Origin of the sequence: Wohlfahrtiimonas chitiniclastica, from assembly GCF_002252325.1 — a bacterium.
Lineage (GTDB): Bacteria > Pseudomonadota > Gammaproteobacteria > Cardiobacteriales > Wohlfahrtiimonadaceae > Wohlfahrtiimonas > Wohlfahrtiimonas chitiniclastica.
This window is the reverse complement of record NZ_NEFL01000002.1, coordinates 1-57,671: the sequence shown is the minus strand read 5'-3', so window position 1 is coordinate 57,671 and position 57,671 is coordinate 1. Positions and strand designations below refer to the sequence as shown.

Sequence of the window (57,671 nt, the reverse complement as noted above, 5' to 3'; positions counted from 1 at the left end):
TGTTCGAGCTGATCTAACTGATCCTTCACCGCTTGATTGATTTTAGGATTCGCATGGCCAAACACATTGACCCACCATGAGCTGATGCCATCTAAATATTTGTTGTCATCAAAGTCATACAGCCAAACCCCTTCCCCACGTTTAATCGGCACTAAAGGATAGGTTTCATGATCTTTCATTTGCGTACACGGATGCCACACCACGGATAAATCGCGTTGCATCCATTTTTGATTTTCTGTCATTGTTTATGCGTCCAAAGGAAGGGATAAATAATCGGCGGCGCTTTCATCTGATTGTAAAAATGGCACCACACCTAAGCAAGGCGCCGGCATGTGCGCCATGAGGTAATCTAAATTTTCTTGTTGATAAGGCATGTCAGCATCCACGCAATTTGCCACCCAACCTGCCACCGTTAAACCTGCACGCTCAATCGATTCCACTGTCAATAATGCATGGTTAATGGCACCTAATTTAACACCCACCACCACAATGACGGGCAAACCGGCTGCTTTGACCCAATCTGAATAACACTCCGTTTGATTTAATGGCGTGTGCCAACCGCCTGCGCCTTCCACTAAGACAAAGTCCGCCGGCTCTGATAATGCAGGCTTTAAAGCTTCTGTAATGGTGGCAACAGTGAGTATGACTTTCTCTTGCTCTGCCACAATGTGGGGCGCAATGGCAGGGGCAAAGCAAAAAGGATTGATGATGTCATACGGGCAAGGATAGGAAGAGGCGGCTTGATGCGCTAACGCATCTTCATTGCGAAGGCCATCGATCGTCATGTCACTGCCACTTGCCACAGGCTTAATGCCCAAAGATTGCAAGCCTACGCGGGCAGCTTTTTCCAATAATCCTGCGGTGATGCGTGTTTTACCAATTTCTGTGTCCGTTCCGGTCACAAAAAAGCGTTGTGCTGTTCTCATATTCACTCTGTTTTGGTTAATCAAACAGGTAAAATTGTAACCCCACAACGCTTTATGTCAAACAATTAAAATAATTTATGGTTTACATAATTACTTAACCAATTGTATTATTTAACTTATTATCATTCAGATTGATGCACCAAGCTCATAGCAACTGACCCAAAATCGCTGATCCCAAAGGCAACCTTCGCGGTAACTCGCCATCATTGCTTGCTGTAACTCCGTCGATGCATGTGCGCCATAATCATCACACACTTCACGCAATTGACGCACAGATTCAGCGTGCTCAATGCCTGCATACATGTCAATCCATGCGGTGTACGGATTATTTTCCCGCGCATGATTCGCATAAATGTATTGCCCAAGGCGCTGATACACAATGAAACAAGGTAAAATTCCTGCCAATGCAATCTCGATGGGCGCGTTGCACAATTGATCATAAAAGTTGAGAAAACCTATAAGCGTTTCACTCGCGGCAATGCTAGATAAATCCCGCGTGAGATATTGATCATGCAGCGCTTTTTCACCGGCCATATTTTCCGCCACAAAGCCTTCAAAATAGCGTTGATAACGCCGCTGATCCATGCGCTGTGCAAAGTGCAACAGCACAGCAGAAAAGCCCCGTAAATACAAAGCATCTTGCTCAATGTAAAAGGCAAAGCGCTCTTTTGCCAATGTGCCTTTCATCAATTGCTGAATAAAAGGCAACTGCTTTGTGGTTTCATACACAGGCAGTTGCGCTTGCCATGCGGCTTCACTCCAACCCATTATTTCGGTTTATACGCACAAATTGCCACGTAATCGCCTTTATCAAAGCCGCTGACGGGTTCTTCAATCTGTAAATCTGAATACACAGGATGCGTGGTTAAGGTTTGATAAAATTCAAAATCCACAAAGCCCACTTTTTCCATGAGGTCGATTTTCTCGCCCGTGGTGCGCCAATTTGCTTGATCCACCAATTCAATGGGATAAGGATTGCGTGGATACACGCCCGTCAATAAGGGATGATCCCAAGATTTCACCGCTTTTGCCAAGTTATACAATAAGCCATAACCGCTCTCTTTTGGGATGTCGATCACGATCACTTTGCCGCCGGGATTCAGGGCATTGAAACTATTGGTCAACGCTTTGCCTAAATCGGTGATGTAACCTGGGCAACCATTGTACAAAATGGTGTCATAGGTGCGGCCAAGATAATCATAATTTTCTGCCGTTTCAATCATCACCTCTAAGCCACGTTTTGCCGCAATCGCCGCCATGTCTTTTGAAGGCTCAACGCCATCTGTGATGTGAATGCCAAACTCTTGGCGCAAAATGGATTCAAATAAACCGCTGCCACAGCCGACAGATACAATGTTCTCACAGCCTTCTAAGGTTTTGGCCACCAATTTAACTTCAGACATCAACACATTGCTGTTGTCTAAAAACCAACTGTCATATTTTTGTGCGTATTGATCAAAACTTTTTTTCATGATTATCGTCTCTTAATGGGATTCTGATGGGGCGATTGTAGCATGCACAAAACTGATGCGGGCGCTGTTTTTAATGCGTGCATCGCCGAAAAATTCGCCTTCTGTGGCAAGAATCTGATGATCCGCTAAATCCTGCACAATCGGTTTTTCATACGCTTTATGGTGATCAAGGCGCGTTAAATAGAGATGAAAGCCGCCTTGGGGCACATCAAACCGATAATGCTTAGGCAAAATGCTGCGTAAATGTGCCACACAATGCTGCATGCGCGTTGCTAACGTGGTTCGAAGCAATTGCTCATGTTGATCGGCATAATGGTTGAGATAATTTTCCGCCATCACTTGCGGCAAGGCACTCAAACCTGAATCGAGCTGATGACGAATGTTCGCTAAATTATTGACAACCGCCGCCGGCGCAATCATCCACCCAATGCGAATGGAGCGCCCTAAATATTTGGACAATGAGCCAATATAAATCGTATTGCCATGCTGATCATGCTGGGCAATGGGCGAGACATCAAGCGTTGAATGGAGTTTCAATTGGCTATAGGCATCATCTTCCACGATCGCCAATTTTTTACGATGACAAAAATCCACCAACTGCTTTTTGCGCTGGCCACTCATCACGTAACCTGTGGGATTTTGAAAATTCGGATTCACAAACAGCATTTTCAGAGAATGTTTATGCACCAATTCATCTAGCTTATCTATGCAAATGCCTTGCTGATCCACCGGAATCCCATAAATTCGTAACCCAACTGATTGAAAAATCGGCAGCGCATAAAAATAAGAGGGTTGCTCAATCCCAATGGCATCACCCGGTTCTAATAATCCCAATGCAATCAATGATATGGCCTGCTGCGCACCTGATGTAATCAGAATCTGCTCAATGGGTACTTTGTACCGAAAGCGATCATACAAATAACGCTGCACTGCTTCACGAAGAGATGCAATGCCAAGGCGCGCACTGTCATCTTGCAATTCTGCATGGATTAAGGTTTGCCAATCGGTTTCTGGGAGCTGTAACGGCGGATAGAGCTCAATGGGTAAATCGCCGCTTCGTAGATCATAACTATGTTGCTGCGGGCGCACAGAAGATGGGCGCGGCTGAAACAATTGATCCAAACTATTGTGCCGCCAATTGAGGGAGGGATGGGTCAATAAGCCCCATTTTTGATCATTCACAAAGGTACCAGAACCCGCACGCTTAATGATGATATTGCGCGCAGCCAATTCATCAAAAGCGCGAATGACGGTGGAACGATTGACCCTTAATCGCTCGCTCAACTCACGTTCTGAAGGCAATTTCGCCCCGGCTGGCAACTGGCCATTGATGATGGCCTCTTCAATCATTTCAATGATTTGCTGATAAAAAGGTTTACGATGGTCTCGGTCAATCACAAACATGTTGCATCCTTTAAAAAGTGGATGGTATAAAAAGCAACCAACTGGTTCTATGATGACGGTTTTTCCCTTGGTAGGCTAGTGTTACTTTTAAACAAAACCAATCAAAGGGGAAAATAATGAGTCAAGAAGTTGTGATGCCACCACGCGGCGTAATCATGGATGTTGTGAGTGTTGAAGAAGCTAAAATCGCTGAAGCTGCAGGCGCTGTGGCAGTGATGGCTTTAGAACGCGTACCGTCAGACATTCGTAAAGAAGGCGGCGTTGCTCGCATGACAGATCCTGAATTGATCCATGCCATTAAAGCCTCTGTGTCCATTCCTGTGATGGCAAAAGTGCGCATTGGCCACATTGCAGAAGCTCGCATCTTAGAAGCCATCGGCATTGATTACATCGATGAAAGTGAAGTATTGACGCCTGCAGATGATGTGTATCACTTACTTAAAAGCGATTACAAAGTGCCATTCGTATGTGGTTGCCGCAACTTAGGTGAAGCACTTCGTCGCATTGGTGAAGGCTCTAAAATGCTTCGCACAAAAGGTGAACCAGGCACAGGCAACATCGTAGAAGCGGTGCGCCACATGCGTCAAGTGAATGAAGAAATTCGCTTATTGACCACAAAATCTGACGATGAATTGATGGTGTATGCGCGTGACATCGGCGCGCCTTACGAACTCATCAAAGAGATCAAGAAAAATGGTCGCTTACCTGTGGTGAACTATGCTGCAGGCGGCGTTGCAACCCCAGCGGATGCGGTATTGATGATGTTATTAGGCGCAGATGGCGTATTTGTGGGCTCAGGCATTTTCAAATCTGAAAACCCAGAAGCTTTTGCCCGTGCAATCGTACAAGCTACGGCAAATTATGAAGATTTCGAATTGTTGGCAAAATTGTCTAGAAACTTAGGCGCGCCAATGAAAGGCATCGAAATTGCCACATTAGATGAAACGCAAATCATGGCGGGTCGTTAATTTAACAAATCAATCAAACACACTTCACACTCGTGGTAGATTAATGATCGTAATCAACCACATAAAGAGGGTGAAGTGTGAATTTATCCATTCTTTATACGCGTGCACAAAAGGCGCTCACATCTGAGATTGTTCGCGTTGAAACTCATATCAGCAATGGTTTACCTGCATTTCATATCGTCGGGATGCCAGAAACCGCCGTCAAAGAGAGCAAAGACCGCGTTCGTGCAGCCATCATCAACTCAGGCTTTGAGTTCCCTGCGCGTAAAATCACCGTCAATCTCTCCCCAGCCGATATGCCTAAAGAAGGCGGACGCTATGATCTTTCGATTGCCCTTGGCGTATTGATCGCCTCAGGACAATTGCAATCGCCCTTAATCGACACACATGAATTCATTGGTGAACTGGCCTTAACCGGTGACTTACGTGCCATTCGTGGTTTATTGCCTACGGTGATTGCGGCTGTTTCCCACCATAAAAACATCATCATCCCAAAAGATCGCAGCAATGAAGTGGGCTTTTTAGACAGCCCGCACATCTTAGTGGCGAGCTCCTTAAAAGAAGTGGTGACATTTTTAGAGCAAAAAGCCACGCTGTCCCCACCTGATCAAGCGGACATTCATCACATGCATTCGCACCTTGATATGCTCGACATTAAGGGACAAGTCTTTGCAAAACGTGCGCTGAAAATTGCCGCAAGTGGCGGGCACAATATTTTACTGATTGGTCCACCGGGCACGGGTAAAACTATGTTGGCTTCGCGTTTTATGACGATTTTGCCAGACATGACACAAACCGAAGCCATTGAAGCCGCCGCCATTGCCTCCGTCAGCCATCAAGGGTTTGACATCGAACAATTTGGCGTGCGCCCATTTCGGGCGCCGCATCATACAGCCTCCTCTGTTTCTCTTGTGGGCGGTGGATCAAATCCGCGGCCGGGTGAAATTTCCCTTGCCCATCATGGTGTGCTCTTTTTAGATGAGTTACCCGAGTTTGATCGCAAAGTTTTAGAAACCCTGCGTGAACCCTTAGAATCTGGGGAAATTCACATTTCACGTGCCACAAGCCAAGCAAAATTCCCCGCACAATTTCAATTGATTGCAGCCATGAATCCCTGTGCTTGTGGATTTTATGGGGACAAAGAAAAAGCATGCCAATGCAACAGTGATGCCGTTGCCCGTTATCGCAATAAAATTTCAGGGCCATTTTTAGATCGCATTGATCTACATGTGGAAGTGCCGCGTTTGATGACATCTGAGCTGCAATCCACGCAACTTGGCGAATCCTCAAGCGAAATGCGAGACAGCGTGCTCAAAGCCCGTGCCCGTCAATTGGCAAGGCGCGGTAAGCACAATGCCCTACTCTCTGTGCGGGAGATTGATGAGGATTGTCATTTAGGCATCAAAGAGCTTGAATTGATGGATAAAGCACAAAAAAGATTAAATTTATCGCCTCGAAGTTTTCATAGAATTTTGCGCGTTGCCCGCACCATTGCTGACTTAGAGGGATCAGAGGACATTAAAGCCACACATTTAACTGAAGCTTTAGCCTTCCGTGCCATGAATTTTTAAGGTATATATATTACATAACCAACCAAACATATAGGAGAAGATAAAAATGGCAGAAGTTGAAAGTTTTACCCTTGATCATGACAAAGTGATTGCCCCATACGTGCGCTTAATCGCCAAAGAAAATGGCCCTAAAGGCGATGTGATCACCAATTTTGATGTGCGTTTGACTCAGCCGAATGAAGTGGCGATCGAAACTTGTGGACTACACACGATGGAGCACATTTTTGCTGATTTAATGCGCAATCATTTAGCCGGCATCATTGACATCTCGCCCTTTGGCTGCCGCACAGGTTTTCATTTGATTGCGTGGGGTGAACCGAGCGCAACTGATGTTGCCAAAGCCCTGAAAGCAACGCTTAAAACCATTGTCAAAGATGATTACACCATTGATCAGGTGCAAGGCATTGCGCGTGTTGCCTGTGGTAACTATAAGGATCATTCGCTACATTCTGCAAAAGAATGGGCAAAAATCATCTTAAAACAAGGCATCAGTGAGGATGCATTTGTACGCAAAGTAATCTAAACACTACATAAAAAAAGCGCCTAATTTTAGGCGCTTGCTCAATTATTGTTATGTAACCTTGTTATTTCTCAAACTTGTGCAGTGTCATTCAGTCTGTAGTTGCTTGGTAGGTGATACAATACGCGAAATGATCAGAAAGCTCAAACAAAAATTTACACTTGAATAATTTACATACAAAACTTTACTTTTTGATCTAGATCAATGTATTTACGAGACATTTTTGAATTGCTTCACAGAAAATCCAAGCACATGTAACGTTGCAAAGTAACCCACCAGTGCCACCATCATAACCACTACAAGCGCCGCTAAGCGTGGTAATAAGCCTGAATCAAACCAAAAATCCTGATACGTTGAGACCCAATATAAGAAAGTTCCGAGCATAATATTCGCAGGCACAATCACCCACAATTGCCCTGTCCATAGGCGCTGAATGCGATAAATGCCCAAATGATGCAAACCCATCATCAACAGCATTGCATTGACCCACGCCGCAATCGAGGTCGAAAGCGCAAGCCCAGCATGCGCATAATAACGCACCAAGACAAATTGCAATGCAATGTTCACGCCAATGGCCACTAAACCAAATTTCAGCGGTGTTTTGGTATCTTGCCTTGAGTAATACACGGGCGCTAAAATCTTAATGAGAAAATACGCCACAATGCTTGTGCCATAAGTGACCAAGCTCAACGCAGACATCTTCACATCATATAAAGTAAAAGCGCCGCGCATGAAAAGCAGCGCCAACAAAGGTTCTGCCAAAATGATCAGTCCAATGCTTGATGGCACACCCAAAACCAGCGCCAATCGAATGCCCCAATTGACGGTTTTTTCAAAGCCTTCACGATCATTTAATGCATTTAAACGAGATAATTTCGGCAACACAACCGTACCTAAGGCAACTGCAACCGTGCCCAATGCAAATTCCACTAAGCGATCGGAATAGTAGAGCCATGTCACGCTGCCTGTTTCTAGGCGCGATGCCAATTGTGTATTAATGAGAATATTAATTTGGCTGCTTGATGAGCCGATTAAAGCAGGCACCATCAACACAATCACCTGCTTTACGCCCGGTGCACCAAAGGCAACGCGCGGCATTTTCGTCAATAAGTTTTGGCGGCGCACACTCATCATTACGATCATACATTGCAAAATCCCCGCCAGCAAAACGGCATAACCTAAGCCCATGATCGGAATCTCTAAAAACTCCACGCTCACAAATGCGCCAATGATTAAAGCGATGTTCAACAAACTTGGCAACAACGCAGGCAGCGCAAAACGATCTAATGAGTTTAAAATACTTGAATACATCGCGAGCATGCAGATCAAAAATACATATGGAATCATGATGCGCACTAAATCCGCTGTTAAGGCAAATTTCTCAGGATCCGCTTTAAAGCCGCTGGCAAACACCGTCACCAATTCTGGCGCAAAAAGAATGCCAAGGGCAGTAATCGCAAGGAGCACAATCCCTAAAGATCCGGACACCTCTGCCACAAAGAGCGGCAGTTGATTGCGCTTTTTCTCATAATATTCACTGAAAACCGGCACAAAAGATTGGTTAAATGCGCCTTCCCCAAAGAATCGGCGAAAGAGATTCGGGATTCTAAACGCCACATTAAAGGCATCCATCATGGCGCTTGCACCAAAGAAGCTTGCAAATACGATGTCACGCACAAGCCCTAAAATGCGTGAAACCAACGTCCATGCGCTGATGGTGAAGAGCGAGCCTAGAAGACCGCGTTTTTTCTTTGTCTGTATTGTTTGTGCCATGATCGTCTGCGTGGTGAATCAAAGGGCAAATTATATCAGGTCATTTGAGAATATTCGCTTTTTACCAAGGGCTGCACTATGATGTCGTTTTTAGCTCAGCAAAATTCATTATGTTAGAACTGTCCGTCATCTCCATTTTATGGTCACTCTCGTTCTCATTGATTGGCCTGTACATCGCTCCATTTGTCGATCCTTATTTAGCGGTATTGATCCGCATCATGTGCGGCATCGTGATCTTTTTACCCTTTGTGCGCAAAACATCGCTGCAAGAGATTGGGCAATTGATGCTCGTGGGTGCATGCCAATTTGGTTTGACGTACATTTTTTTATATCAAGCGTTTCATTACATCAGCGTGATTGAGGTGCTGCTCTTTTCCATCACAACGCCGATTTACATTGTGATCATTCGAAGTTTCTTTGACAGAACGTTTCAGGCGCGCGCATTTATGGCGGCATTTTTAGCGGTGATTGGCGCTGCGATCATTCGTTATCAAACCATTTCTCCATCATTTGTCATGGGATTTGTGCTGATGCAAACGGCAAATTTTGTTTTTGCGTTTGGGCAAACCTATTATCAACGCACACAAACGCAATCACGCAAAAATTATCAAAGCTTCTTTTGGTTCTTTGCAGGTGCATTTGTGGTGGTTTTTCCCACTTGGTTGCTCCTTGGCACCACAAAATTCACCGTGCAAACCAGCACGCTTTTATCCCTATTTTATGTGGGCTTTTTAGCCACAGGGCTTGGGCAATATTTATGGTTGCAAGGGGCGACAAAAGTCTCCGCGGCCACATTATCGGTGATGAATAATTTGCTCATTCCCTTTGGCATTGTGATCAATCTATTGTTTGGCGGCACGATTGACATGCCGATTGAATTCACGATTGGTTCTACCATCATTTTAATTTCCCTTTGGGTGGCCAAACAACCGAAAAAAGCCTGATAAAATCAGGCTTTGCTTCAAGTAATGCTGACGATTCTTCGATTACATCTTAGGTGGGATAGTGATCGAATCTTCTGAATCGTACAGCGTTACATTCATCGGCAATTCAAGCAAAACAAAGCGGTTTTGCGTGATCCCTTCAATCTTAATGTCTTGTTTATCATCAAAGGCAATGCAATCGCCTTCTGACAACACATGATCGCGCACTTTAATGTCGCCATAGCACACACGAATGAACACACCATTTTTGGCATCTTTCTTCGTGTAGGTGATTTTTTTCTTAGGATCGACTTCTGAAGCCGCAATCCATGCATCTTGATGAATCACTGCACGATCCTTACTGATCACATTATCAGGCGCAACAAAGTAATGAAAGCGATTGGCGAACATATCTGTATCCACCGCACACACTTGATGACGGGGTGTTAAACCGCGTCTACGTGGCATCACCCAAATTTTTAGATAATTGACTTCTTCTTTAGGATTCACGCTATTGATGGCATAACTCAAGCCTGTGCCTGCACTCACCACCAATACTTCTTCTTTTTTGACAATCGAACGATGGGCGCGGCTGTCTGTGTATTCAATTTCACCATTTAATGGCATGATGATCACTTCTAAATCACTGTGATGTTGCTGACCAAAACGGCCAGGGCCTGTGAAAAAGTTATTGTTCAATAAACGCAAGGTTCCGAACTGCGTACGATCCGCATCATAAAAGCCGCCATAAGAGAAAAAGCGATGGCTGCGATAATTGCCGCGTTCACACACATTGTATTCATTCGCTCTGTAGACCATATTGGTTTTCATTATCGTTCCCCTTTCTGTTTTTCCATTTGAAAACATGATCGGAACATCTTTAATCAATGCCTAAATCATGAAAACAAGATTACGCCCTTACATAAGTTTACGCAATTTAGTTTATTAAATTAAAGACAACATCTTAAATAATAATTTCAATCACTTATAAATAATTGTACGCCAATAATATATATTTTTTAAATAAAAACCGTCATTATTTTGCAATACAACACTTACAAATGTTTTCAAATGCATTATGATAGATCCGACATGCCGATCATGTTAAAATAATTTATATTAATTATTAATATATACTTTTTAATAATATTATCAAATATAAGGATGAATAATGACTGCCAATCATCAACAACCGCTGCCCACTATCGTCCTCGTGCATGGACTCTTTATGTCTGGTGTGGTGATGGTGCGCCTTAAGCAATTTTTTAAGCACCAGGATTACCCCGCAGAAATCTTTTCCTATCACACCTTGACGCAATCGACTGAACAAAGCGCAGAGCGCTTAGCCGATTATATTGAAAAGATCGATGGACCGGTCATTTTAGTGTGCCACAGTTTAGGCGGTTTATTGGCACAAAAAGCGATCGCTATGCTCACTGACATCACACAAGTGAAAAAAGTGGTCACCCTTGGCACACCGTGGCAAGGCGCATCCGTGGTGACATTTGTGCAGCAATATCGTTTAGATGTTTTGATGGGCAAAAGCCTGGCCACCCTCTTGCCTAAGCACAACGAATGGCAATGGCCAACGATTCCATTAGGTTCGATTGCTGGGCATTCGTCAATGGGTGCTCGTTTACTTTTTGCGCGTGGCAAAAACATTCCCTCAGATGGCACCGTCACCATCGAGGAAACCAAAATCAAAGGCATGACGGATCACACCATTTTACCGGTGAGCCATACGGGGCTCATTTTCTCTGATGAGTGCGCAAAAAAAATACTTCAGTTCATCAAGGCCAATACCTTTACGACATGAAGCATTTTCAATGATCATTGATGATCTTCAGAAGATGATTATGATTGGCTTTGTGAGTTTTCCTCTTTAATTTTTGAACTCACAAACCAATACATCCATGCAGCAAACCCAATAATAAAAGCCACACCTAATAAACTGAACATCACCGGCATCGTAAACCAACCCATCTTCATCCCCCTTGTTAGTAGAGTTGTAGGAACCACTGAGATCAGTATAGCCTAGCCCTTACCTTCGATCCTTGATCGTAATCAACTAAAATGATTTCAAACATTTATCTCAAGTTTAGGCTGGATTTTCACGCTCTTTTAAGAGCTTTTCGATCACATCATCCCCCACATGACGATAATCTTGACCTTTGACAAAATAAAAGACCAATTCGCTGATGTTTTGACAACGAGAACTCACTCGCATGATGGAGCGCGCGCAATTTAACGCGATCAAAATATTGGGGATCGAACGGGGATCTTCCATCATGAATGTCATCATTTGGCGGATCACCAAATCATATTTTTGGGCAATGCGTTTATCTTCTAAATAAACCGTCAAGGCTGCATCCATATCCATGCGCGTAAAGGCATCTAACACATCTTTGAGCATCTTCATGACACTGTTGCCCATCGTTTCAAGAGAGGTCAATAAACTCAGTTGCTCTGGCGTAAAATCTTGCTTGGCGATTCTACAAATGGCTTCTGCTGAATCGCCAATGCGCTCAAGCTCTGCAATCAGTTTTAAAATCACCATGATCAAACGTAAATCACTGGCCGTTGGCTGGCGCTTTGCGATGATTTTCACACAGGCTTCATCAATCGCCACTTCCATCTGATTGACTTTTTGATCCCCTGCAATCACTTGTTCTGCCAATTCAACATCATGTTCTAAAAGGGTGCGAATCGCATGACTGAACTGCTGCTCCACTAACCCACCCATTGTCATCACTTCGCGGCGAATGTGCGCTAAATCGGCATCATATTGCCCAGAAATGTGTTTGCCTAAATAATCCATCACTCGCCCCTTTTAGCCATAACGGCCTGTAATATAATCTTCGGTCTGTTTTTTCATCGGAGAGGTGAAAATGTCATCGGTTTTGCCATATTCCACCAACTCACCTAAATACATAAATGCGGTGTAATCTGAGCAGCGCGCCGCTTGTTGCATATTGTGCGTCACAATCACCACGGTATAGCTGTCTTTAAGCTCAGTGATGAGCTCTTCAATGCGCCCCGTGGAAATCGGGTCAAGCGCCGAGCATGGTTCATCGAGCAACAACACTTCAGGCTTAATGGCAATGCCGCGCGCAATGCACAAACGCTGCTGTTGCCCGCCTGACAAACTGTTGCCACTTTGATGAATTTTATCTTTCACTTCATCCCAAAGCGCCGCCTTCGTCAAAGCCCATTCCACGCGCTCATCCATCTCCACGCGGGATAATTTCTCAAATTGCTTAATGCCAAAGGCAATGTTGTCATAAATGGACATCGGAAAAGGCGTAGGCTTTTGGAACACCATGCCCACTTGCGCACGCAGCAATGAAATGTCACGGCGATCGGTTAAAATATTTTGCCCATTGAGCAAAATTTCTCCTTGTGCATATTGCTCAGGATACAGCGCATACATTTTATTGAATGTACGCAGCAATGTGGATTTACCGCAACCTGAAGGGCCAATGAACGCGGTCACAGCATTCGCCTTAATGTCGATGGAGATCTCTTTTAAAGCATGAAATTTTTGATAGTAAAAATTCAAGTTGCGCACTTCAATTTTATTGTGTGTTGAATTTTGCGTCATGGATTTACCTTTTCTTCTGACTGAACAATACGCGGGCTAAAATGTTGAGAAACAACACAAACACCGTGATCAATAACACCCCTGCCCAAGCAAGCTCCTGCCACTCTTTAAATGGACTCATGGCAAACTTAAAGATGGTGACGGGTAAGTTTGCAATGGGCGCATTGAGATCGGTGCTCCAAAATTGGTTTGACAATGCAGTAAAGAGTAAAGGCGCTGTTTCCCCTGCAATGCGGGCAATCGCCAATAATACGCCTGTGACAATACCAGACACCGATGCCTTTAACGTAATGGTTAAAATCATGCGCCAGCGCGGCGTGCCAAGGGCATAGGCTGCTTCTCGTAAATTATTGGGCACGAGTAACAACATATTTTCTGTGGTGCGCACAATGATGGGCAACTGAATCAATGCCAATGCCACAATCCCTGCCCAACCTGAAAAGTGCCCCATGGGCACGATCATGACCATATAAACAAACAAACCAATGATGATCGATGGCGCAGAGAGCAGCACATCATTGATGAAACGAATGATGCTTGCCAACCAGTTTTTACGGCCATATTCTGCCAAATATATGCCTGATAAAATACCCAGCGGTGTGCCAATCAAGGTGGCCACTCCCACCAATAATAAGCTCCCCATCATGGCATTTGCTAAACCGCCGCCTTCAGTGTTTGGCGGTGGCGTCATCTCTGTAAAGACGGCGAGCGACAGTCCGCCCATGCCTTTTGTGACGGTGGAATATAAGATCCATGTCAGCCACACCAAGCCAAAGAGTACGGCAATCATTGAAATGCCAATGGCTAAGCGATTTTTAATGCGGCGGCGCTTTTGTAAACGCATCGCCATGCTTTCATCTCTCATCAGCGATTCCCCTCTTTTTGACTCAAGCGCAACAACATCAATTTAGACAATGCCAACACAATGAACGTGATCACAAATAGAATCAAACCAAGCTCCATCAATGCAGCCGAATGTAAGCCCGGCTCTGCCTCTGCAAACTCATTGGCCAAGGATGATGTAATGGAGTTGCCCGGCATAAAGAGCGATAAACTGTCTAATTGATACGTATTACCGATGATGAACGTCACCGCCATCGTTTCCCCAAGGGCGCGCCCTAAACCAAGCATCACGCCACCAATGACACCATTTTTGGTGTACGGCAACACAATGTAGCGAATGCATTCCCATGTTGTGCAGCCAATGCCATATGCCGCTTCCTTCATTAAAGTCGGCGTTTGCTCAAACACATCGCGCATCACTGATGTGATGTACGGAATGATCATGATGGCTAAGATGAAACCTGCCGCCAGTAAACCAATCCCGAACGCTGGGCCCGTAAAAAAGAGATTTAAAATCGGAATGTTCGCAAGAATGTCGTTCATCGGCATCTGAAAATATTCTGCAAAGATGGGCGCAAACACAAATAAGCCCCACATGCCGTACACGATGCTAGGAATGGCTGCCAATAGCTCAATGGCGATTCCAAGCGGACGGCGCAACCATAACGGCGAGAGCTCTGTTAAGAAAAAGGCAATCCCAAAGCTGACGGGCACCGCAATCACCAAAGCAATGATGGAGGTGACAATCGTGCCATAAATGGGCACCAATGCACCATATTCATCCATGGGCGGATCCCAGTTTTTATCCCATAAAAACGGCAGCCCAAACTCTTTAATGCTCGGCATCGAGGCGATGATCAAAGAAATAATAATGCCGCTCAACAATAACAGGACGAAAATCCCCGCCACGCGAACGACATTATCAAAGATGAGATCCCCAACCTTCGATGGGGATCTTTGTGTATTTTTCACTTTAGCCATATGTGATGACTCGTCCTATTCAATGAGTGCTTGACCATCTTTAGTTGTGAGCTCTGTTGCCCACGCTTTTTTGATCTCTGCAATCACATTGTCGGGTAACACGGCATAATCTAATGCCACCGCCGCTTGTTGCCCATTTTGATACGCCCAATCAAAGAAGTTTAAAACTGCTTTGCCCTTCTCAGCATTGTCCTGCACCTTTTGTAATAAGATAAAGGTTGTGGATGTAATTGGCCATGCATTGTCACCAGATTGATTCGTTAAATCTTGAGCAAAAGTTTCTGCCCAATTCGCTTTTTTCGCAGCAGCACTGAAGCTTTCAGCCGATGGCGAAATCACTTGACCCTCTGCAGAATAGAGTTTTGTATACGCTAAGTTGTTCTGTTTAGCATACGCATATTCCACATAACCAATCGATCCCGGTAAACGCTGAACAAATGCCGCAACGCCATCGTTGCCTTTACCACCAACGCCCACAGGCCATTTCACAGTCGTGCTTTTACCCACTTGCTGATTCCATTCGGCATTCACTTTGCTCAAGTAGCTTGTGAATACAAAGGTTGTACCAGAGCCATCCGCGCGGCGCACCACATTAATATCTTGATTCGGCAATGTTACATTCGGGTTCAATTGAGCAATTGCTGCATCGTTCCAGTTTTTGATTTTACCCAAGTAAATGTCCCCAAGGGTTTGACCATCGAGCACCAATTGATTCGACTCAATGCCCTTCACATTCACCGCCACCACAACGCCGCCAATCACAGTTGGGAATTGCATTAAGCCATCTTGTTTTAATTGATCATCAGATAAAGGTGCATCACTTGCCCCAAAGTCCACCGTTTTTGCATTGATCTGTTTGATTCCACCCGAAGAGCCAATCGCTTGATAGTTCACTTTCACGCCTGTTTCTTTATGATAAGTGTCTGCCCATTTTGCATACACAGGTGCCGGAAAGGATGCGCCCGCACCTGTAATGTTCACATCTGCGTGTGCTGCATTAAAGGAAACGGCTGCGGTCAATGCGAGGGTCCAACCAATCTTTTTCATGCTTAACTCCTTGTTAGAGATGTTTTTTAATTTAACTGACCTTAGTGTAAAAAATGAATGTGACAAGAAGATGACAATAAATTTTTTATTCCACAATCAAATGTGCAGGAATGACAAAAGAAAACGTTGAACCACGATTCGGAAAACTCTCAATGCTTAAATCGCTGCCATGATGACGAAGGGCATGTTTCACAATGGCCAGCCCAAGTCCTGAGCTGTTTTTTTGATGCGTGTGTGCGCTGTCCACTTGATAAAAGCGCTCCGTTAAGCGATTCAAATGATGCCCTGCTATCCCAACGCCATTGTCTTGCACGCTGAACAACACGCCCTTTGATGCCCTTGCCCATGTGATCTGAATCTTTGTGCCCGATGGATTGTGTTTAATGGCATTATCAATCAAATTGCACATCACGCTGTAGAGCTGATCCTGATGCCCCATAATGGAGAGATTCGCCTCGATGTTTGCCACAATCTCATAATCGGGGTGCACCTCTATGATGCTGCTGATCCATTGATCTAACAGTTTTGCCACATTGATTCGATGCATCACCGCATGGGCGGACATATTCTCAATCTTACTTAATAATAAAATCTGCCCAATGAGTGATTCCATGCGCTCAATTTGTGATTGCACCTTTTGCCAGGTTTGCGCCTTTTGATTCTCTGGCACTAAATCTTCTTCGAACATCTCCACATAACCTTTGACGACCGACAGCGGCGTTCTGAGCTCATGGCTTGCGTGCGTGAAAAAGTCTTTGCGCTGCAATTGGGCTAAATAAATGTCGTTCACATTGCGCGCCACAATGATATGGCGGCTGTGTTCGTATGGCAGTACCCGAAATTCCATATAGTGTTTTTGGTGAATTTTTAAGGTTAAGGGCTCGCTAAAATCCTCTTGTTGCAGATAATCTGCCAAAGCCGGATCACGAATCAGATTGACAATGTTTTGTCCTTTATCATCTGGCCAACGGATGTTGAGCTGTGTTTTCACGCGTTGATTGCACCATTGAATGTTGCCTGCATCATCCACAATCATCAAAGCATCCGGGGATGTGTCCACGCCATGACGAAATAAACGGATGATCTGTGCCAACTCATTTTGCCGTGAACGCAAACGCTGTTGATGCTTATGAAGACCATAATAAATGATCTCCCAACTGCCAAAGCTTTCGGGTGGATACAAGGCATTTTTCTGCCAAATCCAGCGGGATAAACGAAACAGATGATAACAATGCCAGCACACCAATCCCACAAAGCCCACCAATAAGCCCAATAAGAAGTGCCCAAACAGTAAGCCAATCATGCCGCAAAGAAGCAGTGTTAAAAAGAGTTCAAGTAAAAAGCGTTTAAGGAAGGTTTGTTTGAGCATCATGATCACTCTTTGACTTGAGCTGATAAACGGTAACCCGCGCCGCGCACCGTTTGAATCATTTTGGCAACGCCGCCTTGTTCGAGTTGTTTGCGTAGGCGACCGATGTGCACATCCACCGTGCGATCATCAATGTACACATCATTGCCCCAAATGTGATCAATGAGCTGATCTCGACTAAAAACACGCTCTGCACGCTGCATTAAAAAGCTGAGCAATTTATATTCTGTGGGGCCCAACTCCACTTCTTGATCATCGATGAACACGCGATGGGACGCTTCATCAATGGCTAAATTATTGATCATCAAACGTGGTTGATCTTCAGGGTAAATGCGCCGAAGAAGTGCTTTAATGCGCACTAACAACTGCTTATTTGAAAAAGGTTTGGTGACATAATCATCGGCGCCGACATCAAAGCCTTGGACTTGATCATCTTCTGCGGTTTTTGCCGTCAGCATGATGACGGGAATGTGTTTTAAATTTTCATCTTTACGCAGTTGCTTAATCAACGAAATGCCACTGCCGCCTGGAATCATCCAATCGATGAGGGCAAGATGCACCGTTTGCGCGTTCAACATTGCTAAGGCGGTGGGCTGATCACGCGCTTCAAGCACCGCAAAACCACTGCTTTGCATCAACATGACCAACATTTGCCTTAAGGCATCATCATCTTCCACAATCAATATGATTTTCTGCATACATCATCTTCCACCTGAGAAATATGACAATTATGCGTCAATTATATGACAGTTTTATGAATCGACTGATTGATTCCCTCAATCAACGAAAGCCAAAGCGCCAAATGTCCACGCGGCACACGTCCCCTTTCGTTGAGCGCTGACGATCAAGACGGCCTTTTTCGTAATAGAGTTCTGTTTCTAACACATCACGCTCGCCCCAAATGCGGCACCATCCATCATTGACGCCATCTCTGTAACTCACTTCTGCCACTTTTAAGCCCGTGGGCGCATATTTCACCAAGGTACCCTCTTTGCGCCCTTTCTTCGCTTGAAAACGGTGACTCACTTCACCGGTTGTGTACCAAGCTTCTGTGGTTAAAATGCCCGTGACATCATCTAATGTTTCTCGCATCCGCATCTGCCCTTCAGGATAATAAGACACCGTGCTCACCACTTGGCCATGGTCATACATCACTTCCATCGATGTTTGACCATTTTTGTACCAATGTTTTGTCATGCCATGCGAAATGCCATCAACAAAATGGGCTTCATTTTTAATCTGACCATTTGGGTAATGGTTCGTTTGTACTTCATCGGCCAACAATGGTGAAAACAGCGGACTGCAAAGCACCGCACAAAGGGCGATTTTATGGATGGTCATGTGTATTCCTTTATTCTATTCGATCATGCGCCCATTCTATAACATGTCATCGTTTATCGCTCACGCAATGCCTCTTTGACGCGCCCAAAGGGTTTCATGAGGTAATCAAAGACGGTTTTTTCACCCGTTTTGATGTCCACCGTTGCAATCATCCCCGGCACAATCGGAAAAGCATGCCCGGTTTTTTTATCCACCAAGGAATCTGTGTCCGTCAAAATAAAGACACGATAATAAAAGACATCGGGTTTGACTTCATCTTGAATGGTATCTGGCGAAATCACCGTTACATGACCATCTAAGCCCCCAAAAATGGCGTAATCATAGGCGGTGATCTTCACTTTTGCCTCTTGTCCTGGGTGAATATAAGCAATATCACGCGGGGAGATGCGCGCTTCAATCAGCAATTGATCATCAAGCGGCACAATGCGCATCAACTCACCATTTGGTGGAACAACACCGCCACGCGTGGTTAGCATCACATTTTTCACAATCCCGCGCACAGGTGAGCGCAACGTCAAGCGGGACAATGAATCTTCTCGCCCACGCACCACAGATTCTAAAGATTCCGCTTCTGCTTGCACGCGGCTCAATTCTTGGCGCGCTTGCACCATGTATTCAGACATTTTATCCGTAATTTGTAGCTCTAAATCCGCCACTTGGCGCTGTAATTTTAAAACATCCACATTACTGGCCGCGCCTTTTTTGGCTAAATTTTCCGTCAATTGTAATTCAGATTTCACCAAATTAAGGGATTGCTCAAGCCCACTTAATGATTGTTGCAAAGCATTTTGACGTGTTTTATATAAACGCGTTTCCGCTTGAATGAGCTCAGGAAAGTCATCTAATTCATCCGGAAATTCCAAATCACTTTGATCCACCTCTGCTTCTAAGCGCGCAATGCTTGCTAAGGCGGCACGATATTTAGCGGCGCTCTCTTCAACGATCGCTTCGGTTTTTGTTAAATCTAACTGTGCCAAGACTTGATCCTTTTCCACAATGTCGCCTTCACGCACATGTAAATCTGCAATGATCCCACCTTCTAGCGATTGAATCACCTGCTCTCTTGATGTGGGCACCACTTTGCCTGAACCTGTGGAAACCTCCACTAAATTCGCAAAATATGACCAAATGATTAATGCCACAATCAAGAAAACAAAACACCAAATGATGCGCGATGATTTCACAATCTCCGCATCTCCAATGTCATCTTTATAACGATGCTGATCCTCATCATGATCAATCAGCAAAATGTGTCTGTTTTGCGTCGCTTTATCCATGCAAACCTCTATGATTTCTTTAAACTGTTGTGCTTATGCTTGGCCTGATAAGCGTTTTAATGCATTCTCTTTGTTGTCATCTAACACGATCTGCCCATCATCAATCACGATGATGCGATCAGCTAAATTCACGATGCTCATTTTATGGGTTGCGATCACCACTGTTTTGCCCTTACGCCACTCATTGAGGGCAGCAATGAACTGCTTTTCAGTCACTTCATCAAGCGCAGAGGTCGGCTCATCAAGCAAAGCAATGTGGGGATTGCGTAAAAATAAGCGAGACAATAAAAGCGATTGGCGCTGCCCACCCGATAAACCGCGCCCACCTTCGGCGATCACATAATCTAGCCCTGTGGGAATCTTTTGAATGAAGGACAAAACCCCCGTCATGTTCAAGGCGCGCATCAATTCATCATCTGTGGCCAATGGTGCCCCTAAGGTTAAATTGTCACGGATGGTGCCATGAAACAACCCTGAGTTTTGCCCCATCAAACCAATGTCACGACGCACATCCGCAGGATCAATGTGCCCAAGACTTACGCCATCGATGGTCACTGTGCCATCTTTCGGTTCTAATAAACCGGACAACACTTGCAACAATGTCGATTTCCCTGCACCATTGCGCCCTAAAACGGCAATCGTTTCTCCGGGATTGATCTCTAAATTCTTGATGGTGAGCGATGCATTTTGTTGCTCAGCATGATAAGCAAAATGGGCATTTTTAATTTGATAATGCCCCTGCAAGGCACTTTTATGCACTTTCTTTTGCCCAACAGGATGATCCACTGGCAATTCCATCAATTGATTGATGCCATTTAAGGCAACTTTTGCCTGCTGCCAACGGCTGAGAATTTGTGTAATGCCGGCCATCGGTGCAATCATGCGACCGCCTAAAATCGAGGCTGCGATCAATGAACCGGTGGAGAGTTCTCCATCCATCACCATGGGCGCCCCAAAGAGTACAATGACCGCAAAGGCAGCTGTTTGCACACTTTGCGTCCAACTGTTGAGCGTGCTGATTAAAGAGCGAAGACGCAAATTCACATCCGCAGCCACTGCATTGTAGTTGTTCCATTGCGCCTGAAAGCGCTGTTCAGCTTGTAGCGTTTTAATGTCTTCATTGCCTTGAATTGCCTCCACAAGCATGGCGTTACGCAGCGCACTTTCACGCATGGCTTGATTGGCATAAGCGCGCAATTTACCTTGTGCTAAAAGCCCAGGCAATATCATTAAAATCACAGCAGCGATCGGCACCCACACTAAAGAGCCGGCAATGTACCAAAACACAATGCAGAATAAAAAGAAAAAGGGCATGTCTGCAAATGCCGTCACGGTTGTGGAGGTCAAAAGCTCACGCACACTGTCCAGTTCACGGATTTGTGAGATGAATGTGCCCGTTGAACGTGGACGATGCGTATTTTTAATGCGCAGCGCATGCCCAAACACGCGATCTGAGATGCGTAAATCTGCGCGCTTACCCAATAAGTCAGTGACTCGGGTGCGTAGTTTTCGCATCACAAAACCAAAAATGATCGCCACAAATACACCGCTAAAGAGCACATACAATGTTGGATACGATTCGGCCGGAATCACGCGATCATACACTTGACGTGTGAATAAAATGCCGGCCAATGCCAAAATATTGACCACTAAAGATGCGATAAAAATATGGCTGTAAGGCTTCCAATCACGCAATACAATCTTTTTAAACCAATTGCGATCATGCGGCTTGATGTAATCATCAATGCGCGCATCTGACACCGTATGCGATGGGCGCAGCACCAATGCTAAGGTGACATTTTCTAAAAGCGTTTGCTGGCTGATACGGCTTTTCGCACCTTGATCCCCACAATAGGTGATGCCAATGTAGCCATCTTGATCCAAGGTATCAACGATGCCAATTTGCCCTTGCTTAAATTGCACCACAAGCGGCAAGCGCCAAACGGTCAGATCATTGTCTGACAGCTCAATCACACTTAAAGTTAAGCCCGCTTGACGCGCCATGCTGCGCAGTACATCGACGGTGGATTCTTGTTGCAACCACTGGCTGGTGAGCAAAATACTCTCTTTTGAACACTCAAGGCGATAATGTTTGGCCACCATTAAAATGGCTTCTATCCAAGGTGCATAGAGATTTCGACCCGTTTGCTGTGTGGAAGATTCCGTTGTCGTTGCGTTATTGTCTTTTGTCTTGTTCACAAATATTGTTCCAATACATTGCTTAGTTATTTCAGGGTATTATATATTTTTTTGCTAAAAGACAATATACAAAACTATACACTTTTCAATAAAAAAATCCCCAAACACCTGTTGGGGATCATCATGGCAGTCCATCATTGATTTTAATTATGGTTCAATCTTCAAAAGATCGATTAATTTACCTTGATAAAAGGCACAATCCACTTGAGTTTGAACAATGTCTAATTGATTGTTCACAACTTCCATTCGTGCCTGATGATACTCCTGCTCAGAATTGAGCAAATCTAACAATGAGCGCGTACCTAACTCTAAGTACTGCTGTTTATATAATTCTTTGGTGTTTTTTAGATTTTCCACACGACGAGACAATAAATTTGCACGCTGCTTTAAATTCTCTAAACGCACTTGGGCTTCTGTCATTTTTTGACCAATTTCCAGCTGAACATTGGCTTTACGTGCAGCAGCAGACTCCGCTTGCCCTTGTGCGGCGCGTTTCGATGCAGATAAACTGCCACCTTGATACACAGGCACCGTCACATTTAAGCCCACGGTGGCATCTGTACGTGAACCATAACGAGGTTTCGCATTTAAAGGATGGGATGCATTGCCACGAAGCGCGATGGTGGGCAATTCATTAGCACGCGCGCGCTCTAAATCTGCCAAAGCTTGCTCAGCCTCTAATTCAGCAACTGCATATGCTGGCACTTTTTTCCAATCAGGCGCAGTCGAACAGGCTAAAGATAAAGTCGCAGGCAATGCCCCCACTTGAGCACCCGTGATATCGCGCTGACCTGTAATGATGCCTAACGTGCGTAATGTACTTTGATATTGTGACACGGTGTCTAACTCTTCTGATTGCACATCATCTAAACGCGAACGCGCCTGATACACATCAGACAAGTTACTCGCGCCCTTTTCATAACGCTGTTCTACTAAGCCACCTAAATCTTTCACACGCGCCACTTGCTCTTTTGCAAGATTGATCATTTTCTGATAACGCTCTGTTGAGATCACCGCTAAGGACGCGGCATGCACCAGCTCCTCATTGGTCATATTTGTATAAGCTTTGGCGCCTAAATAACCATATTCTGCACTTTTAACAGCACTGGAGGTTTTACCAAAGTCATACAACACTTGATTCACTTCCAGATTTAAATTTTGGATGTAATCTTTGCCGTATCGATCATTGCGAGAACGATTATTGTTATATTGTGTGCCCAATCCGCCGTTGATCTGAGGATAATATCCTGCTTTGGCAATGTTGATGCGCTCTTGCTCACTGTTTTCATTGCCCTTTGCTTGAGCAACACGTGGATGGTATTTCAGAATCTCTTCTGCTGCTCGCTGTAAAGAGAGCGCACCATGAATCTGTTTTAAAGGTTGCTCACTTGCTTGCGCTTTTAACACATAATTTGGATCATCTTCCACAGGATCCCATGTGTGTGTCTGATGTCCATCATTCACTGCACAAGATGCAACGGCTAAGCCACATAACAGTGTCACCATATTTCTTTGATACTTGAAACCTTTTTTTATGTGCATTCGCAACTCACTCAGTACAAATTTAATTTAGAAAATCTAAAAACTCATTGATGTTTATTTAAACTCAATGAAATATTATTAATATCGATCATGATTGCGCTTATGATAACGTCTAAAGACAGACATTGTCACGGGGAAAGTATTCACTATAAAAAAGCCCACCGAGAATTGGTGGGCTTTTTCGATAGGCAACAAAAAACCTGACATAAAGTCAGGTTTTTTGATATATATGGTGCCTAGGGCCGGAATCGAACCGGCACGACCGTTAAGGGTCGGCAGATTTTAAGTCTGCTGCGTCTACCAATTTCGCCACCCAGGCATGGATTGCGTTGAGGTGCGTATAATATCCATTTATAATAAGCTTGGCAAGCATATGTATAAAAATAGATCATTTTTTAGGAGTATCCAATGAATTCCATCTTAAATTTCCGAGACTTTTCACCCCTTAAGACCAGAGAAAATGCGGCCATCCGCGCAAATAAACTTTTTCGAAGCGCCGCACCTGAATATGGCACAAAAGATGACTTTTCACGCTTGCATGCACTCAATTTAGACACAATTATTGATTTTCGGGAAGAAGATGAGAAGCGCCCTGAATTGACACAAACCTTTAATGCACAATTTCCTCGTCAAGCGGCTGCCATTAATGTTGCCAATTTATTTGATCACAACACCTTTGACTTAAACCATTTAACAGAAGGGAACATTGATTTTTATTACCAATCCATCTATGAGAAATTGCCCACGCATTTTCATCATCAATACCGCACGCTCATTGATTGTGCCAATCGCGGTGAAACCATGCTCTTTCATTGCAGTGCAGGGAAAGATCGTACCGGTTTTGGGGCTTATCTCTTGCTGAGCGCATTAGATGTCCACATCGATGACATTATGGAAGATTATTTGCGTTCAAATGATTCGGCCATTGCCCTCTATGAGGCACGTAAACATGAACATGAAAAGATGGCAGGAATAGAGATTCCCAAAGCAACCATTGAGCGCTTATTTGGCGTGAAAGCAGCGTATTTAGACACTGCATTACACACCATACAAGCCACTCACAAAACGAGCGATCGATATCTCACAGAAGCGTTGTCCGCGGACATCGATGCCATTCGCGCACACTATTTGCTGTAAACCACAAACAACAGTATCAGCGTCATAGGAATGATGAGCATCATAGCGATTCCTATGCGCTCTAAAGCGGATGATTTTAATAAACTGCGACTCACAACAATAATCCTTTTAACCAAATCAATGTATTTTCAATCCATGTGATCAACCCAATGTTTTTCACATAGCCATATAAGAAATAAGGCACCAATACGCCCACCAATCCAAAGATGATCAATGCCAACCATGGACGGTTGCCTTCTATCGAGGTTGCAAATGGCGTATGACACTCATCTTCCGAGCGAGTGCCCACCACCATCGTTTTAATCAAATTTTGCCCTTTGACTAAGAAATAGAGCACAATGGCCGCCACATGTAAGCCCACCATCGTATAAATCACATAAAGATTATATTGATGAATGGTTTTTAACACGCTGCGTGCATCACTGCCCACCCATTGATATAATGGTGAATCTTGGTGCAAATAGGTATTATCCGTTAAAAACAATCCTGTGATTGTTTGTGTAAAAAGCACCAATAACATCAAGAGCACCATATAGGCTCCAAGTGGATTGTGCCCTTCTGTTTTTGTGATGCCATAGCGTAGATATTGATACGCAGACATTGGTCCTTTCACAAAGTCCCAAAATTTTGCCGTGGTGCTGCCCAATAACCCCCAAAGCACACGAAACAGTAACAACACCAATACAAATGTCCCTGCGTATTGATGCGCCGTCACATTGTCCACGTTAATGGTATAGATACAAACAACGATCATCACCACCAAAGACCAGTGAAACAGTCGAATGGGCAGATCCCAAACCTTGATTTTTTTCATAACCACTCCCTTAAATGTCAAGCATCCTTCTATTGTATAAAAAGCATTTTCGGATGGCGAGTTTATTCGGTTTTCAAACTGACAATTACTTGCTATATTTTTCCTTTCGAGCGACGGCTTGTCGCCTTTATTTTGCAGGAGCATTCATGAGGAAACTACTTAATTTTATCAATCAGTACAGCTTGATCCAACAGATCTTTATTGGCCTTATTTTAGGGATCATTATAGGCTTTACTTCCTCAACCACCGCTCACGCATTACAACTTCTTGGGGACATCTTCGTCAATGGCTTAAAAGCCATCGCCCCTGTGTTGGTTTTCTTCTTAATTATGTCGGCCATCTCTAAGTATAAAACCTCCACCGAAAATCAATCCGCGATTCGCCCAATCTTAGTGCTTTATTTACTGGGTACCTTTGCCGCATCCGTTGTGGCTGTGATTGTGAGCTTCATTTTCCCGATCACCATTTCATCCTTGCCAGCCGCCGCCGTGCAATCTTCTCCAAGCAATATTTTGGATGTATTGCACTCATTGGTGATGAAAATGGTGGATAACCCTGTCGATGCGCTTGTGTCTGCGAACTACATCGGCATTTTATTTTGGGGCTTGGTGTTTGGTTTTGCCTTGCGTCACACATCCGATACCACCAAAAAAGTGGTGGAAGATGGTGCCGAAGTGGTGACAAAAGCTGTACGCTTTGTCATCAGCTTTGCGCCTTTAGGTATTTTAGGCTTAGTGGCTTCAACGATTGCCACAACAGGTGCAGAATCCTTATTAGATTACGTGCAATTGGTTTTAGTCTTACTGCTTGCGATGGCGGTTGTCACCTTTGTCATCAATCCCATTTTAGTCTATTGGAAAACCCGTTCAAACCCTTACCCACTCGTCTTTCAATGCCTTCGCGAAAGTGGTTTAACCGCGTTTTTCACACGCAGCTCAGCGGCAAACTTACCCATTAACTTTGCATTGTGTAAAAAATTGGGCGTCAAAGAAGAGACTTACTCCATCTCCATTCCTTTAGGTGCCACCATTAATATGGCGGGCGCAGCTGTCACCATCACCATCTTCACATTGGCTGCAGTTCATACGAAAGGCATTCAAGTGGATTTCTTATCTGCCATCTTATTAAGCTTTGTGGCGGCTGTGGGGGCATGTGGTGCATCTGGCGTTGCAGGCGGCTCATTGTTATTGATTCCCTTAGCTTGTAGCCTCTTTGGCATTGATAACACCGTTGCAATGCAATTGGTTGCCATTGGCTTCATTGTGGGCGTGATTCAAGACTCAGTGGAGACTGCCATCAACTCATCGACCGATGTGCTCTTTACAGTGGCAGCAGATCGCTCTGTGAACGGCAAAGATTAAATCTTCTCAACTTCAGACATAAAAAAACCTGCCAATGGCAGGTTTTTTTTGATTTGATGATTCACATCATTAAACTTTACCGATACGACGATAACGTTCAATGGCATCGATTTTTGCACTGATCTCACGTAATTCTGTTTGAGCCTTCGCAAAGTTAAAGTCGCTCTCATGTTTATTCAACATAGATTGAACGCGCTCTTTCGCTGCTTTAGCTTCCGCTTCATCAAGATCATCCGCTCTTTCAGCAGACTCAGCTAGCACGATAATTTGATTCGGTTGAATTTCTAAAATACCGCCAGAAATCCAGAACACATCTTCATTACCTTCAGCTGTCTTTAATCGAACTTGACCAGGAACCAATTGCGTTAACAATGGCAAGTGACCAGGAAATACCCCTAACTCACCTGAAATACTTGTTCCTGCAAAAAAAGTGACATCTCCAGAAAACAATTTTTTTTCTGCGCTTACGATGGCAACATGCATTGTATTCATTGAGACTCCCTATTCAATTAGATTAAAGCGTCGCTGCGCGTGCTTTAGCTTCTTCAATATCGCCAACCATGTAGAAAGCTTGTTCTGGCATAGAGTCACACTCACCGGCCAAAATTGCTTTAAAGCTTGCAATCGTATCTTTCAAGCTCACATATTTACCAGGTGCACCTGTAAATACTTCCGCTACGTGGAAAGGTTGAGATAAGAAACGTTGAATCTTACGAGCACGTTGAACAACCAATTTGTCATCTTCTGACAATTCGTCCATACCCAAGATTGCAATGATGTCTTTCAACTCTTTATAGCGTTGTAATACAGTTTGTACGCCACGAGCAACGTCATAGTGTTCTTTACCGATCACTTGAGGATCTAATTGACGAGACGTTGAATCTAATGGATCTACCGCTGGGTAAATACCTAAAGATGCGATGTCACGAGACAATACGATGGTTGCGTCTAAGTGAGCAAACGTTGTTGCAGGTGATGGATCCGTTAAGTCATCCGCAGGAACGTATACCGCTTGAACTGATGTGATCGAACCTTTCTTCGTAGATGTGATACGCTCTTGAAGCACACCCATCTCTTCAGATAATGTTGGCTGATAACCTACCGCAGAAGGCATACGACCTAACAATGCAGACACTTCAGTACCAGCTAAGGTATAACGATAGATATTATCGATGAACAATAATACGTCTTTACCTTCGTCACGGAAGTATTCAGCCATTGTCAAACCAGTCAAAGCAACACGTAAACGGTTACCAGGTGGTTCATTCATCTGACCATACACCATCGCAACTTTGTCTAATACGTTAGAATCTTTCATTTCGTGATAGAAGTCATTACCTTCACGAGTACGCTCACCAACACCAGCAAACACAGATAAACCTGAGTGCGCTTTAGCGATGTTGTTGATCAATTCCATCATGTTTACAGTTTTACCAACACCGGCACCACCGAACAAACCAACTTTACCACCTTTTGCAAATGGGCAAAGTAAGTCGATCACTTTGATACCAGTTTCTAATAATTCTGTAGAACCTGATTGTTCTTCGTAGCTAGGTGGTTTGCGATGAATACCCCAATGGGCTTCAGTGCTTACAGGACCTGCATGATCCACCGGCTCACCTAATACGTTCATGATACGACCTAATGTCGCTGCACCAACAGGTACAGAGATTGGCGCTTTTGTATCAATGACAGTTAAGTCGCGTTGTAAACCGTCTGATGAACCCATCGCGATTGTACGAACTACGCCGTCACCTAATTGTTGTTGAACTTCAAGAACCAAATCCTGGCCTTCAACTTTTAATGCATTATAGATACTAGGCACTGCATCGCGTGGAAATTCTACGTCTACGACAGCCCCTATAATCTGAATAATTTTTCCTGACATATTTAACCTCTAAAAATTACTATTCTCATTCAATCTGCCCAGATTTTAAAGGGCTGCTGCACCGCCAACAATTTCAGAAATTTCCTGAGTAATTGCAGCCTGACGCGCTTTGTTATACACGAGCTGTAAATTATCAACAATGGCTTCAGCATTATCCGTCGCAGCTTGCATCGCCACCATACGGGCAGCCATTTCACATGCGATATTTGCAATAACACTGTGGTACATTGTCGATTCAAGATAACGATTCAACACCAACTCAACGAGTTTTTTAGGATCCATATCGTAGATATAATCCCACTTCATTGTTTGCGTTAAATCAATAGTCTCAATCTCATCTTTTTCGTCAAACTCAGCTTTCAGCGATTTGAATGTAGATAAGTCTAACGGCAACAACTTCATACCATATGGTTTTTGAACCATTGTATTCACAAAAGCATTCGAGTAGATGTGCAACTCATCGATTTCACCGTCACGATAGGCGGTTAACATCACATTCATTACACCTAACAAGTCAGCCATAGAAGGCTGGTCACCTAAATGACTTGCTGTTGCCAAAATTTTCCCACCATAACGGTTAAAGAAGGTATTTGCTTTATTACCGATGGTCGCAAACTCGACATCAATGCCTTGTTCTGACCATTTAGCCATGTCCGCAGAGAGGAGCTTGAATAAGTTATTATTCAAGCCACCACATAAACCGCGGTCACTACTTACGACAATGATACCAATCTTCTTCACTTCACGTTTAGTGAGGTAGACATGATCAAATTCAACTTCAGCCTGAGAAAGATGAGAAACCAATTTCACGATCTGCTCTGTATATGGTTTAGTAGCAAGCATTCTCGTTTGCGTTTTACGCATCTTGCTCGCTGCAACCATCTGCATTGCACCTGTGATTTTCTGAGTGTTTTTAACACTCTTAATCTTTGTACGTATCTCTTTACCAACGGCCATGAAAGATCCTAATATTTAAATAAAGAAAGAGAAAAATTATTTCACCCAAGCTTCTGTCATTTTGTATGACTTAACGGCTTGTGCAAATTCGCTTTCAATTTCGTCATTGTAACTACCAGTCTCATTGATTTTTTTCATGAGATCAGCTTTTTCAATGTTCATTGTAGTGATTAAACCTTCAGTGAACGGACGAATTTGCTTCACTTCGATATCGTCTAAATAACCTTTTTCTACTGTAAATAACACGATGGCCATTTCAGAAACAGTATAAGGACGATATTGAGCTTGCTTCATCAATTCCATTACACGCTCACCACGCTCTAATTGCTTACGGGTTGCTTCATCTAAGTCAGATGCAAACTGTGAGAACGCTTCCAATTCACGGTATTGAGCCAATGCCAAACGCACACCACCACCCAATTTCTTGATGATTTTAGTTTGTGCAGCACCACCAACACGCGATACAGAGATACCGGCGTTGATCGCAGGACGAACACCCGCATTGAATAAGTCTGATTCTAAGAAGATCTGACCATCTGTAATGGAGATTACGTTTGTTGGAACGAATGCAGAAACGTCACCGGCTTGTGTTTCAATGATTGGCAATGCAGTTAAAGAACCTGTTTTACCTTTCACTTCACCGTTTGTGAATGCTTCAACATAGTCAGCATTAACACGTGCAGCACGTTCTAATAAACGTGAGTGTAAATAGAATACGTCGCCAGGGAACGCTTCACGGCCTGGAGGACGACGGAGTAACAATGAGATTTGACGATAAGCAACGGCTTGTTTAGATAAGTCATCATAAATGATCAACGCATCTTCACCACGGTCACGGAAGTATTCACCCATTGTACAACCAGCATATGCTGATAAATATTGCATTGCAGCAGGATCAGCCGCGCTTGAAGCCACAACAATTGTGTGTGCCATCGCGTCGTGCTCTTCTAATTTACGAACGATGTTCGCAATTGTAGAGTTTTTCTGACCAATCGCTACGTAAATACATTTTACGCCAGTATTTTTTTGGTTAATGATGGTGTCGATTGCAATCGCTGTTTTACCCGTTTGACGGTCACCGATGATCAACTCACGTTGGCCACGGCCGATTGGAATCATAGAGTCAACGGCGATGTAACCTGTTTGTAAAGGTTCATCAACGGATTGACGCTCAATCACACCTGGTGCCACTTTTTCGATTGGCGCAGTTAAAGTGGTGTTGATTGGACCTTTACCATCGATTGGCTGACCCAATGCGTTCACAACGCGGCCTAACAATTCAGGACCGATTGGAACTTCCATCACTTTACCTGTACATTTTACAACGTCACCTTCGGATACTTTACCGTAGTCGCCTAAAAGTACAACACCTACTGAATCGCGCTCTAAGTTCAATGCTAAACCACGAACTCCGTGCGGTAATTCAACCATTTCACCTTGCATTACTGCATCTAAGCCATAAACGCTAGCAATACCATCAGTCAAACTAATGACTGTTCCTTCAGTACTTGCTTCTGGCTTAACATCAAATTCTTCAATCTTAGATTTGATAAGATCACTAATTTCTGATGGATTCAATTGCATAATTCAAATCATCCTTTAAAACATAATAAATTCTTTTATCGTTAATTCATTAAGCTGGTTGCACTAAGAAAGAGGTCATTTCCTCTAAACGTCCTTTGACAGATCCATCCATGACCCAGTCGCCAGATTTGACAACCGCACCACCAATTAAACTTGGATCCACAGAAACATTTAATTTAATACTTTTTTGGAAATGCTTTTCTAAAGCCTTAACGAACATTTCGTATTCTGATTCTTGCACTTCAAAAGCTGAGACTAATTCAGCTTCCACAATAGATTCATCTACCAGAACCATTTCGTCAAAGATTTGACGAATCGATGGGAACGCTTCATAGCGTTTAGCATCGAGAATGACCGATAAAAAATTAGCTTCTTGATTCGTTAACTGACGCTTTAAAAGCGCAGCCACTGCTGTTTGCAAAAACTGAGTTTTTTCTTGCAGAGAAAAATCAGGGCGAGTGATAAAATCGCTCGCCTCTACATCGGCACTAATCTCATCGAGTACAGCCAAAAGATTACTCCAGCCAGAAATAGTATTCTCTTCCTTAGCAATCAAAAACACTGCTTTGGCATAGGGACGAGCAACTGTAATATAATCTGTCATGACTAACTATTGCCTTATAAACGTGATGCTAAATCTTTTAACAATGACTCGTGCGTTGCGCGATCAACTTCCTTACCTACGATCTTACTTGCACCTTCAAGTGCGAGTGCAACCACTTCTTGTCTTAGTTTTTCTTTAGCTTGATTAGTTTCAACTAAAATCTGATCTTGAGCGTTCTGAAGTTGCTTGTCTGCCACTTCTTTAGCTTGTGCTCTTGAAGCTTCAACAGCTTCCTCTGCGCGCTTATTCGCAAGTGCAACAATACTTGATGCTTCTTGCTTAGCATCTTTTAAGAGCACTTTGACTTCTGAATCAGCAGCCATTTTTTCAGCAACGCTATCTTCAGCAGCTTTTAAGCCCTCTGCGATTTTAGCACGACGTTCATCGATTGCTTTGATCATTGGTGGCCAGATGAATTTCATCACGAACCAGACCAACGTAAAGAATACGACAAACTGTGCAAATAAAGTAGCATTTAAATTCATGTTGTATCTGCCTGTCTAACTATTCTATGCATAAAAGGCGTTTGATGTGTATCAAACGCCACGATAATGGATGATTACTTGAATACAACCATTGCAAAGAAGATAGCGATACCAACACCGATTAAGAATGCAGCATCTACAAGACCAACAAGAATAAATACTTTAGGTAACAATTTATCCATCATTTCTGGTTGACGCGCTGAAGATTCAACATATTTTGAACCTAAAAGTGCGATACCAATAGCAGCACCGATAGCACCTAAACCAACGATAATTCCACACGCTAAAGCAATCATGCCCATGTCCATTTTTTTCTCCTAAAAATAATTAACTAAACTAACAAAACACCAACCAAAATGATTGAATTCTAATGAGCCTCATGAGCTTGACCAAGGTATACCAAAGTCAAAGTCATAAAGATGTAGCCTTGAAGAACAATGATCAAGATATGGAAAATAGCCCATGCTGATCCTGCTAACCAATGCAACCCAAAACCCCACCACGTGCCTGTTGCACCTAATAATGCAATCAAACAGAAGATCAATTCGCCCGCGAACATATTACCAAAAAGTCGCATGCCTAAAGAGAACGCTTTTGAAATATATTCAACGATATTTAAAATAATATTAAAAGGTAATAACCAGATACCGAAAGGCGCTGTGCATAACTCCTTAAGGAAACCACCCACTTTTTTCACTTTAAATGAGTAGAAGAGAATCAACGCTAATACTGCCATAGACATGCCCAATGGACCGTTCACGTCAGCAGTTGGTAAAATTCTTTGGTGCTGTACATCTAAACCAAATACATTGATTAAGGTCATGGGTAGATCAACTGGCACTAAGTCCATGCAGTTCATCACAATCACCCATAAGAAAATTGTTAAACCTAAAGGTGCAATGTAGCCATTTGGGCCATTGACAAGCGCTTTAGATTGGCTTTCGGCAAATTCTACTAGAATTTCCACAGCGGCTTGGAATCGGGTCGGTACGCCAGCGGATGCTTTGCGAGATGCTCTGAACAAAAAGAATAGAACAATAATACCCGATACAATTGACCAAAGCACCGTATCTATGTTAATCAAACTAAAGTCCACAAAGTTTTCTTGTGGCAAATCTGTCTGAGTCATATTAACGAGGTGATGCTCGATATAACTACTAGCGGTAATCTCTTCTGCTGACATATCTTGTCCCAATCTCTGAATTTTATTACTTACATATCGTGCTTCAAATACTTATAGCCAAACCCTGTAATCACCATTGGTAGAAACACTGTCACCACTATTGCTGCCAAAAATGCCACCCAGTTTGGATCTTTTAAATATAAGACACTGCCCGCAAGCAGTAATGCACTGATAAATTTATTAACAAATGCGCCTAACCAAAATATTGCTTGTTTGCTTTTAATCAAAAAGGATAAAAACACCACAAAAACATTTGGCAAGGTAATGGAAAGTCCTGCCCAAAAGTAAGACCTTCCAACACTTTCCCCTAATACCAGCCAAAGCACAATTGAGGCACTTAGCGTAATGATCAATTGGATCGTTATTACTTGCTTCATCACATCAAAATACCTTTGGCAAAAGTAGCTCGATTATAAGCAGTTAGCCTTTAAAGTCAATCTTTTTAACACTGATATTGAATAAAAAAGTTAACAGATGTCCATTTATTGGTCACGGATCTTTTGCAAAATCCCGTCTAACTGATCAAGAGAATCATAGTGAATAATCATCTTGCCTTTACCTTTCGGATTTGATTGAAATCCAACCTTCGCACCAAAATATTCACTCCAGGCGTTTTCCAATTTTTTCACATCATTGTCCACTTTTTTTGTGGCGGTTTTCTCAGTCTTTTGTGTACGGGCAGCCACAATGCGTTCAACGTCACGCACTGTTAGATTTTCTGCCATGATGCGCTCGGCTAACTGCACTTGTTCGGCATGTGACAAAGAGAGCATTGCACGGCCATGCCCCATGTCGAGCAATTTGTCTAATAACCATGTTTGCACTTGAGGCGCTAATTCTAATAAACGCACCACATTGCTCACTGATGAACGCGAACGACCAATTAAATCGCCCACTTCTTGATGGGTTAAATCAAATTCACTGATGAAACGCGCAATCGCTTCTGCCTCTTCAATCGGACTTAAATCTTCGCGCTGAATGTTTTCAATGAGCGCAACGGCCAATGCTTCTTGATCCGTCAATGACTGCATGATCACGGGCACTTTTTCAAGTTTAGCAATCTGCGAAGCACGCCATCTGCGTTCACCGGCTAAGATTTCATATTTTTTCTGACCATCACGCAAAACTTCACGCACCACAAGCGGCTGAATGATCCCTTGAGAGCGAATGGAATCGGCCAAAGTTTCAAGCGCATGAGCATCAAACACTTTACGTGGCTGATAAATCCCCGGCACTAAAAACTCAATGGGCAACTCTTTAATGGCGCCTAAAATGGCTTCTGATGATGGTTTGTCTTTATTATTTGTGTGCGCATCCATGGGTAATTTTGTTTTATTCAACAAAACATCCAATCCGCGACCTAATCCACGCTTTTTCAAATCAGTTTCCTCAGTTTATCTTCGTTTGCTTCGGCGGCTGATCTCTTTCGCCAATTCTGCATATGCCACAGCACCTTTTGATGCTGCATCATATTTGACAATGGATTCACCAAATCCGGGCGCTTCGGCTAAACGCACGTTACGCGGAATGATGGTTTCCAATAATTGATCCCCAAAGTGGGCTTGTAAGTTTTCAGACACTTGTAGTGACAAGGCATTGCGGCCATCGTACATGGTGCGCAAAATCCCCAAAATGGATAAATTTGGATTCGTGGTGCTTTTAACCTCTTCCACCGTGCCCATCAATGCTGATAAACCTTCAAGCGCATAATACTCACATTGCACAGGCACAACCGCATAATCCGCAGCCGTTAACGCATTGAGTGTGAGCATGTTTAAAGAAGGTGGGCAGTCGATGATGATGTAGTTAAAGTTACTTTGAATGCTCGCGAGCGCTTCTTTGAGCACAAATGCGCCCTGCTCTCTTTGCGTCAATAACACTTCAGCACCGGTTAAATCACCATTTGCACCAATTAAGCGAATGGCATTTTCATCGAGCTCAATGATCGCTTCATTGATGGGCACATCGTCTAATAATAGATCCACAACGCCCAATTCTAATGAATGCTTATCCACGCCCATGCCTGTGGTGGCATTGCCTTGCGGATCTAAGTCTAACAACAAGACATTAGGACGCGCTTTCATGCTTGCTAAAGAAGCCGCTAAGTTCACGGCCGTCGTGGTTTTGCCCACGCCACCTTTTTGATTTGTTACTGCTATGATTGCCACTCGAATATCCTACTCATCAAATTATTAATATTACGCGGGAAGTATATCAAATTACGCTCGCGACAAAAAAACCAAATGCCTAGCATCACTCAATCGCGGCACTTTCAATTCAACCACATTGGTTTGATATTCACCGTTGGCAAATTGCCATTCACTTGGTGTAATGTGACCTTTCATGGCAGCAAATACCCCCTGCCCTGCCAACAAATGCTCTGACCAATGCACCATGTCTTCAGCACTGGCAAAGGCGCGCGATAAAATCACATCAAACAATTCAGTGGGATGATAATCCTGCACACGCGAATGGATGATCTCAACATTTTGAATGCCAAGCTCCATTTTCATCTGCGTCATAAAGCGCGTGCGTTTACTATTGGTGTCTAGCAATGTGAAATGGGATTCAGGCATGGCAATGGCAAGTAAAAAACCTGGTAAGCCCGCACCGGTGCCCACATCAATCAAGCGATCATGTTTAATGGCTTCTAAATGCGGCACCAAAACAAGCGAGTCAAACAGATGTTTCACCACCATTTCATCGGGCTCAGTGATTGAGGTTAAGTTATACGCTTTGTTCCATAAACGGATGCCATTTAAGTAATGGGTCCAAGCTTTGACTTTTGCCTCATCAAAGGCAAATCCTTCTGCGCTGAGCGCTTGCTGAATGTATTCAGTTGTGATCATAGTGTGACTTTATATTAATGAATGGGATAAAAATTAAGGGTCATGCCTTCGCTGACGGCCGTATTTGGCGTGATTTCAATTAAACAATTGGCCACGGCTAAGCCTGATAGCATTGCAGAGCCCTGCCCTTTAGCGATCGTCAAATCAAAGCCGCCATTTCGATTCTCTGTGTACATGCCACGCAAGAATTCGCGGCGTGGCTCTAATTTCTCGCGCTCAAAATGGGCAGTGCCTTTCATAAAAGTGGCAGTGGTTGCGCCAATGCTCTGCTGTAAAAATGGATAGACGAAGAGATAAAACGTCACATACGCAGAGACAGGATTGCCCGGCAACATAAAGACATGCGCATTGCCAATTTTGCCCCAACCAAAAGGTTTACCAGGTTTAATGGCAATCTTCCAACCGTTGAGCTCGCCCACTTCTGCAATGGCTTTGCCCACATGATCTTCTTCCCCCACTGAAGCGCCGCCACTTAATAAAATGACATCATGCTGCGCTGCTAATTCAAGCAACGTGGCTTTGGTTTCTTCATAATTGTCTTTAATGATGCCGCCATCAAACACATGATGCTGCTTTTTCAACCATGCTTGAAGCATAAAGCGGTTGGCATCATAAATTTTACCGGGGCTCAATGCCGTTTCTTGGGGAATCAATTCGCTGCCTGTGGATAAAACGGCAATCGATAATCCATCAAACACGGGAATGGTGGCATAACCTTGGGATGCACATAAAGCGATGGTTGCCGCCGTCATTTCGCGGTGTTTTGCCAACAATAAATCGCCCTTTTTCACCTCTTCGCCTTGATAACGAATGTTCATATTCACGCGATAAGGCTCGGCTAAATGGATCTCATCCGCCACGCGTTCGACATGTTCTTGCATGATCACCGTGGTGGCGCCTTTTGGCGTGGGTGCGCCCGTAAAAATACGCACCGCTTCCCCTGCTTGCAATGTCATCGGTGCTAAGTCACCAGCAGCAATGCGCCCGATCACTTTAAACGCTAATAAATCGCCATTCGGATCACACACGGCGTAACCATCCATTGCGCTGTTATCAAAGAGCGGTGCATCATAATGCGCCACTAAATCTTCGCTCACATAATGGCCTAAACTGTCCACCAATGAAGCTTGACGAGTTTTAGATGGCAACTGAACCGCTTTTGCCAATTCTTCGAGTGCGACATGAAAATCTAACATGTTTTGTCCTTTAAAATTGTTGCGATGCGCTCAAGCGCCGCCGAATCATTACCATTGATAAAGGCTGTCGGATCGGCAAACGGCACAGCACCGCTGTTCATTTGTGTTAAAAAATCGCGAATTCTACGTTTCTGATCTTTCAATAATTGCGTCAGCTCCGGTAAACATCGCCCCTTGACCATCAATACACCATAATGATCACGCTCGCCATCAGATGGCCACACGGCATCAAATTGATGGGTGCGCAAATAATCTTGCTGCACAGCCACTAAATCACGCGGCAATAACGGTGCATCACAGGTCACCACCTGAATGAGATCATCGGCCGCCACATACGGGATTAAACTGTGTAAGCCCGCCAGCGGTCCATCACGATAAAATTCAGGCTGATCTTCAATGATGTTTGCGCAAATGTTTCGATACGCAGCTTGATCATGATTCGCAGATAAATACACCGCATCCACCTGCGGCGCAAGGCGATCATACACATGCGCCGCCAAAGGTTTACCAGCAATGTCCACCAAGCCTTTATTGACGCCACCTAAACGGCTGCCTGCGCCACCTGATAAAATGAGCCCGATGATTCTACTCATGCCAACGCTGCTTACGCTGTTGATCACTCAATTTTGCTTCCACCCAGTGATCGGTATTGTCGTTAAACACCTCTTTTTTCCAAAAAGGTGCATCTGTCTTAAGATAATCCATAATGAATTCTGTGGCATGAAACGCCGCTTCACGATGTGACGCAATCGTTGCCACCAAAACAATCGGTTCACCCACAGGGATTTCCCCCACGCGATGCACCACGCGGCAACCGGTAATCGGCCAGCGACTTTTGGCAATTTCAATGATGCGTAAAATCTCGCGCTCCGTCAGCCCTGCATAATGCTCTAAAAAGAGCGCACGCAAATCTTTGGCATGATCATGCCCACGAACATAACCCACAAAGCTGCTTGATGCACCAATGTTGTGGGCATCTTTCATCAATCGCGCCAATTCATCATCATGGATAAATTTTTCTGTTTGAATCACCACCGTAAACATTTAACCTCCTGTCACGGGCGGTAAAATGGCCACGCGATCCCCGGATTGAATGTTGGTGGCTTGATAAATGATTTCATCATTGACCACCACACGAAACACGCGCTCTGGCGCCAATGCCGCTTGCCATTCATCATTTCTGGCACGCAGCGCATTTAATAATGCGTCCGTGTCACCATTTGCCCATTCGATGGACTCTTCTGTCACACCTAAACGATCTTTTAACACACCAAAATATTGAATTGTGATCATGTCATCTCCTACGCGGTTTTGTGTTTCAAACGAAACACTCGCGTTAAAATGCCCCCTGATCGACCAAAGAGCAGTGAAAAAAAGTAGATGATGCCCGCCACGCCAATGATGGCAGGCCCACTTGGCACATCTAAATAAAATGAGGACAACAAACCAAAGTATGCGATCAAAAAGCCTAAAATGACGATCACGATGAATAATCCTTCAATGGATCGCACCCACAATTGCCCAATGATGACCGGCAGCATCAATAATCCCACCGCCATCAATGAGCCAAGCGCCTGAAAGCCTGCGATGAGATTAATCACCACGATGAATAAGAAAATGGCGTAATAACTGATGCCGCGAATCTTCATGGATTGTAAAAAAATCGGGTCAATGATGAACAGCACGAGCGGGCGATAAATGATCGCAACGGCTAACAGCGTAATGCACATGATCGCCCATAAAAAGACCAACATTGCGTTATCAATGGTTAACACTGAGCCAAATAAAATGTGCAATAAATCCACTTGGGAGCCAATTTTTGAGATGATCACAACGCCAATGGCCAATGAAATTAAATAAAACGCCGCAAAGCTCGCATCCTCATTGAGCTTTGTAAAGCGCGACACCACAAAAGCCAACAGTGCAATGAGTGCGCCTGCAATCACGCCGCCAATGCCCATCGCCACAAGGTTAAAACCATAAAACATAAAGCCCAATGCAATCCCCGGCAAAATGCCGTGACTTAAAGCATCACCCACCAAACTCATGCGGCGCATCACCAAAAAGCTGCCCACAATGCCTGAGGAGATCGCCACCATCAAAGAGGCCAACAATGCGCGCTGCATGAAAGGAAAGGTGATGAAGGGCGTGATGAAAAAATCCCACATGTTTTATGATTCTCCCGATTGAGGTGTTGAACAAACATCCGCATGATCATCCCAATAGAGGGAGGCTGAATAGGCTTTTTCAAAATTTTGTTCAGTTAATACAGCTTTAGTTGCGCCAAATGCCACCTTTTCACACGCCATCATTAATGTGTAATCAAAATGCGCTTTGGCCACATGAAAATCATGAATCACTGCAATCACTGTTTTGCCCTGTTTGCGCCAATTGTTAATGACGCTGCATAAATCCAAATTTGTTTTTGCATCCACCGCATTAAAGGGCTCATCTAATAAAATCACGTCAGCATCTTGCACGATGATGCGCGCAAAAAGCGCGCGCTGAAATTGTCCATTCGATAAATTATTAATGGTGCGGTTTTCAAAACCGGTTAAACCCACAATGGCCAGAGCTTCTGCCACTTTTTCCATCGCCGCTTTGGTGATTTTAGCAAATAATGAGCCGTGCGCCAAAAAGCCCGTAGCCACTAAATCTTCCACAGTAATGGGCAATGAACGATCAATGTCTGATTGCTGCGGCAAATAGCTCACCGTTTCATCATGATGGAAGGTGACTTTGCCTTCATCGGGCGAGAGCATGCCCATCATCACTTTTAAAAGCGTGCTTTTACCTGCACCATTTGGGCCAATGATCGCATTGGTATAACCACAGGGAAAATCTACACTCACATGGTGCACCACAGGATGACGATGATAACTCACCGTCACATTGTCAACAGTAATACAAGGGTCCAACATTTCCGTCATCACTTTTTTATATCGATCGAGTAGTATAATATAAACCACAAACATTCGATAATGACATTTATATCCATATGTTTGCTTTATACCAAATCCATTTAAATCACGTATAATATTGCGATGAAATTTCAGGTTGCGAGTACATAATGAATAAAACAGCATTAATTATAGATGATAGTGCAACAGCTAGAATCGGCATTAAAAACATGCTCCAAAATTTGGGCTACACCGCGCATACGGCCAACAATGGCTTAGATGCCCTTGAGCGTGTGCTCAGCGTTCAACCGGATGTGATTTTATTAGATCTCTCGATGCCCGTTTTAGAAGGCACCGATGTGCTCTCTTTGCTCAAACAGCACTCAACCACACAAAAGATCCCCGTCATCATTTTATCTGGTAAAGAAGGCATTTGTGACCGCATGCGCGCGCAAACATTAGGCGCCGTGGGCTTTTTAGGCAAGCCTTGTAAGGCGGAGTTATTAACCGATCTATTGACTTCTCTCAATTTAACCGCATAAAGGCTGACGCATGAACATTAGAGGCATCGTTTACACCATCGATAACATTCTGTGCATCACCAAGATTGATGACATCTCAGAAGTGGTCCAAGGCATTAAACCTGCACCTGTGCCCTTGACGAAAGAGTGGTTAGTGGGCACGATTCAGTTGCGCGGGAACATCGTCCCCGTGACAGACATTTTAAAGTTTTCCAATCAATCCATCATCAACCGCTCCTCTGAACAGCATAAAAACAACATTTTAATCATTCAGAAAAATGAGTGGCAGTTTGGCATTAAAGTCAATCGTTTGATGGGGATTCGTGTCATCCGCGCAACACAACAAGCTGCGCATCAATTGCCGCCTGAATTTTCAGGGGTCCCCGAAATTGTTCAAGGGATGTATGAGATCGATGAGGGTTATCTATACAACATTAACCTCACCAAATTGATCGATCATCCACAATTTATGCACCCAGAACTCCTATAGATCACGTTTAATTTAATGAGGCAAGCAACCATGTCCAAATCCAACAGTTTCTTTTCCACCAACATTCCCCACATTCTGTGCGCCATTGCATTGGTTGTGTTTACAGGTCTTAGCATCGCACTCATGATGAGTCAACATGATGAAACCTACGAAAATCGCAACAGCATTTTACAATCTCAATTGACGAGCAGCCATTTAAATGAGAAAAACACTGTCAAATTGCTCAATGCCATCAAATCTGACAACGATGAGCAAGCCATCGAAGCTTTAGCAGAACTTCAACAAAGCCTACAGGCACAAAATCAGAGCTTAGCAAACGTCAATCAAAGCCTTAAACAAGAATCTGACACTGTAGAATTTCACGGCCTTCAATTGCCAAGCTATACCATCTACATTTTATGGGGATTGGCAGCATTGAGCTTGTTGATTTTATTGGTGTTAATGTCCCGCAATAACAACGCCGTTTCTGTGGAAGACACACAATCTTTACACGCGCAGCAGCACACGCAGCAAGCTTTACTTGAATTTTTAGAAGTGATTCAAGCCCTCTCTGAAGGTGATTTAACAGTACAAGCCCAAGTCTCCGATGACATCACAGGCACACTCGCAGACTCCTTTAACTACTCCGTTGAAGAGCTTCGTAACCTTGTATCAATGGTGAATCAATCCACAAAGAAACTCTCTGAAGCTGTTGGCGATTCATCAACGGTGGCAGAAGACTTGCTCAATGCCTCCACAGAACAGGCACGCCGTATTGCAGAGGCATCAAACACCGTGATTCACGTCACAGAAGCAATGATCGATGTATCGGATCAAACATCCTCTGCGGTTGACATTGCCATGAGCTCCACAGAAGTGGCACGCTCTGGTTCTGAACGTGTGCGCTCAACCATTTCTGGTATGGATCAAATCCGTGATCACATCCAAGAAACGTCCAAACGTATCAAACGCTTAGGTGAATCGTCTCAAGAGATTGGGGACATTGTTGAACTCATCAACGACATCGCGGACCAAACGCACATTCTCGCATTGAACGCCTCCATTCAGGCGGCGGCAGCCGGTGATGCTGGCCGAGGCTTTGCAGTGGTTGCCGATGAAATCCAACGCTTAGCTGAACGTACGGGTAACGCAACACGCCGCGTTGAAAACATCGTTAAAGCGATCCAAACTGATACCAACGAAGCGATCTTTGCGATGGAAAAAAGCACCAGTGAAGTGGTCAATGGTGCGAACTTAGCAGAACGCGCAGGTGAATCCTTGAACGAAATTGAATCGGTTTCCACACAATTGGCCTCCATGATTCAAAACGTCTCTAAATCTTCACGCGAAGTTTCCTCATTAGGTAACAAAATGAAAGACAGCATTGACTCCATCAAAAAATTGACGGAACAAAACGTAACAAGTACACAAATCACCAACCGTTCAGTTGAAAAAATCAACGAATTGGCCAATGAGTTACGCGAATCCATCAGTGGCTTTAAAATCAAATAAATCAATTGAGCATCCAAAGGGGCATTTGCCCCTTCACATCGAACATAGGAACTAATCAATGGCAGCATTGCGTGATGAGTTAACAACAGCAGTTAAACGTTTACGAGCATTTTTAATTCGTAAGATTTGGAGCACCTCGTCCTCGGAAAAAAACCAACAAGCTGTGGATTCATTTGACATCGAATCACTCCTTCAACTCATTGAACATGATCCTGAACATGCCGCGATTTGGCAGCGCTTTTATGCCTTTCATCAGCGCCGTGATCAGCGTTATTTTCAGCACAATGAGCAAAAGCGGATTCATGCCCTCATCCAATGCCTTAAACAGATCGAGCAAGGTCATTTCCCAAGCAGTGAGGCCATGGTTGCACACTTTGATGCCCTCAACATTGCCCCAATGGTGCCGCCTGTGCGTCAAGCCATTGTGGCTACGATCGAAAGCGCCCCTGAGGTCATCGAGGCGCCTGCACCGATCGATGCTGCCCTTCATGATCTGCCCATCGATGTGTTACAAAAATTGATTTTAGAGATCAATACGCAAGGACAATTGCCAGAACATGCTAAGACACTGCTTGCCCCTTATCATGCGGCATTGTCCGACATCTATCCCGATGCACCCGATATCCATCATGCATCCCCCGAACAGCAATTGATTGCCGTCATTCAATTGGTGGATTTCTTTGAGCATTCAGCCGCCCTTCACCATTATGGCTTTGGGGATCACTTTGCAACAGATCTTGCCGATCGCCAATGCTTAATGACGCACAAGCGTTATTTTGATGCCATTGAACGCTTGAAAAATGCGCCTAAAGAGAACACAAAATATCTCAAAGATGTACATGATTTAGTGAGTGCTGCGCAATCAAAACTCCTATTTGTGCCATCCGATGCCACACTGACGCTTTGTGAACGTTTCATAGATGAGGAAAATGCACAAAATGCTGCGCGCGTTTTATCCGCTTTACACACTGAGTTGAGCGGAATACTGAATGCCTACATTCAAAAGGCTGCACCAGTTGTTGAGGCGCCATCGATGGTTGACACAACTGTCAGCACAACCTCTGAACACACCAAGCATCCTTATTACATCTCTGGCCGATTAATGCCAACCTTTAAAGAGTGCCCTCAATACGATGATGAATTGATCGCAGAACTGAAAGAGAGCTTCTTAGAAGAGTCTGAAGATGAAATCTTCCCGCTGATTGAAATTGCCGTACAAAATCTACGTGCCAATCCTTATAAAGAAACCGATATTTTGGACCTTCGCCGCTGTTTCCATACATTAAAAGGCAGCGGTTATACCGCATCGATGCCCATCATTGGCGAGATCGGTTGGCAAGTTGAACGCGTCATCAATGGTGTGCGTGATAATCATTATCCTTTCAGTGACGCCATTTTACATCATGCATTAGATGGCTATGATGCCATTCGTGCATTGATCGCCCATCCATCCGAAGACACCACAGAGCTTGAACGCATTGCCTATCAAGCCCAATATTTGATTGATCACAAAGGTCAGGTCGATCCTGCCGATGTCTCAATGCCCGCTGAGGCCATTGAACCCGCGCCCGTCGCTAGCAATGACACCACAGAGCACTTTGAAAACTTTGATGCCATTCCTTTTGGCTATGTGTCACCTTATCACCTTGAAGGCAGCGCTGAAGCAGAACCTTCTGAAGCCGCACAATTAGATGAAGATTTAGTTGTGGTACTCAAAGAGAACATGCTCGAAGAGACGCAGCGCGAAATTTTGCCTGCCCTCAATGATGTTTCAAGCGCTTTCTTAAAAGATGCCGCCACACAAAGTGATTTTGAACGTGCACGCCGCGCCTTTCATACCATTAAAGGCAATGCCCGCATGATCGGGCTCAATGTGCTTGGTGAAATCACAGGCACGGCAGAAAAATTGTTGGATAAAATCCTATCGGGCGCCCATAAATTAACACCCGCCACCACCGCGCATTTAGCGGACATTTACTTGATGGTGAAGGCACAAATTTCCAATCAAACCGTGTCAGATGAAGAGATTGCGCGCTTACTCAATCAAGGCAACATGCTCTTAGCCCACAAAGGGGATTTATCGGCGTTTTTAAATGTCGCGCCGCCTGTTGTCAGCATCGTGCCAGAAGTCATCAACGAGGCTGAAACCGATCCAAACCCTGCCTCCACAGAGGATCTCATCTCAGAAAAACGTCAAGCGATGTTTGAGAACATTCAAAGCGTGATCGAACAGAGCGAAATGCATGAGCGTGACTATAAGCTTCATGATGAAGAGCTCAATCTCACCAATGAAGAGCTCAGCCAAAAACTGATCTCAGGCTTCACCAAGTGCGAAACGCGTACCTACTCAACCTTAAAACGCTACAGCCAAGATGTGGGCTTATGTTTGTTGCATCCGAATTTCTCACAAGAATTTCCGCTGCATCAATCTCTCATTTCAGCCTATCATAAGCATTTACTCTTGTTCCGTGCCCATGGCTTGACACCATTAGATGAACGTTTGATCTTCTGGGGTAAAGTACTGACGGCCGTTTTAACCATCATCAAAACCAATACCATTGATGCAAAAATCGCGCAAAACTACATCGATGAGTTGCAAAAGCCGATTTTAACCATCGAGCAAGCCGAAGCATCCCCTGCGCCACAACCTATCGCAGAGACGCAAGAAGAAATTGACCCTGAAATCATGCAAGCCTTCACAGAAGAAGCCCATGAAGTGCTCGAGCAAGCCGATGAACTCATTCAAGCATGGCAAGGGGAAAACTTTAACCCACAATCGGATCTCATTTCTGAATTGCGCCGCCAAATGCACACCTTAAAAGGAGGTGCGCGCATGGTGGGCAAAGAGGGCTTAGGTCAGCTCAGTCATGCCCTTGAATCCTTGTTAGACGCCAATTACATCACGCTCTTTGACTCCGATCCTAAACGCTTTGAAGTGTTACAGCGCGCCCTTGATCACTTACAAGTGTTGCTTGAGAGCCCTGCGAAAACTTTAGATCGCGAAGGCTTTAACCTCCTCTCTGCCCTTCATCTACTCCTTGGCCATGAGAATCCGCCCGAGATGAACATTGAAGGCGAGGTCATCACAGAGAGCAATGCCACTGTGGTTTCTGAACAAACGGCGATTGCTGCACAGGCAGAACTCAGTACCTTAAAAATCACGCCGATGCAATTGTCACGCATCAGTGAAAAAGTCTCTGAAAATAACATCCTCACCACGCAGTATAATAATGCCGTTTCTAGCATCATCAATACGCTCTCTGAGCTGACGCGCACCATGCAATATCTGAATATGACCGCGCGAAACATTGAGATTGAAACAGAAGCACAAATGATCTCTCGTCATGCCAAAGCTTCTCAAAATAAAGAGAGCTTTGACCCATTAGAGCTTGATCAATTCTCTGAATTGCAGCATTTGGCGCGTTCCATCTCTGAATCCATTGAAGATGTGAACGAATTCCACCGCCACATTGCTGAATCGGTGGAATCCATGAATGCGTCTTTGTCGAAATTCTCCGGCAATCAGACGTTGATTTCAGACACCTTAACCGACATCGGTACAGTGAGCTTTAATCACATTGTGCCGCGTTTACGCCGCATCGTGCGTCAGGTGAGTAAATCTAACAATAAACAGGTGGATTTAGTGGCCATTGGCGCCGATACGCAAGTGGAGCGCTTGGTGCTTGAGCAAATGACCGCGGCCTTTGAACACATGATCCGCAACGCCATTGTCCATGGCATTGAATCACCTGAAGAGCGCATCAATGCAGGCAAATCACCGAATGGCACCATCACGTTACGCGTCATGAAAACCGGCTCTGATTTGTCAATTGAAATCAGTGATGATGGCCGCGGTTTTAATGTGGAAAAAATCCGTGAAAAAGCCATTGCACAAGGATTGGTGACCGAAGCGCACACCTTAACAGATCATGATCTGGTGAATTTGATCATGTTGCCAGGCTTTACCACTGCCACTAAACTCTCGCAAGATGCAGGGCGCGGCGTGGGGCTCGATGTTTTAGCCAAAGCGATGACGATTCTCAAAGGTAATGCAGAGTTATCCTTTGTGCCCAATCAAGGCGTGACCTTTAAAATCTCTATTCCTGCCACCTTGATGATTGTGCAATCCTTGATCGTGAGCGCCGATGGACAAAAATATGCCATCCCGATTGATGACATCATTGGCGTGACGCAAGAGAAAGATGTGATCTTTGATCGTAAACGCACGCACTTTGTCTATCACAATGAAAAATATGATGTCTATGACCTTGACCGCATCTATTCAGGTGCGCATGCCGGTCATTTAAACTATATTTATCTGCTCTTTGAATTCAATGGTCAGCCGATTGCGCTCGGTGCTGAATCCATCATCTCGCAGCTTGAGGTGATCATGCATCCGCTCAATCCACAAATCGCCCACATTCCCGGCTTAACAGGCAGCGCAGTGACGCCAGATGGGGAAACCATTTTCACGGTGGACATTTCTGCCTTTACGAAAACGGACTTCAAACAAGCCCATAAACGCGATCATGTCCAAGAGAAGATTCAAGAGAGCAAAGAAGCTCAACCGCATAAACCGCTTGTGATGGTGGTTGATGACTCAATTACCATGCGCCGCGTCAGTCAGCGCATGCTTGAACGCGCAGGTTATGAGGTGATTTTAGCCAAAGATGGTTTAGAGGCGATTGAAACGCTCGTCAATGTCACGCCAGATTTAATCATGCTCGACATTGAGATGCCACGCATGGATGGATTTGAGGTCTTAACCCGCATCCGCGAGACAGAAAAGCTTATGAAAACCCCTGTGATGATGGTAACATCTCGTTCAGGTGAGAAGCACCGCATGCGTGCATTTGACATTGGCGCTAATGAATACTGCGGCAAGCCGTATCAAGAGGAAGAGATCCTCAAAGTCATCGATCAACTATTGAATGCCAAAGCTTAAGGAGCAGACATGAGTGTTAAGCAAATGCAGCTAGAGTTCAAAGATTTTGAACAAGTTGCCAACGTTTATATGGATTTTGTGGTCGGCGGTGGTTTCTTCATCCCGATGCAAACTGTCAATTATCAATTGGGCGATGAAATCTTCATCGCGCTGATTTTACCAGATGATCCTGGCAAGCGTAATCCTGCCGCCACAAAAGTTGTGTGGATCAATACTGAAAATTCGCGCAAAGGAAAACCTGGGATCGGTGTACAATTGACGGGTATGAATGCAGGCCCTTTAAATGAGCGTTTGAAAAAATGCGTGGGTTCTGCCAAGAAAAAATCCCCGTTTACCTTAACGATGTAGTGATATGTTAATAGATTCCCATTGCCACTTAGATCGCATTGATCTGACCACATTTGACCATAACTTTGCCCATTTGATGCAAGCGAACCGCGAGGCGGACATCAGCCACATGCTGTGTGTTGCCGTGCATCCTGATGATTGGCAAAATATGGCGGATTTAACCGCGCCTTATGAAAATGTTTTTCTCTCCTTTGGTATTCATCCCGGGGACATTAAAGCAAAAGATTTAGATTTTGACGTGGCACAATTTGCGCCTTTTATGCAAGATTCCCGCGTCATCGCAGTGGGGGAAACAGGGCTTGATTACCATTATGGTGACAACCCTCAAGAGCAGCAAACGCTGTTTGCACGCCAAATTGAAGTGGCCAATTTACACAACAAACCCCTCATCATTCACACTCGTGATGCAAGAGAAGATACGATTGCCATCATGAAGGAAAATCATGCTGATCGCTGTGGCGGCGTCATGCATTGCTTTACTGAGAATTGGGCAATGGCAAAAGCAGCATTGGATTTGGGCTTTTACATCTCCTTTTCAGGCATTGTGACCTTTAATAATGCACAAGAGTTGCGCGAGGTTGCCAAAAAAGTGCCCCTCGATCGCTTATTGGTGGAAACAGATTCCCCTTATTTGACGCCTGTGCCGTATCGCGGAAAAGTGAACTACCCTGCCCGCGTGCATCATGTGGCACAAAAATTGGCGGATTTAAAGGAAGTGAGCTTTGACACCATGGCCAATGCAACGACAGAAAATTTTAAAACCCTATTTAAAGTGCTTGGGGGGTAACGATGAGCCAAGCTTTGATCACTGTGATTGGCGATTTAATGCTCGATCGCTATTGGTTTGGCGCTGCAAAACGCATCTCGCCTGAAGCGCCGATTCCCGTCATCAACATTCAAGAGACAGAAGATCGTTTAGGCGGCGCGGCGAACGTTGCTTTAAACTTACGCTCACTCGATCAATCTGTGGTGCTTGCTGGCGCCATTGGCAATGATGCCGATGGTGAACGCTTTATGGCATTGTGCAATGCGCATCACATTCCCACAGAATGCTGGACAAATCATGCACTCCCAACCATCACAAAGCTTCGCATCATCAGCCGTCAGCAACATATGTTGCGCTGTGATTTTGAAGAAGCAGGCATCACACATCAAACGGATGCAGAGTATCATGCGCGCCTACTCAAATGGATTGAGCAATCGGCCATTGTGATTTTATCGGATTATCAAAAAGGTTTTTTGAGTGATCCTGCTGCTTATATCGCGCATGCTAAAGCCCACAATATTCCTGTGATCATTGATCCAAAAGGATTGGACTTCACAAAATACCGCGGCGCAACACTCTTGACGCCAAACCGCTCTGAATTTGAAGCGGTTGTTGGCATTTGCCCAACGGAAGAAGTATTCATCAACAAAGCCGAGGCGCTGCGTGCAGAGCTTGACTTAACCGCCTTACTCATCACACGCAGTGAAGAAGGCATGACGCTGATTCAAGCCGATGAAGCCCCCTTTACCATTCCAGCAAAAGCGCAAGATGTCTATGATGTCACAGGTGCTGGCGATACTGTGATTGCAACACTTGCCGCCATGCTTGCCGAAGGCAAACCATTGACGGAAGCTGCCGTGATTGCCAACATTGCCGCCTCCATTGTGGTGGGTAAACTTGGCGCATCACAAGTGACGGTTGATGAACTCAATGCCGCCATCACATCTCGTGAACGCGCACATCATTTGGTCTTAACGCTCGATGAGTTGCAAGCTGAATTAAAAGCCGCCCGTGCGAATAATGAAACCATCGTGATGACCAATGGTTGCTTTGACATTTTACACAAAGGGCATGTGACTTATTTAAATGAAGCCAGACAATTGGGCGATCGCCTCATTGTGGCGCTCAATTCTGATCGCTCCATCAAAGCATTGAAAGGCGACAATCGCCCCATTATGGATCAAGAGAGCCGCGCCACTGTGCTCGCCTCTTTAAGTGCCGTGGATTGGGTGATCATTTTTGATGAGGAGACGCCAGAAAACCTCATCAATGCATTGCTGCCCGATGTTTTGGTTAAAGGCAGTGATTACACGGTGGATCAAATTGCAGGGGCAAACGCCGTCCTCAACAATGGCGGACGTGTTGAATTGTTAAGCTTTGTGGACGGTTATTCCACCACAAAAGCGATCGAAAAAATAAAACATAACTCAAAGTAATATCACTATTTCTTGGTTATATTTATGTTATAATCGTTGTTAAATCTTTCTAATAATAAGGGTGACTTCAATGGATGAGAATAAACGCAAAGCACTCCAAGCCGCGCTTGGTCAAATTGATAAGCAGTTTGGTAAAGGCTCAGTGATGCGCTTTGGCGATCAAACTGAGAACACAGACATTATCCCTGTTTCCACAGGCTCATTAGGTTTAGACATCGCCCTTGGCATTGGTGGTTTACCTCGTGGTCGCATCATTGAAATTTATGGTCCTGAATCTTCAGGTAAAACCACATTGACTTTGCACGCGATTGCAGAAGCACAAAAAGCAGGTGGTATGGCAGCATTCATTGATGCTGAACATGCGTTAGATCCTGTATATGCCGCTAAATTGGGCGTGGATGTGGAAAACCTCTACATTTCTCAACCTGACAATGGTGAACAAGCCCTTGAAATCGCCGATACATTGGTGCGCTCTGGCGCCCTTGACATCGTGGTGATTGACTCTGTTGCTGCATTGACGCCAAAAGCGGAAATCGAAGGCGATATGGGGGATTCACACATGGGTTTACAAGCGCGCTTGATGAGTCAGGCATTGCGTAAACTCACCGCAAACATCAAAAAATCCAATACACTGGTGATTTTCATCAACCAAATTCGTATGAAGATTGGCGTAATGTTCGGTAACCCTGAAACCACAACCGGTGGTAATGCCCTTAAATTCTACGCATCTGTCCGCTTAGACATTCGCCGCATTGGTTCGATCAAAAAAGGCGATGAAGTGATCGGTGCAGAAACGCGTGTTAAAGTGGTGAAAAACAAAGTCTCTCCACCATTTAAACAAACAGAATTTGACATCATGTATGGCGAAGGCATCTCCCGCGTGGGTGAAATCATTGATTTGGCTGTAAAAGCAGACATCATTGAAAAATCTGGTTCTTGGTACAGCTATGGTGACAAACGCATCGGCCAAGGTAAAGAGAATGTGAAACAATTCTTAAAAGACAATGCCGACATTGCACAAACAATTGAAAATCAAGTGCGTGAATACTTCCTTGCGCGCCCACTAGATGGCATAATGCTTGCGACCGATGAAGATGGTTTTGAAGCAGCCCTTGATGATTAATCCTAATCATTCATATGCATACAAAAGCCACCGTCATCGGTGGCTTCCTTAATTTTGAGTACTGAAATTTATGTCTAATCCTGAAGAAACCCGCACACAAGTCCGCTTTGAAACTGTCAATGAACACCAAGATGGGCAACGTGTTGACAACTTTTTAATGGCACAATTTCGCACCTTACCGAAAAGTCGCATCTATCAAATGATCCGCAAAGGCGAAGTGCGTGTGAATAAAGGCCGCATCAAACCCGAAAGTCGCTTATCAGTCGGTGATGTGGTGCGCATTCCCCCAGTCTCCATCAATCCGGAAGCCGCCAATGAGATTCCTGCCTTCTGGAAAGAGCGTTTACGCAACAGCATCATCCATGAAGATGATCGTTTACTCGTCATCAATAAGCCTTCTGGCATTGCGGTGCATAAAGGCAGCGGTTTGCCCTATGGCGTGATTGAAGTCTTACGCGCGGCGCGTCCTGAGCTTGAATTTTTAGAGTTGGTGCATCGTTTAGATAAAGACACCAGCGGCTGTTTAGTGTTGGCAAAAACGGGCAAGATTTTGCGCGAATTGCAAAAAGCCACCATGAAAAAACGTTATTTGTGCTTAGTCAAAGGCTTTTGGGACAAAGGCCGCTTTGATCAACATGCCAAATTAGACATCGAAAACCGTGAACATGGCGAACGTCATGTGGTGGTTTCTCCTAAAGGGAAAGATGCCCATACGCGCTTTAACATCATTGAGCATTATCCAAAATCATCATTGTTAGAGGCAGAACTCTTTACTGGCCGCACCCATCAAATTCGTGTGCATGCCGCAAGCTTAGGTTTTCCATTGCTTGGGGATGATCGCTATGGGGATGTTGATGCCAACAAACGCATGAAGCAATATGGCTTAAACCGCATCTTTTTACATGCTCACAGCCTAATGATTGACATGCCGCCGTATGATTATGCTTTTAGTGCACCTTTACCGGATGAATTGAATCAATTCTTAAACAATATGCGCTAATCACTAAAACAACAAAGCCCTGAATCATCAGGGCTTTATCTTATTCGGATTTTAAAATTTGCACTTGCCCTGCGGCCACCAATGGAATGGGCTCAGGATTGGGCAAGAACGAACACGCTGCATCTGCGCATTTACCGCAGCACGTGGCAACGCCTAAAGACATTTGGAGATCAGACAATTGTGTTGCACCATTTGCAACTGCATCTTTAATCTCTGTATCAGTGATACCATTACAAATACAAATATACATACACAACCTCAATCAACTGGATTGATGAAATGATAGTGATAATCATTGCTATTTGCAAGTACTTTATTTATGAGACGCTTTTATCTTTTAAATCATCCACCGAATTCAAGGCGATGAATCCCATCGGCCACTTGATTTTCAATGAGCTGACGATCATACACAGCTTTGACGGTGTGGCCATTCATCACGCCTTTATCGATCAACGGTTCGGCTAAATGTCCTTGGCGGATCAATGTTTCCTGAAGCACGCGCACCTCATGTCCTTCTGAGCCCATCAATAAGCGATCCGCTTGCCAGCCTTGTGCAATGGCAGACAAATGACGCACATGCATCAACAAATATTGATACGGTAAATGGATCTCTAATTCTGATGGCACGGCAGATTGTCCGGCTAAAATACGAAATTGTTGATATTGCCCTATGGGCATCGGTGTTTGATGAAAGCCTGAAATCACTTGGCAGCCTGCGGATAGAAAATCAGTGGCCTCTGAACCTGCGGCATGAATGTGATCATTGGGCACGCAGCTGTCAAGCATCACAGCTTCCCCAAAATCACGCCAAGCTGGCACAGGAATCATGCGCGTTAAACGAAAGGCACCTTCCTCATTAGGGCGCCCATCGGGCTCATGTGCACCCACAAAATAGTGATACAACCCTTGAGACAACTGATTGCTGATTTTTTTCAACGGATATTGGCGCTGCTTTTGCACATTTTTGATGTGTGGCACAGTCGAGCCATTAAACACGGCAATTTTATGGTGCTTTCGATCCCAAATACCAATCAAGCAACGCATGTGTTCATAATCCAATGTTTGCTCACGCACAGTGATGGCATTGAGCCATTGCCCAAGAGGTGCATCGGTTGCAGCAGCACGTAAACCAAAGAGTACCCGATCGCCTTGCAAGCGATAATGGCACTGCTCTGCTAAACGCACCAAATGAGCCGATGACAGGACAAATGGCGCCTCACCATAGCCAAACGGTAAATGTTGGGTATCAATCTCACCCATAAATGGTGCTGTCATCGTGCTCTCCTTCTTACGCTTTTTTCATGAATTCAGATTTCAGTTGTAAACTTGTGCCATTCACTTTGCAATCTAAATTGTGATCACCTTCAACGATGCGAATGTTTTTGATCATTGTGCCTTGTTTGACCACCATCGATGAACCACGCACTTTAAGATCTTTAATCACAGTGACAGAATCACCATCACGCAGTTCATTGCCATGAGCATCGCGCGCCGTTAACACATCTTCAGCATCATCTGCATCTGACCATTCATATGCACATTCTGGGCACACATAGTGCTCACCATCTTGGTAGGTATATTCCGAGTGACATTTCGGGCAATTGGGCATTGTCATGATATTTCTCCTAAAAAAGCCACCATAAAGCATGGACAGCCATTCTAAGCGGTTTGCCCAACATTAACAACCAGGGAAAACTCCCCATCACATGGGTGGAATGTAGTATCATAATCCTTTGTTCATTTCATTGATCGTTGTTGAATTCACCATGCTGACTTACAAACACATTCCTGATTATTTAAAATTGATCCGCTTTGATAAACCCATTGGCACGCTGTTATTGCTGTGGCCAACGGTATGGGCTGTGTGGATCGCCAGTGATGGCACGCCAGATCTTGGCATTTTAATCATCTTTGTGCTTGGCGTGTTCATCATGCGTTCAGCCGGTTGCATTATGAATGACATTGCCGATAAAGATTTTGACCCGCATGTTGAACGCACAAAAGATCGACCCTTAGCAGCGCGCCGCGTGACGGTCAAAGAGGCTTATCAGCTTTTACTCCTTTTTGTGGTTGTGGCATTTTTGCTGGCTTTAATGCTCTCTTGGCAGACAATTTTGCTTTCCATTCCAGCGCTGATTTTGGCGCTCTCTTACCCGTTTGCAAAACGCTATCACTCTTTGCCCCAAGCCCATTTAGGCATTGCATTTTCCTTTGGCATTCCGATGGCATTTATGCAAATCACCGGTTCAGTCCCGTTAGAGGCCTGGCTGATTTTTGCCATGAACATTTTATGGACCCTCGCGTATGACACAGAATATGCCATGAGTGATCGTGAGGATGACAAATCCATCAACATTAAATCCAGTGCCTTATTGTTTGAACGTTTGCTTGGATCCCACGATTATTTCATCATCATCGGCATGCAAGTGGTGATCATTGCGCTTTTGATCACGCTTGGCATTTACCTACACTTTTCATGGCCTTGGTGGTGCACAGTTGCTGTCGTGGCGGGTTTATTCATCCATCACATTAATATGATCAAAGATCATGATCGCCTGCGCTGCTTTCAAGCCTTTTTACACAATAACTGGGTGGGCGCTGCAATTTTCTTGGGTTTAGTGGCGCAATATGCCTTAAATGGGGGATAATGTATGGGCAATCGTTTATCTAAAATTGTGACAAAAACAGGCGATCACGGCGAAACTGGATTGATGGGCACAACGCGCGTTCTGAAAGATCATCCGCGCATTGAGGCCATTGGCTCAGCCGATGAGCTCAATGCTCAAGTTGGGCTATTGATGGCACATTTGCCAGAATCCCTCAGAGAGATTCATCAAGAATTATTGATCATTCAGCACCATCTATTTAATGTTGGGGGTGAATTGGTCATGCCTGAATATGCCATGATCACATCTGAAATGGTCACATGGCTAGAAACTCGCATTGTTCATTATAATGAGGCGCTGCCCCATTTAAAAGAGTTCATTTTACCGAGCGGATCATTGCCCACATGTCATGCACATGTGTGTAGAACCGTCGCGCGCCGTTTAGAACGTACGATGGTGACACTCCATCAAGCGGAGCCTTTAAATGCTGAACTCCTTCAGTACATCAATCGTTTATCCGATTACTTTTTTGTGCTTGCGCGCACTCTTGCCTGTCACACACAAGATCATGAAGTGCTGTGGAACAAAGCTTTGATTGAGTAATCTATGACACAATGCATCATTACGTTGCCCATCAATGCTGATACACTCAATTGGGCACTGACTCATTATCCTACACAACAAGTGACGCAGTTTTCTGAGCGACGCAATCAATATTTACATCTGAGTCGCGCAATGCTGCGCCATTTATTGAACAAGCATTTTGGCATTGATGCCTTACCGTCCATTGCTTATGGCGAACATGGCAAACCTTATTTTCAAGCGGTGCCCCACATTCACTTTAACATTAGCCACACCGATCATATGATGGCCATTGTCATCACAGATACGGGATGCGTGGGCATCGACATCGAGTGCATCAAAACCCGTCGCAACTTTTCTGGCTTAGCAGAGCGAGTATTCACAGCACATGAACGCGCATATTTAGCAGCCGCCACCAATTATCAGCAATGTTTTTTTCAGTTGTGGTCTGCAAAAGAAGCTTATCTTAAAGCCACTGGCACAGGATTATCTGGCTTAGTGGGTTTGTCATTAGATTTGACTCAAAATAGAGCCTATGGCGCACTTGAGAAAGGCACCTTATATTTAGCACAGGATGCTGACAAGATGAGCTTTGCACTCTATTTGCCGGAGAAAACAGCGCCCATCGTCCATTATTTCGATGGGCAAACATTCACGCTTGAACACATTTCATGGCATGCATTGATGTGTTCACATCATTAATCGCGAATTAAAAAATCATCCTTTGTTGCACCTTGTTCGATGAGATCACGCATCCAAATAGGCATTTTACCACGTCCGCTCCATTGAATCGACGGATCGGCAGGGTGACGATATTTCATCGGCACTTTGTTACTTCTAACGCCCATATCTTTTTCTGTATACACATCATCTAAACTTAAACCTGACTCTTGTAACAGATTCTCAATTTTCTGACGGATACTTTCAGCTTCTAGCTTCTTGCGCTCTTCAATCTCTTGGCTCACTTCCATCAAGATGCCTTCTAACTGAAGTAAAGAATACTTCTTATAATCAATTTTCATAAACTACCTGTTGATTTGGATCAAAACTACACATTATATAATACATAGAATATTATGTATTAATGCCATTTATTATACATAAATATACAACTCAATCTATAGTTTACAGTAGAATATTTCAGTAACTCATTCATAGAAAACAATAAATTGTTCATTGCCTAACTAAGTGTTACGAAATAATTATATATAAAATCGGACAGAGTTAATATTTATTATTTTAATGAGTTAATCTGTCGCTAAAAGCTGCCAATCGTCTCAACTTTTGCGAAGTTGCCTCATTTTAACAAATGGGAAAGGATCTTAATCATGCATCAATTCATATGAAATGAAAAATTTTATTCCCGCAGAATGGGAGATTAAATAATCATATTTTATCAAGTGATGTCCATCACAGTCTTTTTTGAAAAAGTTCTCAGTAAGCTTCAATATTATATCAAGACATATGATGATGCTATTTTTTTCAGACAAATGAAAAAGCCCTCTTCGCTTGAAGAGGGCCATTCATGTTAGGCCCTGGAGATGACCTACTTTCACATGGGGAGGCCCCACACTATCATCGGCGCAGCTACGTTTCACTTCTGAGTTCGGAATGGGATCAGGTGGTTCCATAGCGCTATTGTCTCCAG

The 57,671-nt window shown here is 44.2% G+C and carries 60 protein-coding genes, 1 tRNA gene and 1 rRNA gene (1 of these 62 running past the window's edge); 19 read left to right on the top strand and 43 right to left on the bottom strand.

From position 1 onward, the window contains the following. From B9T10_RS05430 to B9T10_RS05410, 5 genes are all read right to left on the bottom strand, one after another. Window positions 1–242: the 5' portion of an adenosylmethionine--8-amino-7-oxononanoate transaminase gene (locus B9T10_RS05430; protein ID WP_063504021.1), read on the bottom strand. 1,114 nt of this gene lie to the left of the window's left edge; only the first 242 of its 1,356 coding nucleotides appear in the window; it begins with the start codon at window positions 240–242; its stop codon lies beyond the left edge, outside the window. A 3-nt stretch (window positions 243–245) separates the two neighbouring features. After that, window positions 246–926, bottom strand: coding sequence for a dethiobiotin synthase (gene bioD, locus B9T10_RS05425; RefSeq protein WP_008316170.1), 681 nt, complete (start codon window positions 924–926; stop codon window positions 246–248). A gap of 126 nt (window positions 927–1,052) precedes the next feature. Beyond that, on the bottom strand, window positions 1,053–1,694 hold the full coding sequence (locus tag B9T10_RS05420; protein WP_094538043.1) for a TenA family protein: 642 nt from the start codon (window positions 1,692–1,694) through the stop codon (window positions 1,053–1,055). After that, the gene (locus tag B9T10_RS05415) at window positions 1,694–2,398 is read right to left on the bottom strand and encodes a class I SAM-dependent DNA methyltransferase (protein WP_094538042.1); all 705 of its coding nucleotides are present in this window, start codon (window positions 2,396–2,398) and stop codon (window positions 1,694–1,696) included. The genes B9T10_RS05420 and B9T10_RS05415 overlap by 1 nt, the downstream gene beginning before the upstream one ends. A gap of 12 nt (window positions 2,399–2,410) precedes the next feature. After that, entirely contained in the window at window positions 2,411–3,802 is a 1,392-nt protein-coding gene (locus tag B9T10_RS05410; RefSeq protein WP_008316164.1) for an aminotransferase-like domain-containing protein, read from the bottom strand. Window positions 3,803–3,918: 116 nt separating this feature from the next. On the opposite strand from B9T10_RS05410, the gene pdxS reads away from it, so the two are divergent. The 3 genes from pdxS (at window position 3,919) to B9T10_RS05395 (ending at window position 6,864) form a co-directional block, all read left to right on the top strand. Further along, window positions 3,919–4,770 (top strand): pyridoxal 5'-phosphate synthase lyase subunit PdxS, encoded by an 852-nt coding sequence (gene pdxS, locus B9T10_RS05405; protein WP_008316163.1) that lies wholly within the window; start codon window positions 3,919–3,921, stop codon window positions 4,768–4,770. A gap of 77 nt (window positions 4,771–4,847) precedes the next feature. Further along, entirely contained in the window at window positions 4,848–6,341 is a 1,494-nt protein-coding gene (locus tag B9T10_RS05400) for a YifB family Mg chelatase-like AAA ATPase (RefSeq protein ID WP_094538041.1), read from the top strand. A 46-nt stretch (window positions 6,342–6,387) separates the two neighbouring features. After that, on the top strand, window positions 6,388–6,864 hold the full coding sequence (locus B9T10_RS05395) for an S-ribosylhomocysteine lyase (RefSeq protein WP_094538040.1): 477 nt from the start codon (window positions 6,388–6,390) through the stop codon (window positions 6,862–6,864). A 207-nt stretch (window positions 6,865–7,071) separates the two neighbouring features. Here B9T10_RS05395 and murJ read toward each other — a convergent pair whose 3' ends face one another. Beyond that, window positions 7,072–8,634 (bottom strand): murein biosynthesis integral membrane protein MurJ, encoded by a 1,563-nt coding sequence (gene murJ, locus B9T10_RS05390; protein WP_094538039.1) that lies wholly within the window; start codon window positions 8,632–8,634, stop codon window positions 7,072–7,074. A gap of 110 nt (window positions 8,635–8,744) precedes the next feature. On the opposite strand from murJ, the gene B9T10_RS05385 reads away from it, so the two are divergent. Further along, a complete protein-coding gene (locus B9T10_RS05385) occupies window positions 8,745–9,578 on the top strand; it encodes an EamA family transporter (protein WP_094538038.1) in 834 nt (277 codons plus the stop codon). Window positions 9,579–9,620: 42 nt separating this feature from the next. On the opposite strand, the gene B9T10_RS05380 is transcribed toward B9T10_RS05385, so the two are convergent. After that, window positions 9,621–10,388 carry a pirin family protein gene (locus tag B9T10_RS05380; RefSeq protein ID WP_008316158.1) on the bottom strand — a complete coding sequence of 256 codons (768 nt, stop codon included), beginning with the start codon at window positions 10,386–10,388 and terminating at the stop codon, window positions 9,621–9,623. Between the two features lie 340 nt (window positions 10,389–10,728). Between B9T10_RS05380 and B9T10_RS05375 the strand changes: the two genes are divergently transcribed. Then, entirely contained in the window at window positions 10,729–11,373 is a 645-nt protein-coding gene (locus tag B9T10_RS05375) for an alpha/beta fold hydrolase (protein ID WP_063504013.1), read from the top strand. 282 nt (window positions 11,374–11,655) lie between these two features. Here B9T10_RS05375 and phoU read toward each other — a convergent pair whose 3' ends face one another. The 12 genes from phoU to B9T10_RS05310 form a co-directional block, all read right to left on the bottom strand. After that, window positions 11,656–12,375 (bottom strand): phosphate signaling complex protein PhoU, encoded by a 720-nt coding sequence (phoU, locus tag B9T10_RS05365; protein ID WP_008316155.1) that lies wholly within the window; start codon window positions 12,373–12,375, stop codon window positions 11,656–11,658. Between the two features lie 12 nt (window positions 12,376–12,387). Next, entirely contained in the window at window positions 12,388–13,158 is a 771-nt protein-coding gene (gene pstB, locus B9T10_RS05360) for a phosphate ABC transporter ATP-binding protein PstB (RefSeq protein WP_008316153.1), read from the bottom strand. Between the two features lie 4 nt (window positions 13,159–13,162). Further along, complete coding sequence (gene pstA / locus B9T10_RS05355) at window positions 13,163–14,023, bottom strand: phosphate ABC transporter permease PstA (RefSeq protein ID WP_094488975.1); 861 nt, start codon at window positions 14,021–14,023, stop codon at window positions 13,163–13,165. Then, window positions 14,023–14,982, bottom strand: a complete 960-nt coding sequence (gene pstC, locus B9T10_RS05350; RefSeq protein WP_008316150.1) for a phosphate ABC transporter permease PstC — start codon at window positions 14,980–14,982, stop codon at window positions 14,023–14,025. Before pstC ends, pstA begins: the two co-directional genes overlap by 1 nt. Before the next feature lie 15 nt (window positions 14,983–14,997). Further along, a complete protein-coding gene (gene pstS / locus B9T10_RS05345) occupies window positions 14,998–16,029 on the bottom strand; it encodes a phosphate ABC transporter substrate-binding protein PstS (RefSeq protein ID WP_094492967.1) in 1,032 nt (343 codons plus the stop codon). Between the two features lie 85 nt (window positions 16,030–16,114). After that, on the bottom strand, window positions 16,115–17,401 hold the full coding sequence (gene phoR, locus B9T10_RS05340) for a phosphate regulon sensor histidine kinase PhoR (protein WP_094492968.1): 1,287 nt from the start codon (window positions 17,399–17,401) through the stop codon (window positions 16,115–16,117). Between the two features lie 2 nt (window positions 17,402–17,403). Further along, window positions 17,404–18,096 carry a phosphate regulon transcriptional regulator PhoB gene (gene phoB, locus B9T10_RS05335; RefSeq protein ID WP_094538037.1) on the bottom strand — a complete coding sequence of 231 codons (693 nt, stop codon included), beginning with the start codon at window positions 18,094–18,096 and terminating at the stop codon, window positions 17,404–17,406. Window positions 18,097–18,178: 82 nt separating this feature from the next. Further along, window positions 18,179–18,739: a toxin-antitoxin system YwqK family antitoxin gene (locus tag B9T10_RS05330; protein WP_008316143.1), complete on the bottom strand. Its 561-nt coding sequence runs from the start codon at window positions 18,737–18,739 to the stop codon at window positions 18,179–18,181. A gap of 53 nt (window positions 18,740–18,792) precedes the next feature. Continuing rightward, on the bottom strand, window positions 18,793–20,016 hold the full coding sequence (locus B9T10_RS05325) for a beta-barrel domain-containing protein (RefSeq protein WP_008316142.1): 1,224 nt from the start codon (window positions 20,014–20,016) through the stop codon (window positions 18,793–18,795). A gap of 33 nt (window positions 20,017–20,049) precedes the next feature. Further along, the gene (locus B9T10_RS05320) at window positions 20,050–22,215 is read right to left on the bottom strand and encodes a type I secretion system permease/ATPase (RefSeq protein WP_094538036.1); all 2,166 of its coding nucleotides are present in this window, start codon (window positions 22,213–22,215) and stop codon (window positions 20,050–20,052) included. A gap of 147 nt (window positions 22,216–22,362) precedes the next feature. Next, window positions 22,363–23,721 carry a TolC family protein gene (locus tag B9T10_RS05315; RefSeq protein ID WP_246782163.1) on the bottom strand — a complete coding sequence of 453 codons (1,359 nt, stop codon included), beginning with the start codon at window positions 23,719–23,721 and terminating at the stop codon, window positions 22,363–22,365. Between the two features lie 266 nt (window positions 23,722–23,987). Next, window positions 23,988–24,076, bottom strand: a tRNA-Leu gene (locus B9T10_RS05310). A gap of 89 nt (window positions 24,077–24,165) precedes the next feature. Here B9T10_RS05310 and B9T10_RS05305 point away from each other — a divergent pair. Further along, on the top strand, window positions 24,166–24,894 hold the full coding sequence (locus B9T10_RS05305; RefSeq protein WP_094538034.1) for a tyrosine-protein phosphatase: 729 nt from the start codon (window positions 24,166–24,168) through the stop codon (window positions 24,892–24,894). A 91-nt stretch (window positions 24,895–24,985) separates the two neighbouring features. Here the strand turns inward: B9T10_RS05305 and B9T10_RS05300 are convergent, their stop codons facing one another. Then, window positions 24,986–25,708, bottom strand: a complete 723-nt coding sequence (locus B9T10_RS05300; RefSeq protein ID WP_094538033.1) for a cytochrome b/b6 domain-containing protein — start codon at window positions 25,706–25,708, stop codon at window positions 24,986–24,988. Window positions 25,709–25,854: 146 nt separating this feature from the next. On the opposite strand from B9T10_RS05300, the gene sstT reads away from it, so the two are divergent. Continuing rightward, window positions 25,855–27,069 (top strand): serine/threonine transporter SstT, encoded by a 1,215-nt coding sequence (sstT, locus tag B9T10_RS05295; RefSeq protein WP_063455459.1) that lies wholly within the window; start codon window positions 25,855–25,857, stop codon window positions 27,067–27,069. 69 nt (window positions 27,070–27,138) lie between these two features. On the opposite strand, the gene B9T10_RS05290 is transcribed toward sstT, so the two are convergent. From B9T10_RS05290 to B9T10_RS05205, 18 genes are all read right to left on the bottom strand, one after another. Next, window positions 27,139–27,561 (bottom strand): F0F1 ATP synthase subunit epsilon, encoded by a 423-nt coding sequence (locus B9T10_RS05290; RefSeq protein ID WP_008316842.1) that lies wholly within the window; start codon window positions 27,559–27,561, stop codon window positions 27,139–27,141. A 22-nt stretch (window positions 27,562–27,583) separates the two neighbouring features. Continuing rightward, entirely contained in the window at window positions 27,584–28,957 is a 1,374-nt protein-coding gene (atpD, locus tag B9T10_RS05285) for a F0F1 ATP synthase subunit beta (protein WP_063503974.1), read from the bottom strand. 45 nt (window positions 28,958–29,002) lie between these two features. Next, on the bottom strand, window positions 29,003–29,914 hold the full coding sequence (atpG, locus tag B9T10_RS05280) for a F0F1 ATP synthase subunit gamma (protein ID WP_008316838.1): 912 nt from the start codon (window positions 29,912–29,914) through the stop codon (window positions 29,003–29,005). Between the two features lie 36 nt (window positions 29,915–29,950). Beyond that, window positions 29,951–31,498, bottom strand: a complete 1,548-nt coding sequence (atpA, locus tag B9T10_RS05275; RefSeq protein WP_008316835.1) for a F0F1 ATP synthase subunit alpha — start codon at window positions 31,496–31,498, stop codon at window positions 29,951–29,953. 49 nt (window positions 31,499–31,547) lie between these two features. Next, entirely contained in the window at window positions 31,548–32,102 is a 555-nt protein-coding gene (locus B9T10_RS05270) for a F0F1 ATP synthase subunit delta (RefSeq protein ID WP_008316834.1), read from the bottom strand. A 14-nt stretch (window positions 32,103–32,116) separates the two neighbouring features. Further along, a complete protein-coding gene (locus tag B9T10_RS05265; protein ID WP_008316831.1) occupies window positions 32,117–32,587 on the bottom strand; it encodes a F0F1 ATP synthase subunit B in 471 nt (156 codons plus the stop codon). A gap of 74 nt (window positions 32,588–32,661) precedes the next feature. Further along, entirely contained in the window at window positions 32,662–32,895 is a 234-nt protein-coding gene (atpE, locus tag B9T10_RS05260; protein ID WP_008316830.1) for a F0F1 ATP synthase subunit C, read from the bottom strand. A gap of 59 nt (window positions 32,896–32,954) precedes the next feature. After that, window positions 32,955–33,770, bottom strand: coding sequence for a F0F1 ATP synthase subunit A (gene atpB / locus B9T10_RS05255; RefSeq protein ID WP_018122387.1), 816 nt, complete (start codon window positions 33,768–33,770; stop codon window positions 32,955–32,957). A 29-nt stretch (window positions 33,771–33,799) separates the two neighbouring features. Beyond that, window positions 33,800–34,147 carry a hypothetical protein gene (locus B9T10_RS05250; RefSeq protein WP_008316826.1) on the bottom strand — a complete coding sequence of 116 codons (348 nt, stop codon included), beginning with the start codon at window positions 34,145–34,147 and terminating at the stop codon, window positions 33,800–33,802. A 105-nt stretch (window positions 34,148–34,252) separates the two neighbouring features. Further along, window positions 34,253–35,149, bottom strand: a complete 897-nt coding sequence (locus B9T10_RS05245) for a ParB/RepB/Spo0J family partition protein (RefSeq protein WP_063455458.1) — start codon at window positions 35,147–35,149, stop codon at window positions 34,253–34,255. A gap of 15 nt (window positions 35,150–35,164) precedes the next feature. Beyond that, on the bottom strand, window positions 35,165–35,938 hold the full coding sequence (locus B9T10_RS05240; protein ID WP_008316824.1) for a ParA family protein: 774 nt from the start codon (window positions 35,936–35,938) through the stop codon (window positions 35,165–35,167). Window positions 35,939–35,989: 51 nt separating this feature from the next. Beyond that, window positions 35,990–36,619: a 16S rRNA (guanine(527)-N(7))-methyltransferase RsmG gene (rsmG, locus tag B9T10_RS05235; protein ID WP_018122386.1), complete on the bottom strand. Its 630-nt coding sequence runs from the start codon at window positions 36,617–36,619 to the stop codon at window positions 35,990–35,992. Between the two features lie 14 nt (window positions 36,620–36,633). Further along, window positions 36,634–37,815, bottom strand: coding sequence for a molybdopterin molybdotransferase MoeA (locus B9T10_RS05230; protein WP_094538032.1), 1,182 nt, complete (start codon window positions 37,813–37,815; stop codon window positions 36,634–36,636). Beyond that, window positions 37,809–38,408, bottom strand: coding sequence for a molybdenum cofactor guanylyltransferase (mobA, locus tag B9T10_RS05225; protein ID WP_094538031.1), 600 nt, complete (start codon window positions 38,406–38,408; stop codon window positions 37,809–37,811). Before mobA ends, B9T10_RS05230 begins: the two co-directional genes overlap by 7 nt. After that, window positions 38,401–38,859, bottom strand: a complete 459-nt coding sequence (locus tag B9T10_RS05220) for a molybdenum cofactor biosynthesis protein MoaE (protein WP_094538030.1) — start codon at window positions 38,857–38,859, stop codon at window positions 38,401–38,403. The genes mobA and B9T10_RS05220 overlap by 8 nt, the downstream gene beginning before the upstream one ends. Next, a complete protein-coding gene (locus B9T10_RS05215; RefSeq protein ID WP_094538029.1) occupies window positions 38,860–39,108 on the bottom strand; it encodes a MoaD/ThiS family protein in 249 nt (82 codons plus the stop codon). A gap of 8 nt (window positions 39,109–39,116) precedes the next feature. Then, window positions 39,117–39,983 (bottom strand): metal ABC transporter permease, encoded by an 867-nt coding sequence (locus tag B9T10_RS05210; protein ID WP_008316818.1) that lies wholly within the window; start codon window positions 39,981–39,983, stop codon window positions 39,117–39,119. A gap of 3 nt (window positions 39,984–39,986) precedes the next feature. Beyond that, entirely contained in the window at window positions 39,987–40,736 is a 750-nt protein-coding gene (locus tag B9T10_RS05205; protein WP_094488986.1) for a metal ABC transporter ATP-binding protein, read from the bottom strand. 149 nt (window positions 40,737–40,885) lie between these two features. On the opposite strand from B9T10_RS05205, the gene B9T10_RS05200 reads away from it, so the two are divergent. The 9 genes from B9T10_RS05200 to B9T10_RS05160 all read left to right on the top strand — a co-directional run bounded on the left by B9T10_RS05200 (window position 40,886) and on the right by B9T10_RS05160 (window position 52,835). Continuing rightward, the gene (locus tag B9T10_RS05200; protein ID WP_008316815.1) at window positions 40,886–41,257 is read left to right on the top strand and encodes a response regulator; all 372 of its coding nucleotides are present in this window, start codon (window positions 40,886–40,888) and stop codon (window positions 41,255–41,257) included. A gap of 10 nt (window positions 41,258–41,267) precedes the next feature. Next, the gene (locus B9T10_RS05195) at window positions 41,268–41,726 is read left to right on the top strand and encodes a chemotaxis protein CheW (RefSeq protein WP_063503981.1); all 459 of its coding nucleotides are present in this window, start codon (window positions 41,268–41,270) and stop codon (window positions 41,724–41,726) included. A gap of 30 nt (window positions 41,727–41,756) precedes the next feature. After that, window positions 41,757–43,217: a methyl-accepting chemotaxis protein gene (locus B9T10_RS05190; RefSeq protein ID WP_094538028.1), complete on the top strand. Its 1,461-nt coding sequence runs from the start codon at window positions 41,757–41,759 to the stop codon at window positions 43,215–43,217. A 58-nt stretch (window positions 43,218–43,275) separates the two neighbouring features. Beyond that, window positions 43,276–48,162, top strand: a complete 4,887-nt coding sequence (locus B9T10_RS05185) for an Hpt domain-containing protein (RefSeq protein WP_094538027.1) — start codon at window positions 43,276–43,278, stop codon at window positions 48,160–48,162. A gap of 9 nt (window positions 48,163–48,171) precedes the next feature. Continuing rightward, entirely contained in the window at window positions 48,172–48,510 is a 339-nt protein-coding gene (locus tag B9T10_RS05180) for a PilZ domain-containing protein (protein ID WP_008316807.1), read from the top strand. Window positions 48,511–48,514: 4 nt separating this feature from the next. Further along, the gene (locus tag B9T10_RS05175) at window positions 48,515–49,297 is read left to right on the top strand and encodes a TatD family hydrolase (RefSeq protein ID WP_094488990.1); all 783 of its coding nucleotides are present in this window, start codon (window positions 48,515–48,517) and stop codon (window positions 49,295–49,297) included. A gap of 2 nt (window positions 49,298–49,299) precedes the next feature. Further along, window positions 49,300–50,712, top strand: a complete 1,413-nt coding sequence (gene hldE / locus B9T10_RS05170; RefSeq protein WP_094538026.1) for a bifunctional D-glycero-beta-D-manno-heptose-7-phosphate kinase/D-glycero-beta-D-manno-heptose 1-phosphate adenylyltransferase HldE — start codon at window positions 49,300–49,302, stop codon at window positions 50,710–50,712. Between the two features lie 70 nt (window positions 50,713–50,782). Beyond that, window positions 50,783–51,835 carry a recombinase RecA gene (recA, locus tag B9T10_RS05165; protein WP_008316802.1) on the top strand — a complete coding sequence of 351 codons (1,053 nt, stop codon included), beginning with the start codon at window positions 50,783–50,785 and terminating at the stop codon, window positions 51,833–51,835. A gap of 70 nt (window positions 51,836–51,905) precedes the next feature. Beyond that, on the top strand, window positions 51,906–52,835 hold the full coding sequence (locus tag B9T10_RS05160; RefSeq protein ID WP_008316801.1) for an RluA family pseudouridine synthase: 930 nt from the start codon (window positions 51,906–51,908) through the stop codon (window positions 52,833–52,835). A 40-nt stretch (window positions 52,836–52,875) separates the two neighbouring features. Here the strand turns inward: B9T10_RS05160 and B9T10_RS05155 are convergent, their stop codons facing one another. The 3 genes from B9T10_RS05155 to B9T10_RS05145 all read right to left on the bottom strand — a co-directional run bounded on the left by B9T10_RS05155 (window position 52,876) and on the right by B9T10_RS05145 (window position 54,450). Next, entirely contained in the window at window positions 52,876–53,085 is a 210-nt protein-coding gene (locus B9T10_RS05155) for a bacterioferritin-associated ferredoxin (protein WP_008316800.1), read from the bottom strand. 92 nt (window positions 53,086–53,177) lie between these two features. Then, on the bottom strand, window positions 53,178–54,110 hold the full coding sequence (locus tag B9T10_RS05150; RefSeq protein ID WP_094488992.1) for a hypothetical protein: 933 nt from the start codon (window positions 54,108–54,110) through the stop codon (window positions 53,178–53,180). 13 nt (window positions 54,111–54,123) lie between these two features. Continuing rightward, window positions 54,124–54,450 carry a zinc ribbon domain-containing protein YjdM gene (locus B9T10_RS05145; RefSeq protein WP_008316798.1) on the bottom strand — a complete coding sequence of 109 codons (327 nt, stop codon included), beginning with the start codon at window positions 54,448–54,450 and terminating at the stop codon, window positions 54,124–54,126. Between the two features lie 151 nt (window positions 54,451–54,601). Here B9T10_RS05145 and ubiA point away from each other — a divergent pair, with 151 nt between their 5' ends. From ubiA to B9T10_RS05130, 3 genes are read left to right on the top strand one after another with little or no spacing between them, the layout of a single operon-like run. Then, window positions 54,602–55,483 (top strand): 4-hydroxybenzoate octaprenyltransferase, encoded by an 882-nt coding sequence (gene ubiA, locus B9T10_RS05140; protein ID WP_246782161.1) that lies wholly within the window; start codon window positions 54,602–54,604, stop codon window positions 55,481–55,483. 3 nt (window positions 55,484–55,486) lie between these two features. Then, complete coding sequence (locus B9T10_RS05135; RefSeq protein WP_094538024.1) at window positions 55,487–56,044, top strand: cob(I)yrinic acid a,c-diamide adenosyltransferase; 558 nt, start codon at window positions 55,487–55,489, stop codon at window positions 56,042–56,044. Window positions 56,045–56,047: 3 nt separating this feature from the next. Continuing rightward, window positions 56,048–56,725, top strand: coding sequence for a 4'-phosphopantetheinyl transferase family protein (locus tag B9T10_RS05130; RefSeq protein WP_094538023.1), 678 nt, complete (start codon window positions 56,048–56,050; stop codon window positions 56,723–56,725). Here B9T10_RS05130 and B9T10_RS05125 read toward each other — a convergent pair. Together B9T10_RS05125 and rrf are read right to left on the bottom strand one after the other, a co-directional pair. Next, entirely contained in the window at window positions 56,722–57,045 is a 324-nt protein-coding gene (locus B9T10_RS05125; protein WP_008316794.1) for an H-NS histone family protein, read from the bottom strand. The genes B9T10_RS05130 and B9T10_RS05125 overlap by 4 nt on opposite strands. 511 nt (window positions 57,046–57,556) lie before the next feature. Continuing rightward, window positions 57,557–57,671: ribosomal RNA gene (rrf, locus tag B9T10_RS05115) — 5S ribosomal RNA — on the bottom strand.

Excerpts from the sequence above, each read along its gene's own strand:
- B9T10_RS05180 (WP_008316807.1), top strand. The coding sequence starts at position 48,172 with ATGAGTGTTAAGCAAATGCAGCTAGAGTTCAAAGATTTTGAACAAGTT.
- B9T10_RS05220 (WP_094538030.1), bottom strand. The coding sequence starts at position 38,859 with ATGTTTACGGTGGTGATTCAAACAGAAAAATTTATCCATGATGATGAA.
- B9T10_RS05145 (WP_008316798.1), bottom strand. The coding sequence starts at position 54,450 with ATGACAATGCCCAATTGCCCGAAATGTCACTCGGAATATACCTACCAA.
- phoR (WP_094492968.1), bottom strand. The coding sequence starts at position 17,401 with ATGATGCTCAAACAAACCTTCCTTAAACGCTTTTTACTTGAACTCTTT.
- B9T10_RS05135 (WP_094538024.1), top strand. The coding sequence starts at position 55,487 with ATGGGCAATCGTTTATCTAAAATTGTGACAAAAACAGGCGATCACGGC.
- B9T10_RS05375 (WP_063504013.1), top strand. The coding sequence starts at position 10,729 with ATGACTGCCAATCATCAACAACCGCTGCCCACTATCGTCCTCGTGCAT.
- recA (WP_008316802.1), top strand. The coding sequence starts at position 50,783 with ATGGATGAGAATAAACGCAAAGCACTCCAAGCCGCGCTTGGTCAAATT.
- B9T10_RS05290 (WP_008316842.1), bottom strand. The coding sequence starts at position 27,561 with ATGAATACAATGCATGTTGCCATCGTAAGCGCAGAAAAAAAATTGTTT.
- B9T10_RS05415 (WP_094538042.1), bottom strand. The coding sequence starts at position 2,398 with ATGAAAAAAAGTTTTGATCAATACGCACAAAAATATGACAGTTGGTTT.
- B9T10_RS05315 (WP_246782163.1), bottom strand. The coding sequence starts at position 23,721 with ATGGTGACACTGTTATGTGGCTTAGCCGTTGCATCTTGTGCAGTGAAT.
- B9T10_RS05420 (WP_094538043.1), bottom strand. The coding sequence starts at position 1,694 with ATGGGTTGGAGTGAAGCCGCATGGCAAGCGCAACTGCCTGTGTATGAA.
- B9T10_RS05410 (WP_008316164.1), bottom strand. The coding sequence starts at position 3,802 with ATGTTTGTGATTGACCGAGACCATCGTAAACCTTTTTATCAGCAAATC.
- bioD (WP_008316170.1), bottom strand. The coding sequence starts at position 926 with ATGAGAACAGCACAACGCTTTTTTGTGACCGGAACGGACACAGAAATT.
- B9T10_RS05210 (WP_008316818.1), bottom strand. The coding sequence starts at position 39,983 with ATGTGGGATTTTTTCATCACGCCCTTCATCACCTTTCCTTTCATGCAG.
- pstA (WP_094488975.1), bottom strand. The coding sequence starts at position 14,023 with ATGAGAGATGAAAGCATGGCGATGCGTTTACAAAAGCGCCGCCGCATT.
- B9T10_RS05385 (WP_094538038.1), top strand. The coding sequence starts at position 8,745 with ATGTTAGAACTGTCCGTCATCTCCATTTTATGGTCACTCTCGTTCTCA.
- B9T10_RS05250 (WP_008316826.1), bottom strand. The coding sequence starts at position 34,147 with ATGAAGCAAGTAATAACGATCCAATTGATCATTACGCTAAGTGCCTCA.
- B9T10_RS05175 (WP_094488990.1), top strand. The coding sequence starts at position 48,515 with ATGTTAATAGATTCCCATTGCCACTTAGATCGCATTGATCTGACCACA.
- B9T10_RS05380 (WP_008316158.1), bottom strand. The coding sequence starts at position 10,388 with ATGAAAACCAATATGGTCTACAGAGCGAATGAATACAATGTGTGTGAA.
- atpD (WP_063503974.1), bottom strand. The coding sequence starts at position 28,957 with ATGTCAGGAAAAATTATTCAGATTATAGGGGCTGTCGTAGACGTAGAA.
- B9T10_RS05200 (WP_008316815.1), top strand. The coding sequence starts at position 40,886 with ATGAATAAAACAGCATTAATTATAGATGATAGTGCAACAGCTAGAATC.
- pstB (WP_008316153.1), bottom strand. The coding sequence starts at position 13,158 with ATGACGCAAAATTCAACACACAATAAAATTGAAGTGCGCAACTTGAAT.
- B9T10_RS05215 (WP_094538029.1), bottom strand. The coding sequence starts at position 39,108 with ATGATCACAATTCAATATTTTGGTGTGTTAAAAGATCGTTTAGGTGTG.
- B9T10_RS05300 (WP_094538033.1), bottom strand. The coding sequence starts at position 25,708 with ATGAAAAAAATCAAGGTTTGGGATCTGCCCATTCGACTGTTTCACTGG.
- phoU (WP_008316155.1), bottom strand. The coding sequence starts at position 12,375 with ATGGATTATTTAGGCAAACACATTTCTGGGCAATATGATGCCGATTTA.
- B9T10_RS05330 (WP_008316143.1), bottom strand. The coding sequence starts at position 18,739 with ATGACCATCCATAAAATCGCCCTTTGTGCGGTGCTTTGCAGTCCGCTG.
- B9T10_RS05270 (WP_008316834.1), bottom strand. The coding sequence starts at position 32,102 with ATGACAGATTATATTACAGTTGCTCGTCCCTATGCCAAAGCAGTGTTT.
- B9T10_RS05195 (WP_063503981.1), top strand. The coding sequence starts at position 41,268 with ATGAACATTAGAGGCATCGTTTACACCATCGATAACATTCTGTGCATC.
- atpA (WP_008316835.1), bottom strand. The coding sequence starts at position 31,498 with ATGCAATTGAATCCATCAGAAATTAGTGATCTTATCAAATCTAAGATT.
- ubiA (WP_246782161.1), top strand. The coding sequence starts at position 54,602 with ATGCTGACTTACAAACACATTCCTGATTATTTAAAATTGATCCGCTTT.
- atpB (WP_018122387.1), bottom strand. The coding sequence starts at position 33,770 with ATGTCAGCAGAAGAGATTACCGCTAGTAGTTATATCGAGCATCACCTC.
- murJ (WP_094538039.1), bottom strand. The coding sequence starts at position 8,634 with ATGGCACAAACAATACAGACAAAGAAAAAACGCGGTCTTCTAGGCTCG.
- B9T10_RS05305 (WP_094538034.1), top strand. The coding sequence starts at position 24,166 with ATGAATTCCATCTTAAATTTCCGAGACTTTTCACCCCTTAAGACCAGA.
- sstT (WP_063455459.1), top strand. The coding sequence starts at position 25,855 with ATGAGGAAACTACTTAATTTTATCAATCAGTACAGCTTGATCCAACAG.
- B9T10_RS05125 (WP_008316794.1), bottom strand. The coding sequence starts at position 57,045 with ATGAAAATTGATTATAAGAAGTATTCTTTACTTCAGTTAGAAGGCATC.
- phoB (WP_094538037.1), bottom strand. The coding sequence starts at position 18,096 with ATGCAGAAAATCATATTGATTGTGGAAGATGATGATGCCTTAAGGCAA.
- B9T10_RS05265 (WP_008316831.1), bottom strand. The coding sequence starts at position 32,587 with ATGAATTTAAATGCTACTTTATTTGCACAGTTTGTCGTATTCTTTACG.
- B9T10_RS05155 (WP_008316800.1), bottom strand. The coding sequence starts at position 53,085 with ATGTATATTTGTATTTGTAATGGTATCACTGATACAGAGATTAAAGAT.
- mobA (WP_094538031.1), bottom strand. The coding sequence starts at position 38,408 with ATGAGTAGAATCATCGGGCTCATTTTATCAGGTGGCGCAGGCAGCCGT.
- pstS (WP_094492967.1), bottom strand. The coding sequence starts at position 16,029 with ATGAAAAAGATTGGTTGGACCCTCGCATTGACCGCAGCCGTTTCCTTT.
- pdxS (WP_008316163.1), top strand. The coding sequence starts at position 3,919 with ATGAGTCAAGAAGTTGTGATGCCACCACGCGGCGTAATCATGGATGTT.
- B9T10_RS05205 (WP_094488986.1), bottom strand. The coding sequence starts at position 40,736 with ATGTTGGACCCTTGTATTACTGTTGACAATGTGACGGTGAGTTATCAT.
- B9T10_RS05130 (WP_094538023.1), top strand. The coding sequence starts at position 56,048 with ATGACACAATGCATCATTACGTTGCCCATCAATGCTGATACACTCAAT.
- hldE (WP_094538026.1), top strand. The coding sequence starts at position 49,300 with ATGAGCCAAGCTTTGATCACTGTGATTGGCGATTTAATGCTCGATCGC.
- B9T10_RS05150 (WP_094488992.1), bottom strand. The coding sequence starts at position 54,110 with ATGACAGCACCATTTATGGGTGAGATTGATACCCAACATTTACCGTTT.
- rsmG (WP_018122386.1), bottom strand. The coding sequence starts at position 36,619 with ATGATCACAACTGAATACATTCAGCAAGCGCTCAGCGCAGAAGGATTT.
- B9T10_RS05190 (WP_094538028.1), top strand. The coding sequence starts at position 41,757 with ATGTCCAAATCCAACAGTTTCTTTTCCACCAACATTCCCCACATTCTG.
- B9T10_RS05395 (WP_094538040.1), top strand. The coding sequence starts at position 6,388 with ATGGCAGAAGTTGAAAGTTTTACCCTTGATCATGACAAAGTGATTGCC.
- B9T10_RS05160 (WP_008316801.1), top strand. The coding sequence starts at position 51,906 with ATGTCTAATCCTGAAGAAACCCGCACACAAGTCCGCTTTGAAACTGTC.
- pstC (WP_008316150.1), bottom strand. The coding sequence starts at position 14,982 with ATGGCTAAAGTGAAAAATACACAAAGATCCCCATCGAAGGTTGGGGAT.
- B9T10_RS05230 (WP_094538032.1), bottom strand. The coding sequence starts at position 37,815 with ATGTTAGATTTTCATGTCGCACTCGAAGAATTGGCAAAAGCGGTTCAG.
- B9T10_RS05325 (WP_008316142.1), bottom strand. The coding sequence starts at position 20,016 with ATGGATAAAGCGACGCAAAACAGACACATTTTGCTGATTGATCATGAT.
- atpE (WP_008316830.1), bottom strand. The coding sequence starts at position 32,895 with ATGGACATGGGCATGATTGCTTTAGCGTGTGGAATTATCGTTGGTTTA.
- B9T10_RS05185 (WP_094538027.1), top strand. The coding sequence starts at position 43,276 with ATGGCAGCATTGCGTGATGAGTTAACAACAGCAGTTAAACGTTTACGA.
- atpG (WP_008316838.1), bottom strand. The coding sequence starts at position 29,914 with ATGGCCGTTGGTAAAGAGATACGTACAAAGATTAAGAGTGTTAAAAAC.